General features: G+C 44.8%; 60 protein-coding genes (2 of these 60 cut by a window edge). 36 read left to right on the top strand and 24 right to left on the bottom strand.

Annotation, left to right across the window (positions count from 1 at the left end; translation table 11 throughout):
* From QMA41_RS12535 to QMA41_RS12465, 15 genes are all read left to right on the top strand, one after another.
* Positions 1-1,445, top strand: partial view of a PLP-dependent aminotransferase family protein gene (locus QMA41_RS12535; RefSeq protein ID WP_281629825.1) — the 3' portion only. It extends 4 nt beyond the left edge of the window; only the last 1,445 of its 1,449 coding nucleotides appear in the window; its start codon lies off the left edge, out of view; the stop codon is at positions 1,443-1,445.
* A gap of 86 nt (positions 1,446-1,531) precedes the next feature.
* A complete protein-coding gene (locus tag QMA41_RS12530) occupies positions 1,532-2,080 on the top strand; it encodes a DUF924 family protein (protein ID WP_045985752.1) in 549 nt (182 codons plus the stop codon).
* An 8-nt stretch (positions 2,081-2,088) separates the two neighbouring features.
* Positions 2,089-2,685: a LysE/ArgO family amino acid transporter gene (locus QMA41_RS12525; protein ID WP_038158308.1), complete on the top strand. Its 597-nt coding sequence runs from the start codon at positions 2,089-2,091 to the stop codon at positions 2,683-2,685.
* Between the two features lie 18 nt (positions 2,686-2,703).
* Positions 2,704-3,111: a VOC family protein gene (locus QMA41_RS12520; RefSeq protein WP_281629824.1), complete on the top strand. Its 408-nt coding sequence runs from the start codon at positions 2,704-2,706 to the stop codon at positions 3,109-3,111.
* A 68-nt stretch (positions 3,112-3,179) separates the two neighbouring features.
* Positions 3,180-4,157, top strand: coding sequence for a D-2-hydroxyacid dehydrogenase family protein (locus tag QMA41_RS12515; protein WP_281629823.1), 978 nt, complete (start codon positions 3,180-3,182; stop codon positions 4,155-4,157).
* Between the two features lie 5 nt (positions 4,158-4,162).
* The gene (locus QMA41_RS12510) at positions 4,163-4,684 is read left to right on the top strand and encodes an O-acetyl-ADP-ribose deacetylase (RefSeq protein ID WP_281629822.1); all 522 of its coding nucleotides are present in this window, start codon (positions 4,163-4,165) and stop codon (positions 4,682-4,684) included.
* Positions 4,681-4,977 carry a Dabb family protein gene (locus QMA41_RS12505; protein WP_006960583.1) on the top strand — a complete coding sequence of 99 codons (297 nt, stop codon included), beginning with the start codon at positions 4,681-4,683 and terminating at the stop codon, positions 4,975-4,977. Before QMA41_RS12510 ends, QMA41_RS12505 begins: the two co-directional genes overlap by 4 nt.
* Positions 4,978-4,981: 4 nt before the next feature.
* Complete coding sequence (locus QMA41_RS12500; protein ID WP_038158319.1) at positions 4,982-5,296, top strand: cupin domain-containing protein; 315 nt, start codon at positions 4,982-4,984, stop codon at positions 5,294-5,296.
* 2 nt (positions 5,297-5,298) lie between these two features.
* Positions 5,299-5,553: a Rho-binding antiterminator gene (locus tag QMA41_RS12495; protein WP_172846640.1), complete on the top strand. Its 255-nt coding sequence runs from the start codon at positions 5,299-5,301 to the stop codon at positions 5,551-5,553.
* A gap of 72 nt (positions 5,554-5,625) precedes the next feature.
* Positions 5,626-5,877, top strand: coding sequence for a DUF2999 family protein (locus QMA41_RS12490; protein ID WP_006960580.1), 252 nt, complete (start codon positions 5,626-5,628; stop codon positions 5,875-5,877).
* Positions 5,878-6,261: 384 nt separating this feature from the next.
* Complete coding sequence (locus tag QMA41_RS12485; protein WP_229629778.1) at positions 6,262-6,912, top strand: DUF1007 family protein; 651 nt, start codon at positions 6,262-6,264, stop codon at positions 6,910-6,912.
* A gap of 21 nt (positions 6,913-6,933) precedes the next feature.
* Positions 6,934-8,022, top strand: coding sequence for a nickel/cobalt transporter (locus tag QMA41_RS12480; RefSeq protein ID WP_006960578.1), 1,089 nt, complete (start codon positions 6,934-6,936; stop codon positions 8,020-8,022).
* A 216-nt stretch (positions 8,023-8,238) separates the two neighbouring features.
* Complete coding sequence (locus tag QMA41_RS12475; RefSeq protein ID WP_281629821.1) at positions 8,239-9,066, top strand: ABC transporter ATP-binding protein; 828 nt, start codon at positions 8,239-8,241, stop codon at positions 9,064-9,066.
* Entirely contained in the window at positions 9,066-10,022 is a 957-nt protein-coding gene (locus tag QMA41_RS12470; protein ID WP_281629820.1) for an ABC transporter substrate-binding protein, read from the top strand. Before QMA41_RS12475 ends, QMA41_RS12470 begins: the two co-directional genes overlap by 1 nt.
* A gap of 70 nt (positions 10,023-10,092) precedes the next feature.
* Positions 10,093-11,049 (top strand): iron ABC transporter permease, encoded by a 957-nt coding sequence (locus QMA41_RS12465; protein WP_281629958.1) that lies wholly within the window; start codon positions 10,093-10,095, stop codon positions 11,047-11,049.
* Between the two features lie 52 nt (positions 11,050-11,101).
* Here the strand turns inward: QMA41_RS12465 and QMA41_RS12460 are convergent, their stop codons facing one another.
* Complete coding sequence (locus QMA41_RS12460; protein WP_281629819.1) at positions 11,102-12,925, bottom strand: M4 family metallopeptidase; 1,824 nt, start codon at positions 12,923-12,925, stop codon at positions 11,102-11,104.
* A gap of 393 nt (positions 12,926-13,318) precedes the next feature.
* The gene (locus QMA41_RS12455; RefSeq protein WP_006960573.1) at positions 13,319-13,894 is read right to left on the bottom strand and encodes a malate synthase; all 576 of its coding nucleotides are present in this window, start codon (positions 13,892-13,894) and stop codon (positions 13,319-13,321) included.
* 161 nt (positions 13,895-14,055) lie between these two features.
* Here QMA41_RS12455 and QMA41_RS12450 point away from each other — a divergent pair, with 161 nt between their 5' ends.
* On the top strand, positions 14,056-15,585 hold the full coding sequence (locus tag QMA41_RS12450) for a DUF3612 domain-containing protein (protein WP_281629818.1): 1,530 nt from the start codon (positions 14,056-14,058) through the stop codon (positions 15,583-15,585).
* Positions 15,586-15,870: 285 nt separating this feature from the next.
* Here QMA41_RS12450 and gntR read toward each other — a convergent pair whose 3' ends face one another.
* The 8 genes from gntR to QMA41_RS12410 all read right to left on the bottom strand — a co-directional run bounded on the left by gntR (position 15,871) and on the right by QMA41_RS12410 (position 24,176).
* Positions 15,871-16,872, bottom strand: coding sequence for a gluconate operon transcriptional repressor GntR (gene gntR / locus QMA41_RS12445; protein ID WP_019274240.1), 1,002 nt, complete (start codon positions 16,870-16,872; stop codon positions 15,871-15,873).
* Positions 16,873-16,987: 115 nt separating this feature from the next.
* Positions 16,988-18,481 carry an NADP-dependent phosphogluconate dehydrogenase gene (gndA, locus tag QMA41_RS12440; protein WP_281629817.1) on the bottom strand — a complete coding sequence of 498 codons (1,494 nt, stop codon included), beginning with the start codon at positions 18,479-18,481 and terminating at the stop codon, positions 16,988-16,990.
* Positions 18,478-18,978 (bottom strand): gluconokinase, encoded by a 501-nt coding sequence (locus QMA41_RS12435; protein WP_281629816.1) that lies wholly within the window; start codon positions 18,976-18,978, stop codon positions 18,478-18,480. Before QMA41_RS12435 ends, gndA begins: the two co-directional genes overlap by 4 nt.
* 85 nt (positions 18,979-19,063) lie before the next feature.
* A complete protein-coding gene (locus QMA41_RS12430) occupies positions 19,064-20,380 on the bottom strand; it encodes a TRAP transporter large permease subunit (protein WP_006960568.1) in 1,317 nt (438 codons plus the stop codon).
* A complete protein-coding gene (locus QMA41_RS12425) occupies positions 20,373-20,930 on the bottom strand; it encodes a TRAP transporter small permease subunit (RefSeq protein WP_281629815.1) in 558 nt (185 codons plus the stop codon). Before QMA41_RS12425 ends, QMA41_RS12430 begins: the two co-directional genes overlap by 8 nt.
* A gap of 65 nt (positions 20,931-20,995) precedes the next feature.
* Positions 20,996-22,012 carry a TRAP transporter substrate-binding protein gene (locus tag QMA41_RS12420; protein WP_006960566.1) on the bottom strand — a complete coding sequence of 339 codons (1,017 nt, stop codon included), beginning with the start codon at positions 22,010-22,012 and terminating at the stop codon, positions 20,996-20,998.
* A gap of 270 nt (positions 22,013-22,282) precedes the next feature.
* Positions 22,283-22,717, bottom strand: a complete 435-nt coding sequence (locus QMA41_RS12415) for an Mpo1-like protein (RefSeq protein ID WP_006960565.1) — start codon at positions 22,715-22,717, stop codon at positions 22,283-22,285.
* A gap of 85 nt (positions 22,718-22,802) precedes the next feature.
* Positions 22,803-24,176, bottom strand: a complete 1,374-nt coding sequence (locus QMA41_RS12410) for a diguanylate cyclase (protein WP_043011085.1) — start codon at positions 24,174-24,176, stop codon at positions 22,803-22,805.
* Between the two features lie 190 nt (positions 24,177-24,366).
* On the opposite strand from QMA41_RS12410, the gene QMA41_RS12405 reads away from it, so the two are divergent.
* Positions 24,367-24,966, top strand: a complete 600-nt coding sequence (locus QMA41_RS12405; RefSeq protein WP_281629814.1) for an alpha-ketoglutarate-dependent dioxygenase AlkB — start codon at positions 24,367-24,369, stop codon at positions 24,964-24,966.
* Positions 24,967-24,970: 4 nt separating this feature from the next.
* Here the strand turns inward: QMA41_RS12405 and QMA41_RS12400 are convergent, their stop codons facing one another.
* Complete coding sequence (locus QMA41_RS12400; RefSeq protein WP_040121366.1) at positions 24,971-25,882, bottom strand: DMT family transporter; 912 nt, start codon at positions 25,880-25,882, stop codon at positions 24,971-24,973.
* Between the two features lie 90 nt (positions 25,883-25,972).
* On the opposite strand from QMA41_RS12400, the gene QMA41_RS12395 reads away from it, so the two are divergent.
* Complete coding sequence (locus QMA41_RS12395; RefSeq protein ID WP_019274232.1) at positions 25,973-26,860, top strand: LysR substrate-binding domain-containing protein; 888 nt, start codon at positions 25,973-25,975, stop codon at positions 26,858-26,860.
* Between the two features lie 296 nt (positions 26,861-27,156).
* A complete protein-coding gene (locus QMA41_RS12390; protein ID WP_043010659.1) occupies positions 27,157-28,323 on the top strand; it encodes a GGDEF domain-containing protein in 1,167 nt (388 codons plus the stop codon).
* Here QMA41_RS12390 and QMA41_RS12385 read toward each other — a convergent pair.
* Both QMA41_RS12385 and QMA41_RS12380 read right to left on the bottom strand, forming a co-directional pair.
* Positions 28,310-28,597: a hypothetical protein gene (locus QMA41_RS12385; RefSeq protein WP_019274230.1), complete on the bottom strand. Its 288-nt coding sequence runs from the start codon at positions 28,595-28,597 to the stop codon at positions 28,310-28,312. The genes QMA41_RS12390 and QMA41_RS12385 overlap by 14 nt on opposite strands.
* A gap of 349 nt (positions 28,598-28,946) precedes the next feature.
* Entirely contained in the window at positions 28,947-29,228 is a 282-nt protein-coding gene (locus QMA41_RS12380; RefSeq protein ID WP_006960558.1) for a pyrimidine/purine nucleoside phosphorylase, read from the bottom strand.
* Positions 29,229-29,399: 171 nt separating this feature from the next.
* Between QMA41_RS12380 and QMA41_RS12375 the strand changes: the two genes are divergently transcribed.
* The 3 genes from QMA41_RS12375 (at position 29,400) to QMA41_RS12365 (ending at position 32,572) form a co-directional block, all read left to right on the top strand.
* Positions 29,400-30,710, top strand: a complete 1,311-nt coding sequence (locus tag QMA41_RS12375; RefSeq protein WP_281629813.1) for an AarF/ABC1/UbiB kinase family protein — start codon at positions 29,400-29,402, stop codon at positions 30,708-30,710.
* A gap of 186 nt (positions 30,711-30,896) precedes the next feature.
* Positions 30,897-31,340, top strand: a complete 444-nt coding sequence (locus QMA41_RS12370) for a DUF2850 domain-containing protein (protein WP_019274227.1) — start codon at positions 30,897-30,899, stop codon at positions 31,338-31,340.
* Positions 31,341-31,477: 137 nt separating this feature from the next.
* Complete coding sequence (locus QMA41_RS12365) at positions 31,478-32,572, top strand: mechanosensitive ion channel family protein (RefSeq protein ID WP_281629812.1); 1,095 nt, start codon at positions 31,478-31,480, stop codon at positions 32,570-32,572.
* Between the two features lie 29 nt (positions 32,573-32,601).
* Here the strand turns inward: QMA41_RS12365 and QMA41_RS12360 are convergent, their stop codons facing one another.
* Together QMA41_RS12360 and QMA41_RS12355 are read right to left on the bottom strand one after the other, a co-directional pair.
* Complete coding sequence (locus tag QMA41_RS12360; RefSeq protein ID WP_281629811.1) at positions 32,602-33,846, bottom strand: MFS transporter; 1,245 nt, start codon at positions 33,844-33,846, stop codon at positions 32,602-32,604.
* Between the two features lie 158 nt (positions 33,847-34,004).
* Positions 34,005-35,165 (bottom strand): MBL fold metallo-hydrolase, encoded by a 1,161-nt coding sequence (locus tag QMA41_RS12355; RefSeq protein WP_281629810.1) that lies wholly within the window; start codon positions 35,163-35,165, stop codon positions 34,005-34,007.
* A 109-nt stretch (positions 35,166-35,274) separates the two neighbouring features.
* Here QMA41_RS12355 and QMA41_RS12350 point away from each other — a divergent pair, with 109 nt between their 5' ends.
* The 8 genes from QMA41_RS12350 to QMA41_RS12315 all read left to right on the top strand — a co-directional run bounded on the left by QMA41_RS12350 (position 35,275) and on the right by QMA41_RS12315 (position 44,457).
* A complete protein-coding gene (locus tag QMA41_RS12350; protein WP_006960550.1) occupies positions 35,275-35,883 on the top strand; it encodes a TetR/AcrR family transcriptional regulator in 609 nt (202 codons plus the stop codon).
* Between the two features lie 448 nt (positions 35,884-36,331).
* A complete protein-coding gene (vpsL, locus tag QMA41_RS12345; RefSeq protein ID WP_281629809.1) occupies positions 36,332-37,726 on the top strand; it encodes an exopolysaccharide biosynthesis glycosyltransferase VpsL in 1,395 nt (464 codons plus the stop codon).
* A gap of 21 nt (positions 37,727-37,747) precedes the next feature.
* A complete protein-coding gene (locus QMA41_RS12340) occupies positions 37,748-38,938 on the top strand; it encodes an outer membrane beta-barrel protein (protein ID WP_029235954.1) in 1,191 nt (396 codons plus the stop codon).
* Between the two features lie 4 nt (positions 38,939-38,942).
* The gene (gene vpsN / locus QMA41_RS12335; RefSeq protein WP_281629808.1) at positions 38,943-39,461 is read left to right on the top strand and encodes an exopolysaccharide export protein VpsN; all 519 of its coding nucleotides are present in this window, start codon (positions 38,943-38,945) and stop codon (positions 39,459-39,461) included.
* Between the two features lie 9 nt (positions 39,462-39,470).
* A complete protein-coding gene (gene vpsO / locus QMA41_RS12330; protein WP_095664226.1) occupies positions 39,471-41,675 on the top strand; it encodes an exopolysaccharide regulatory tyrosine autokinase VpsO in 2,205 nt (734 codons plus the stop codon).
* Complete coding sequence (locus tag QMA41_RS12325) at positions 41,675-42,367, top strand: VpsP family polysaccharide biosynthesis protein (RefSeq protein ID WP_281629807.1); 693 nt, start codon at positions 41,675-41,677, stop codon at positions 42,365-42,367. The genes vpsO and QMA41_RS12325 overlap by 1 nt, the downstream gene beginning before the upstream one ends.
* Positions 42,368-42,503: 136 nt before the next feature.
* A complete protein-coding gene (locus tag QMA41_RS12320) occupies positions 42,504-43,079 on the top strand; it encodes a hypothetical protein (RefSeq protein WP_281629806.1) in 576 nt (191 codons plus the stop codon).
* Positions 43,080-43,137: 58 nt separating this feature from the next.
* Positions 43,138-44,457, top strand: a complete 1,320-nt coding sequence (locus QMA41_RS12315; RefSeq protein WP_281629957.1) for an O-antigen ligase — start codon at positions 43,138-43,140, stop codon at positions 44,455-44,457.
* A gap of 46 nt (positions 44,458-44,503) precedes the next feature.
* Here QMA41_RS12315 and QMA41_RS12310 read toward each other — a convergent pair whose 3' ends face one another.
* The 6 genes from QMA41_RS12310 to QMA41_RS12285 form a co-directional block, all read right to left on the bottom strand.
* On the bottom strand, positions 44,504-45,205 hold the full coding sequence (locus QMA41_RS12310) for a DsbA family protein (RefSeq protein WP_281629805.1): 702 nt from the start codon (positions 45,203-45,205) through the stop codon (positions 44,504-44,506).
* Positions 45,206-45,215: 10 nt separating this feature from the next.
* Positions 45,216-45,716, bottom strand: a complete 501-nt coding sequence (locus tag QMA41_RS12305) for a redoxin domain-containing protein (protein WP_006960533.1) — start codon at positions 45,714-45,716, stop codon at positions 45,216-45,218.
* Entirely contained in the window at positions 45,716-47,824 is a 2,109-nt protein-coding gene (locus tag QMA41_RS12300; protein WP_281629804.1) for a protein-disulfide reductase DsbD domain-containing protein, read from the bottom strand. The genes QMA41_RS12305 and QMA41_RS12300 overlap by 1 nt, the downstream gene beginning before the upstream one ends.
* Before the next feature lie 92 nt (positions 47,825-47,916).
* Positions 47,917-48,282 (bottom strand): hypothetical protein, encoded by a 366-nt coding sequence (locus QMA41_RS12295; protein WP_281629803.1) that lies wholly within the window; start codon positions 48,280-48,282, stop codon positions 47,917-47,919.
* An 83-nt stretch (positions 48,283-48,365) separates the two neighbouring features.
* The gene (locus tag QMA41_RS12290; RefSeq protein WP_065742113.1) at positions 48,366-48,785 is read right to left on the bottom strand and encodes a GNAT family N-acetyltransferase; all 420 of its coding nucleotides are present in this window, start codon (positions 48,783-48,785) and stop codon (positions 48,366-48,368) included.
* A 49-nt stretch (positions 48,786-48,834) separates the two neighbouring features.
* Positions 48,835-49,473: a LysE family translocator gene (locus tag QMA41_RS12285; protein ID WP_281629802.1), complete on the bottom strand. Its 639-nt coding sequence runs from the start codon at positions 49,471-49,473 to the stop codon at positions 48,835-48,837.
* A gap of 211 nt (positions 49,474-49,684) precedes the next feature.
* Between QMA41_RS12285 and QMA41_RS12280 the strand changes: the two genes are divergently transcribed.
* From QMA41_RS12280 to QMA41_RS12270, 3 genes are all read left to right on the top strand, one after another.
* Positions 49,685-50,512 (top strand): AraC family transcriptional regulator, encoded by an 828-nt coding sequence (locus QMA41_RS12280; protein ID WP_281629801.1) that lies wholly within the window; start codon positions 49,685-49,687, stop codon positions 50,510-50,512.
* 76 nt (positions 50,513-50,588) lie between these two features.
* Positions 50,589-51,305 carry an AzlC family ABC transporter permease gene (locus tag QMA41_RS12275; RefSeq protein WP_281629800.1) on the top strand — a complete coding sequence of 239 codons (717 nt, stop codon included), beginning with the start codon at positions 50,589-50,591 and terminating at the stop codon, positions 51,303-51,305.
* Complete coding sequence (locus tag QMA41_RS12270) at positions 51,305-51,613, top strand: AzlD domain-containing protein (RefSeq protein WP_006960515.1); 309 nt, start codon at positions 51,305-51,307, stop codon at positions 51,611-51,613. Before QMA41_RS12275 ends, QMA41_RS12270 begins: the two co-directional genes overlap by 1 nt.
* A gap of 175 nt (positions 51,614-51,788) precedes the next feature.
* Here the strand turns inward: QMA41_RS12270 and QMA41_RS12265 are convergent, their stop codons facing one another.
* From QMA41_RS12265 to yegD, 3 genes are all read right to left on the bottom strand, one after another.
* Positions 51,789-52,403, bottom strand: coding sequence for a fumarylacetoacetate hydrolase family protein (locus QMA41_RS12265; RefSeq protein WP_281629799.1), 615 nt, complete (start codon positions 52,401-52,403; stop codon positions 51,789-51,791).
* A 191-nt stretch (positions 52,404-52,594) separates the two neighbouring features.
* Entirely contained in the window at positions 52,595-53,626 is a 1,032-nt protein-coding gene (locus QMA41_RS12260; RefSeq protein WP_006960509.1) for a porin, read from the bottom strand.
* A 389-nt stretch (positions 53,627-54,015) separates the two neighbouring features.
* Positions 54,016-55,368 (bottom strand): molecular chaperone, encoded by a 1,353-nt coding sequence (gene yegD, locus QMA41_RS12255; RefSeq protein WP_281629798.1) that lies wholly within the window; start codon positions 55,366-55,368, stop codon positions 54,016-54,018.
* Positions 55,369-55,519: 151 nt separating this feature from the next.
* Between yegD and QMA41_RS12250 the strand changes: the two genes are divergently transcribed.
* The 3 genes from QMA41_RS12250 to dgcA all read left to right on the top strand — a co-directional run.
* Positions 55,520-56,404, top strand: a complete 885-nt coding sequence (locus tag QMA41_RS12250) for a LysR family transcriptional regulator (protein WP_038158389.1) — start codon at positions 55,520-55,522, stop codon at positions 56,402-56,404.
* 98 nt (positions 56,405-56,502) lie between these two features.
* The gene (gene dgcN, locus QMA41_RS12245; protein ID WP_281629797.1) at positions 56,503-57,507 is read left to right on the top strand and encodes an N-acetyltransferase DgcN; all 1,005 of its coding nucleotides are present in this window, start codon (positions 56,503-56,505) and stop codon (positions 57,505-57,507) included.
* Between the two features lie 8 nt (positions 57,508-57,515).
* A protein-coding gene (gene dgcA, locus QMA41_RS12240; RefSeq protein ID WP_281629796.1) for an N-acetyl-D-Glu racemase DgcA crosses the window boundary here: on the top strand, positions 57,516-57,671 show its 5' end (the start). 825 nt of this gene lie beyond the right edge of the window; only the first 156 of its 981 coding nucleotides appear in the window; the start codon lies at positions 57,516-57,518; the stop codon falls past the right edge of the window.

The raw sequence follows: 57,671 nt of genomic DNA, 5'->3' as shown, positions 1-57,671 counted from the left end.
GTACAGATTCATTAGCCGACAATAAGTTTGTTCAAGTAGAGCACCACATTCGACAAGCGATTCACAATGGTATTTATCAACCTGAAGACAAACTGCCATCGATCCGCCAACTGGTTGCCGACCTGAACGTCAGCAAAAATACCGTCATTAGAGCCTATCACGAGATGGAAGCCGAAGAGCTCATTTATGCGGTACCCAAATCAGGCTATCGAGTTAAAGCGACACAGCCAAGGGAGTTGCACCAGCAGCCACCTCAGTCCGTCGATCTGCTGTCTGTGTCGAAAGAAATCCTCAGCTATCCAGAGGAGAAAGAGTTGTTACCGACTGGCTCTGCTCATCCAAACATTCAGACTCCCGCCATCAAATCGCTGTATGCGGAAATAGGTCGTCATAGCAGAATGCAAAGTCACATGCCGAGTCATTATCAACTGCCTCCGGGCAATGATAGGCTCATCAAGCAGTTGGCAAAAATCAGCCGTGATCTTGGTGTCAAAGCCAATCCGAATGATCTAGCCATCACTCACGGAGCTCAACAAGCAATCAGCCTTGCACTTCGCGCCCTAACCACACCCGGAGATATCGTCGCCGTGGAGTCCCCCTGTTACTTTGGAAATCTGCTTTTGATGGAATCACTTGGGCTAAAAGTGGTCGAGATTTCGAGTTGTACCCGCAATGGTATGGACCCTAAAGCGCTCGAAAATGCGATTCAGGAATGGCCTATTGCCGTAATTCTCATAACACCCAATTTCACTAATCCAACAGGGTCACGGATGCCTGAAGAACGGCGCGTTGAACTTCTCAACGTTTCTAAAGATATCCCAATTATCGAAGACGACGTTTTTGGCGCACTGGCATTTGATAGCGGCGTATTGCCACTGAAAACACTCGATAACCAAGATCGAGTTATCTACGTGAATTCACTGTCAAAGATGCTCGATTCCAGATTACGAATCGGTTGGATTCTTTCTGGAAAGTATCGTTCAGAGATCGAGAAGTATCTGATTTGTGACAATATGGGCAGCTTGAACCTGATGCAATCCGCTGTAGGCGAATTTCTATCGACAGGAAAATATCGACAGCATATCAGTAAGATGCAGCGCACCTATCAACAAAACAACCGCCGTTTCAGCCTACTGCTTACAACAGCATTAAACCGCTATACTGAGCTCCGTAATAGTTACCACCTATCTCAGCCGCAAGGATCTTTTTTGGTTTGGCTTACCTTGCCCGAGTCGGTAGACAGCTTCGCCCTCTATAAGGAATGCAATAGGCATAAGATCAGCATCCTACCGGGAACTGTATTTGCAACCGCGGAACAATTTCGCCACTGTATCCGTCTGAGTACCGCTAACTTTGAAGAGACTCCGGAGTGGCATCAAGGCATCGAACTGTTGGCTAAACTGATTCACCAGCAGGTCATCGAATCTACACAGCCCCGGATATAACTCCCTGATTAAACATTTAAATTGTTCCATCACTCTCGTATATTAGATTCGACGGAAAACCCATCGCATACAAGGATGACATCACCATGACTCCCATCACTGCACAAGAAGTACTGTCATTTTGGTTTGAAGAGTTAGAACCTAAAGACTGGTTTGTAAGTAGCGAACAGCTAGACAATACAATCACACAACGTTTTGGTGACCTATTGCAACGTGCGGCGCAATCTGAGCTTTACAGCTGGCGTACCAACGCCCTTGGTCGACTGGCGGAAGTCATTGTACTCGACCAGTTTTCACGTAATGTCTATCGTAATACGCCCAAAGCTTTTGCACAGGACCCATTGGCACTGGCTCTTGCGCAAGAGGCCATCGCATTAGGTAAAGATGCCGAGCTTTCACCAACACAGCAGTCTTTTCTCTACATGCCGTTTATGCACAGTGAATCTTTATTGATTCATGAGCGTGCCGTTGAGTTATTCAAAGCACCGGGCATGGAAAATAACTACGAATTCGAGATCAAACATAAGGTCATCATAGATAGATTTGGTCGCTATCCGCACCGAAACGAGATTCTAGGAAGAGAAAGTACTGCCGAAGAAATTGAATTTCTGACTCAGCCAGGCTCTAGCTTCTAACTTAGATAATGAGTACGTTTCTCGCAGGTTTTACGCTCGGCCTTTCATTAATCTTAGCCATCGGGGCGCAGAATGCGTTCGTCCTTAAGCAAGGAATCAAACAGCACCACGTGTTTTTGGTCTGTTTGATTTGCTCGCTTTCAGACGCCATCCTGATTTCTGCTGGTGTTGCAGGGTTTGGTTTAATCGTAGCGAAATTTCCTTTGATTGAACTAGTCGCCCGTTATGGCGGTGGCCTGTTTTTGCTCTGGTACGGTCTACGCAGCCTATATTCAGCTTACACGGCAAATCACGCCCTCAACCCTGCGGGCGATTCAACACAAAGTGCTTTAAAAACGGCATTGATGTGCCTAGCTTTTACTTGGCTAAATCCGCACGTCTATCTGGATACCGTCGTATTGCTTGGCTCCATCTCTACCCAATACGAACCGAATAAATTGCAGTTTGCTCTTGGCGCTGTCAGTGCCTCATTTGTATTCTTTTTCAGCCTTGGATATGGGGCTAAGCGCCTGATTCCAGCTTTCCGCCATGCTCGCTCATGGAAAATACTCGAAGCAATCATCGGAATCATCATGCTTGTGCTAGCGTATAATTTAGTATTCTGAGTTTAGGGAGCCACCAATATGATCGAAGTGAAAGGATTAGATCACATCGTTCTACGGACGAGTAACATCAAAGGTATGCTTCACTTCTATCGAGATATTTTACACTGCCCTATCGAACGCGAACTTCCAGAACTTGGCCTAACTCAGCTTCGCGCAGGTAGCGCCATCATTGACTTGGTTTGCGTCGACAGTACGCTGGGTAAACTGGGTGGTAAAGCGCCCAGTCAAAATGGTCGCAATCTCGATCACTTCTGCCTTCAAATCGCGCCACTAGAAGAGAACGCTCTGCTTAACTATCTCGACCAATGCGGGCTTACCCATCAACCCTTTGCAGAACGATACGGTGCTCAAGGCTTTGGTCGCTCAATATATATTCATGATCCAGAAGGAAATGTGGTCGAGCTCAAAGCGCAAATATTGACTTAACACTATCGCTACATTTCTTGGATCATCTCTTTTAATATATGCACCTCATTGGTTAAAAGGACTGTGCTGTGCGTATTGCAATATTGGATGACTATCAAGATCAAGTTCGTCACTTAGACTGTTATAAAAAACTGAATGACCATGAGGTCACTGTTTTCTCTGACATCCCTTCAAACGAGAATCAATTGATCGAACAGCTTCAACCGTTTGAAGTATTAGTTCTGATTCGAGAACGCACCATCATCACTCCCAATCTGCTTAAAAACCTGCCAAACCTTAAACTCATCAGCCAGACCGGAAAAATCAGCAATCACCTTAACCTAACGGATTGCGATCAACATCAGGTGGCTGTTGCCGAAGGCATTGGTTCCCCTATTGCTCCGTCTGAGTTGTGTTGGTCATTAATTATGGCAGCCAGTCGCCATATTCCTGCTTACCTCGAACGGTTCAAGCAAGGGCACTGGCAACAATCTGGACAGCCTACATTAGGGCGAACCCTAAATGGACAAACCCTTGGCATTTGGGGCTTTGGTAAAATCGGACAACGCATCGCTAAATACGCTGAAGTGTTTGGAATGCAGGTGATGGTCTGGGGCAGTGAATCCTCCAGACAAAATGCTGTAGAGATCGGTTACCAAGCCGCAAGCAGTCGAGAAACCTTTTTTGAACAATGCGATGTAATTTCACTGCATCTAAGGCTTAACGATGCAACACGCCACATTATCAGTCAGAAAGATTTAGACGCAATGAAGTTGGATTCGTTGCTGGTTAACATCAGTCGGGCTGAACTCATTGAGCCAAATGCGCTCTATCAAACACTGGCTACGGCTCCAACCAAACAAGCCGCCGTGGATGTTTTTGACTATGAGCCCGCGACAAAAGACAACGAACCTCTATTGAGTTTACCCAACGTGATTGCAACACCACACTTAGGCTACGTAGAGCAAGGCAGTTATGAGCTCTACTTTCAACACGCCTTTGACAATATCCTCTCCTTCGCTAAAGGTGACTATAGCAACATCGCCAACGCCTATATTCTGGAGTAATGGTCATGATCACACTCATCAACGGAGATATCACTCGAGCTCAAGTAGATGCTATCGTCAATACGGCTAACCCAAAGATGCTGGGTGGCGGAGGCGTTGATGGTGCAATTCATAGAGCAGCAGGTTCAGAGCTCCTGAAAGCCTGCCAGCAGGTAGAAGCCGTTGATGGTGTGCGTTGTCCTTCAGGCCAAGCAAGAATAACCACCTCAGGTAAATTAAGAGCAAAATATGTTATTCATACTGTCGGCCCTATTTATCATCAAGTTGCTAATCCTGAACAAATATTGCAATCTGCCTATCGTGAATCGCTTAAGCTGGCACTTACTCATCGGTGCCTAAGCATTGCCTTCCCAGCAATTTCTTGCGGCGTTTATGGTTATCCATTTCAGGAAGTCGCCGAGATTGCGCTAACGGTATGCACAGAGAGCCAATTTGCTCAGCTGGATATTCAGTTTTACCTTTTTGGTGAAGAAATGATGACCATCTGGCAACACGTTCAGAACACACTCATTCAGGAACAATCATGATCAGACATATTCTACTTATTCAATTTAAACCGAATGCTTCACCACAGCAGATTGAAGAGCTGAAGAATTCGTTTCTATCTATGCCAACTAAGGTTGAAGGTGTCGATAGCGTAGAATGGGGGCTCAACGACAGCCCAGAAGGGAAAAACAAACACTACACCCACTGCGTTATGATGACGTTTGCTGACGAAGCAGGTCGAGACCGTTACCTACCCCACCCAGAGCATGATGTTTTGAAAGAAATCTTCAGGCCAATCCTTGAAGACATTGTGGTGTTTGATTATACGGTGTAACGCGATGAACCTTTTACAATCCATCCCTGACGATCTAACAGAAGAAGTTTTTGAAGATCTCCTGTCCGGTCAATCTTTTCGCCTTGAGCGCATCGTCTCAAAGGGGCAAAGTTCCGAACCAGATTTTTGGTATGATCAAGACGAACATGAATGGGTCGTGGTGCTAACAGGCCATGCTCGACTCCAGTACCCTGACGGAGAGGAAGTTGAGCTGAGGGCTGGTGACCATATCAAAATACCAGCCCATACTAAGCATAGAGTCAGCTATACCACGCCAGATGAAGAAACGATCTGGCTTGCCATCTTTTATAAGGACTGAGCATGATCTCTTGTAACCAATACGATTACATCGAAATAGCTTGTCTCTACCATATCCCTGTTCGGTTGGTGACGGAGTCGGGCCAGATTGTTGAAGGCAAAGCAGTGACAACCAACTATGATGCCCATCGAAGGGAGTCCATCGTGATCGCCACAGCAACGGGTGAAACACAGCTACCGACCGAAACCTTGGTTTCTATGACAGCCTTGATAGAAAACCCGCATTTCAAAGAAATAAAATTCACTCAGGTCAGTTAGTGCCAGTACAACCTTCATTAGCTTGATGTTAGACTGAGCTTCTATTTCATTTAGTGTTAAAAAGGTAATTTGATGAACCCAATTCTAGAGACGTTGAAAGAGAACAACATCAGCGACGAGCAAATCAACGAACTGTTTCAGACGTTGACACAGAATCCTCTAGCAGCCATGGCAACCATCAGCCAACTTGGTCTACCACAAGAGAAGCTACAACTTCTTATGGGCCAAGTAATGCAAAATCCAGCGCTAATTAAAGAAGCTGTTGAAGAGCTTGGGTTAGACTTCTCTAAAGTCGAAGAAGCAAAATCGAAGCTTCAGCAATAAGCAAAAATCAGTCTAGAGAAGCCGCCTATCTTTTGATTGGCGGCTTTTTTATATCAGGAGGACTTTTGATAATCAGATTGGCTACTGGTAATACTACTCAACAATGACATCGAATCTGATCGACTGAAAAAGCCATCTACTCTCCCAGATGAATCACTTAACTCTTAATCTAATCTGAGTATGCTTAGTCCTCGATTATAACGCTCTACAAATTTCTAACATTGAACTTTTTTGCCCACCAGCAATCATATGTTATAACATAACAAAATCATTATTATTACAGTACAAATGAGCAAAATCGACGGCTTATTCGAGCCATGTATACGCCTTATAAAACGAATCTCTGGTGCTAAAAATAGCTTCTCTTCAGCTCACCATGATCGTATGCAAGAAAGTAGGTGCAATAAGATCGGGCTTTTTCTCGCATTGATTATTGCTCCCTCAGTACAGGCCCACCCTCACTCTTGGATCGATTTGAAGACCTATATTCAAGGCAAAAACGGAATGATCACAAGTTTGAAGATGGAGTGGACATTTGACGCGATGACATCCGCCTACATGTTAGACGGGAAAGATATGAGCGCTGAAAATGAGCAGTCATCTTTGCAAGAGGTATCCGCCTCTGTGCTAGAGAATATGCTGTATGAACACTACTTTACCTATTTCTACGATGGCGAAGCGCCTATCAAATACAAAGTCGCTCAGAAAGGGACTCTAGTCCGTAATCGGTCAAAACTCGTGCTGAGCTTCGAACTGCCTCTTTCAAAACCCCAACCCGTGACACGAGATTCTCTACGCTTACTTATTTTCGAACCCAGTTACTATGTCGATATGGCCTGGAAATCACCCAATGACGTGGTTTTGTCTCCAGAACTGGATCGACAGTGTGATTTAGAGATGATTGAACCAAACCCTACTCCTGAACAGATGAGCTATGCCATGTCATTACCAGCGGATGCAGACCCAGATAATGCATTAGGACAACTGTTTACCCAGACCGTCAAAATCCACTGTGCGAGCATCCCTTCCATCTAAACATGAATCATGAGTACAAATATGAAACCGCTGACGATTAATACTCCCGCGCGTCAAGAAAGCACGCCTTTACGTCCTTATCAAGCATGGCTGGTCGCCCTTGCAGTCACAGCAATATTAGCTGTATGCCTTTACCAGCTCTGGCTCGCATGGCCTACACTGGTCGTAAAAACGGCGCACTGGCAAAGAGAGGTCAATAGTCAGCTTGCAGACTTACTCTACGATGCGAAAGAAAACACGCTCATAGCTGGTAGCTACCTGATTGGCTTTAGCTTCTTGTATGGCATGCTTCATTCGCTTGGCCCCGGACATGGAAAAGTAATTGTGACCACATACTTGGCTACTCACCCAACTAAAGTAAAAGCGAGCTTGGTGATAACGGTTGTTTCCGCCATGCTTCAGGCAATAGTCGCCATTACCTTGGTGACGGTCTTAGTGTGGGGGTTTAATGCCTCGATGCGGGTAGTCAACCAGCAAGCTTCGCTTTTCGTGACATTCAGCTTTGGTCTGGTCGCCTTATTCGGTGGGTTGATCATGTACAAAGCCCTGAAAAATATATATAAGTCGATACGCAAACCACGAATTCGAGTAAATTCAGTAACACCACTCGCCACGCCTTTCTCAGGGAAACTAGCACCAATTGGAAATAGCTCGTTAAGCGATCCTCATAGCAGCTTTACTCAATCAGCACATCAACATAGCAACACGTGCGGTTGTGGGCACAACCACGTAGCTGATGCTGATGCCATTAATCAGGCGTCCACATGGCGCGAATATCTTGCCATTATTAGCACTATTGGCATTAGACCTTGTACTGGTGCAATTATGGTGCTGCTTTTTGCCAACGTTGCTGGCTTGTATTGGATGGGCGTACTCAGTGCCATACTGATGGCTGCGGGAACAGCTCTTACTACGTCTATGATTGCTATGATGACATTGACTGGCAAACATGTAGTTAAGCGCTACCTCGTTAAGGCTAACAGCAAAAGCAAAGGGTGGAGTGTTACTGGATCTTACATCCAGCTTATTGGTGGCATACTTCTCATTGTTATCGGTGTTTTACTAATGGCAGGAGAAAATTACGGCATGTCTCCCGTTTTCTCAGTCTAGAACGTTACTCGCACTGCCACGCAATATAGGTCTATATGGGCGTGTTGGGATATACCATACTTTCAATCCAATCAGCGGACTAACTAAGCCGGATTAGATTATAGAGATGTACACACATCCAGCAGGCTTAGAATCTATCTCAATCCTATTTGGAAAATTAAATAACTTTGTTGACAATTCAACCTCATTAAGTGTTATGTTATAACATCACACTTAATGTTTGGTTTTATGAAAAAGTTATCTCAGACCGTTATGTTCGCTTCACAGCTTTCCGCTTGTGGCTCTCAAGGTTGGCGAGCGGTTAACGAAGTAAGTTTAAACATCAAAGCAGGCGAATGTATTGCAATAATCGGCCCCAACGGAAGTGGTAAGTCTAGTTTGCTGAAGGCCCTTTCTGGCGAATACCAAGTTACCAGTGGCGAGTTAAAAATTTGCGGCACAAACCTCGAAGACCAAACTCCGCAAACATTAGCAAAGACGATCGCCATTGTTGCACAACATGAAAACGCCGACCCACGATTAACTGTCCGCGAGTACGTTAGACTCGGACGAGTACCTCACACATTCTGCTGCTCGATCCAAGAACATGAGGCTGCCGTCAACCAAGCGTTAGAAGAAGTCGGCTTGTTAAAGATGGAACATCGCCTTCTTGGGTCTCTTTCTGGAGGTGAATTGCAGCGAGCGAATATTGCGCGTGCGTTCGCTCAGAAGCCAGAGTTACTGCTATTAGATGAACCGACCAATCACCTTGATCCACTAGCACGCATAGAGTTACTTGAACTTGTAAAACGAAGAGGAATTGCGGCGATCGTGGTCCTGCATGATTTGACTCTAGTCGCTCCTTTTGCAGATAAAGTGCTACTCATGTCTGAACAAAAAATGTTGGTATGCGCTGCTCCGAATATCGTTTTGCGAAATGAGTTCATCGCTCCGGTGTTCGGACTCGACGTATTTACTTTCAGCCATCCACAAACCAATAGCGTGGTTTTCCATTTCGAAGCCACGCCCCATCGCCACTCTAACTTATCAAAAGGAGCCGCCTAATGAAGTGGTTTATGTTACCAATCCTGTTTGTTCCACTGGCCACAGCCAACGCTGCAGTGACGCACTACCCCGTCACAGTTGATAATTGTGGTAGCCCTCTGACAGTTGATGCCCGCCCGACTCATGCCGTATTTCACGATATCAATATGACTGAAATGGCTTTTGCTCTCGGCCTACAAGACAGCATGGTTGGTGTTACAGGCATTACAGGCTGGTACAAAATGTCTCCCACTTTCGAGCGCACGCAGGGTAACATCCCAGAGCTGGCTGCAAAATCCCCCTCTCTTGAGACATTAATTGCATCAAAAGCTGACTTCTTTTTTGCTGGTTGGAACTATGGAATGAAAGTCGGTGGCGAAGTTACACCAGAAAGCTTAAAACCATACGGGATAGACACTCTGGTTTTATCCGAAAGCTGCATTCACATGGATAAGTCCTTACAAGCAGCTAGTATGAACTTACTTTATGAGGACGTACAAAAGCTTGGAGTCATCTTTGACCGTCAAGACAAAGCAAACAAGTTGGTGAAAGCCTGGAAGCAGAGAGTAGAGGCAGTACAACATAAAAGTGCTAACTCAGGGGAAGCCTCTCCAAAGGTATTCTTGTACGACTCAGGAGAAGATAAGCCTTTTACAGCTGGTAAGTATGCAATGCCTAACGCAATGATTCAGAAAGCCGGAGGCAAAAATATTACCGACAACATGGAAGCAAGTTGGGCAACTACCTCTTGGGAGTATGTTGCCAAGCAGAACCCTGATGTCATCATACTACTCGATTATCAGACAGCTAGCGGTGCTGACGCACTGAAAAACTTTCTGGAACAGCACCCTATTATGAAGCACACTAACGCCGTGAAAGCTCATCGCTACGTCAAACTCCGCTATGAACAACTCACCCCGGGGCCTGCCAACATAGAAGCTATTGAGAAGTTATCCAATGCGTTTTTCCCGCAATAGCTTAACGTTAGTGCTGGTCTCTATGTCAATCTCTAAATATCACCTAGCATGGCTACTTGGAATCAGTGCTATGCTGGTTTCATTTGCTCTGAGTTTGATGCACGGCTCTGTGCCACTCTCATTCCATGAGGTTGTACGCGGTCTGGCTTCGTTTAACAGTGAAGAAGCCACGATGACTAGTGTTATTTTGGTTGATTTGCGATTACCCCGTGCATTGCTAGCCATAGTCGCAGGAGCAGGACTAGCGATGGTTGGTGCTTTGCTGCAAACAACGACACGAAATGATCTGGCGGACCCTTTCATTTTTGGCCTTTCCTCCGGAGCATCTGCGGGCGCTGTTTTAGTGATAACCTCTCTTGGAAATACGCTAGGCACTTGGTCACTTCCCATAGCGGCTTTCTCCGGTGGTATCGTCTCAGCAACGACTGTGTTATTTCTTTTTTCAACTCAGAAAAAGCGCGGTAACAACGATCTGGTTCTCTGCGGCCTTGCCATCTCTTTTTTGTTTAGCGCCCTAACCAGTTTTTTAATTTTTTCTGGCGATCAGCGCGCTGCTAGCTCCATTCTATTCTGGACGATGGGTGGCCTGGGTTTAGCTCGTTGGGACAACTTAATTTTCGCTGCGCTAGGATTACTATGCGTTGTTGTACTCGCGCTGTATCGCCATCGCGACTTAGATACTTTACTCGTCAGTGAGCAAACAACACGGTCTTTAGGGATAAATGTACATCGGCTGCGAAGCGAAATTTTTCTCTGTTGCGCTTTCTGTACCGCTGCAATTGTCGCCCTAACTGGAGTTATCGGTTTCATCGGGCTCATGGTCCCCCATCTGGTACGTCCTTTTTCTGGAATGACCCATAAACTCGCCCTTCCATTAGTTGCGGTCTGGGGGGCAGTAATACTGCTGTTTGGCGACATAGCAAGCCGAACAATTCTGGCACCTCAAGAATTGCCTGTCGGTATTGTCACTGGAGCATTAGGTGGTGTGTTCGTGCTTTACCTAGTGTGGGAAAGGCCTACTCGATAAAAACAAAGGGCTCCAGATGGAGCCCTTTCACTTACGATGTTGTGTTTTTTTATTAGTCTAATCTTAGTGTCACGCCAGAGTAGCTAGAGTAACCTCTTAGCATCACGTGATAAGTAGTACCTGGTGTTGCTGATAGGCTGCACTGTTCAGTGTTACCGTAACGGTAAGGGCGGCAGTCGTAGCTGCTAGTAGTTGGTTTGCTACCTGCTTTTACGTACAGATCCGCATCTCCAGTGCCGCCGGAGATAGAAACTGCAACGCTAGACGCTGAATCAACAGTGAACGTGTAGAAAGTTTCAGAAGAGCGTGCACCCGCTAGGTCAGTCACTGGCGTACCTTTTACGAGTACATCGCCGGTTGGTGGAGGCGTTGTACCACAAGACGCGTTTACACCTACTGTAGTGAATGCATCTTCAACATCCGATACGTTGTAACCCATATCAGCTGCTGCTTTGGCTACGCCACAAGCACCTGCGTCAAACGTGCTGTTTGCTGTCCAGTAAAGTTGGTTCGCCAGCGTAAAGATTTCGAAACCTTTACGTACATCCCAACCCGCTTTGTTAGCCAGCAAGTAGAAGGCACGGTTGTACACACCACTTGAGTAGTGAACGTTCAGGCCATCGTAGTATTGAGAAGCATGGTCGATAGAGCGGCCATCTTTTGATGGAAGATCGAAGTAACGTAGGCCGCCTTCAGACTTAAAGATGTCTGCACCAACAATCCAGTCAACAGAACCTTTCATGTAGAATTCCGCTGCTTCACCTGCAATATCAGAGAAGGCTTCGTTCATACCACCTGACATGTTGGAGTACACCAACCCTGAGTTTTGCTCGGTGAAACCGTGGCTCACTTCGTGTGCACTCACGTTAATGTCAACCAATGGATAGAATGTGTTCTGACCATCACCAAATGTCATTGATGAACCGTTCCAGAACGCGTTTTCATAGTTGTTGCCGTAGTGAACACGCATGGTTAGCTGGAAGGTTAACGGTGAAGTATTCATCCAGTCTTGATACATATCAAAAACAACTTTACCGAAGTAATGTGCATCGTTCAGAGGCGAATAAGCGCCATTCACATACTTGTGGTCGTTGAAGTTAGTATCGTCATTGCACGGATAGCTGAATGCTGTGCTACCTGAAGTACCACCATTCAAATCCACGGTTTTCACCGCTGAGTTGTTCATCGTACAGGTTGTGCCTGATTTATCGACGATAAATCCCGGATAGTCCGTACCGAAGTTGTATTGACCTGTCTTTTGGTTACCACCAGGGCCTGTACCTGTCGCTTGAGCGTGGTTTATGCCTTCCCAATGTTTCAGCACTTCACCTGTTGTAGCATCAACCAAGTAGAATGGGCGTCTTGGTACCTTTGCCGCAACAAAAAAGTCTACCATGTAAACGACTTTTGCAGTTTGAGAGTCATCAAGCCACACCATCAACTTTGATTGGGAGTTTTCGAACGGAGCATCAGAAGCCCCAAGGGAGTGCTTCTTAAATGCATTTTTCGCTGCTGCGATCGCTTGTTTCTCATCCAGAGTGGGAGCAACTGTTGCCAAGTCACCACTGATTCCCTGTGCCATGACACCGTAAACTTCATTCTGGCTGCTTTTGGTCTGAGTGGCGACTACAGAGGTGTTAAACACAGGTAGGCCCATGTGTGTCTGTTGATAACGAACTTTGACTTTACCATTAGGTAAAACGACTCGTTTCACTTCAGCGAAGCCAGTTTCCAACGGAACTATGCTGTTTGACTGAGCTTTTAGTGCTTGTTGTAGTAATGCATCGTTTTCAACTTTAACCATCTCTGCGGCTGTAACTGGTAGGCTAACTCCTAATCCAGCAGCAATCAGCCAAAGCATTTGACGTTGTTTCATTTTACTTTCCTGTTATTGGTATAAAATCCTTCTCCCCAACGACTCAATAGGAAGTGTCTCTGCGATAAATCGCACCAATAACATGAGCGATAGCTGCACAATCAAGCAAGTTACATACGAAATTATAATTCTTACAGTGGAAACAAAAAACTACACGAATTACTCATTAAATTTTGAATACGAGAAAATTTGATCAAGAAGTGATCAACAAAACAATCAGATAGCGACAAATGATAATTTTATGCCACTAAAAACGGACATATTTCTATCATTAGTGACGCGTGACATTCAGTCACATTTTTTCTTTTTATTTCATTAATTTACAGAACATCAGATATAATAAAAGCCCCACACAATGTGGAGCTTTTAATGACAGAATCAATTGTAGTTAGATTAGCGACTTAGTGTGTAGCAGCACTCCAGGTCATAGTCGTCACCATTTTTCGCCGTGTACTCTTTTGCTTCAGTACATGCACGTGGTTTGCCTTTCTCATCCCCTTTCACCAAGCTGATCCAATGGCGCATCGCAGAAATTTCACTGCTTTCCTGAGGGAACATAGTGCAGGTCTCTAGTTGAATGTCATCAATTTCAACCAACTCTACACAGCCTGTGCCTTTATGATTGCCGAATGTCAGTTCAACATGGCTTCCTGTGCCATCTCTAAACAAGATAGATTCAGGATCTTCTTTCTCACCAGTGTAAGCAACAAAGTGTTTAGAGTGCTTCAAACCACTGTGACTACCATCTTTGAAATAAGCCATTACATGGCGATAGTCGATAACATATGCGGTAACGTCTTTGTGTGATCCACTCTCAAGTGGAAATAGACGATCTAGCAATTGTTTTGCTTTTACTTGCTTCTCGGTGGTTTGATTTGAATTCATCTTTTCTACCGCGAAGACTGCTTCAGCGATAAATGGCTTGTCTTGTTTTTGGATTTCTGTTTTATCGAAAGTAAGCATATTCATAGTGTTTCCCTCGCGGATATTTCACAACTTTTCTGTCCTAGAGCAAATATTTCAAACTTGCGTTTAACTGATTGCAGATTTGTGACTTTGCTTACTTTGTATACTAGTGAAATTTTGACTACAATTTCACAACAAAAATTTTACAATGTGAATTTTACAAAATGATGCTGTCAAAAAGTCTAATTCGTCAGTCCCACTTTTTAGGGACCAAGATTCGAAACCTACGTAAACGCAACCATTTAACCATGGAAGATCTGTCGGCGCGCTGTATACGGGTTAACCCGGAATACGCCCCTTCTGTCTCTTATCTATCAATGATTGAGCGTGGGAAGCGTGTTCCTAGTATCGATATGCTGGAGGTTATCGCCGAAGTCTTCCAAAAAGATCCAACTTGGTTTCTGGATGATGAACCCGAGCAGGCCGACATCACACCAGATAAAGGGAATAGAGGTGGCATTAGTGGAATGGCACTTGAGCCAAGCTTCCTCTTCTCTAATGAGATTTTACAAATCGCTATTCCAGAAATGCTCTCTCAAACCGGCATTACCGGGCGCCAGTTTGCTCACTTATTGATCCGTGCCCATCAGGAAAGTAACCAAAACCACTTTCCTGATCTGGAACGTGCTGCAGAAGAAGTCGGATTAAAACGCCTTAATTTGTCTGCTGAAGATCTGATGGATATTGCTCGTAGTATGGGGCTAACCATCCGCTGGGTGTCGCGTCCACCACAAGATATTGTCGATGAACTTGGAGTTAGCGCAAAGCAGGTCGTCACCTCTTTCTTTGAACCGCCTGGTTTTATCTATTTAAACGAGATTCTGAAACAATACCCGACTCGCCTAAAGTACGATTTGGCGGTCTACATCGGCCATTGTGTTCTGCATAGTAAAGAGGGATTAAAGAGCGTCTTGTCTGTTGGCCACGCCAATAGCTGGGAAGAACACAACCAAGCCGCACCAACCTCAGATCTAAACTCTCAGGATATTTTACAAGCATGGCGAGATTTTGAATCGAGCTTTTTTGCTGGGTCTCTGTTATGTCCAAAGGTGCCTTTCCGCCAGTTGCTCGACCGTAGCGGTTACGAGATTGATGTTCACCTCAAAGCAGGGGTTTCCCCTTCTGTAGCAATGCGCCGAATGACGGTGGTGTCACCTTATCCACACTGGCATTACTTTGATGCCTATGGCCAGAACAAGCTGAAAGCGGTTTATCGCGGTAATGGCATCCCGCTTCCTTGGGGAAACATGCGCAAGGTTAACGACCCTTGTCAGCACTGGGCGGTATTCAGAAGACTTTCTGAGCCTCAAAACGGCAGCTCAGCGCAAATCTCTATTCTCAATGTTGGTGACGAGCCAAGAATCTACTGCTGTGAATCAGTCAACATGACTGACCCTGCGGGCAACAATCGGGTTCTCTGCGCGGGCATCGATTTGAACCCAGCGATCGATGCTCAAGGTGGTGATTCACGCAGTATCGCCGAAGAGCTGAAGTCATTGTGTGTTGATAACGGAGGCAGTGCTTCAATTCCTCGTCATATCCAAAGAGAGTTCACCACGATTGCCAAGATTCTCAATATTAACTGGATTGAGCGAGGTATTCAGACCGACGCAAGGGTAATCTGTTCCAGAGGCGCTGTGTGCCCTCGAAAACCAAGCTGCTATAACGGATGTCAGGAAAGTGTACTGATGTGAGTTGTAAGGGCCTAAAAAGAAAAAAAGCCAATCACAATAATCGTGATTGGCTATATATGAATGTGAACAAAAATAAGGTTCACTAACAACGTCAGTTGGCTAGGTGACCCTCGGCTTAATAAGGGTCATTACTACTAAAGCATGAAGCGTGCCAACTTTAATTATCAATAAAAACCATTGTTTTTGTTCACTTCTGCATCAGATGCATGAAAACCATACGCATAATCCATTTCTAAATTGCACTTGATTGCAAAATGCAAATGTCAAACAAATGCATTTTGCAAATTACAGGCTTTCTCCTAATTCGATTTGATATCCCAAATCAATACTCGCTTTCCAGCTTTCAACACCTTTAAGGCGTTGAATTAATTGCTGTGCTGCAACTTGGCCGATCTCTTCACGTGGCGTAATCACTGTCGCTAGTTTTGGCGTCATTGCCTGACTGATGTCATGACCATGAAATCCAACAATCGCCATTTGCTCTGGGATCTTTATTCCACGCCTCTGACATTCAAACAAAGCACCAATAGCCAAATCGTCATTGGTACAGAAAATACCGTCTACTTCTGGATGCTTTTGCAAAAGCTCACCCAATAGTTTAGCGCCCAAGGTAAAAGACGAAGCTTCCTCCGTCTGGAGGGTAACTGGGGCTTTACCCTGCTCTTGAAGTGCCAACTGATAACCGTCCATCTTTAATCGGGTCCGTTCGTCCATCCGCGCAGCAAAGTACGCAATGTTCTCTCTTCCTTGCGCTAACATGGCTTTTGTCATATCCCGAGCCGCAAGCCTGTTATCAAACCCAACCGCCTGCTCAATGCGAGGCGAGAAGGAATCCATGATTTCCACCACAGGGATTGAAGCGGTTTCCAGCATCTTGCGGGCCTTGTCGGTATGAACATTCTCCGAGAGGATTATGGCATCAACGTTATACGACAGCAGAGAAGCAATACTCTTCTCTTCAAGCTCTTCACTGTAACCGTAGTGTGCGATCATCGTTTGGTAACCTGCTGGTGTGGTCACCGATTCAATACCACGTATCACTTCAGCAAAAACCTGGTTGGTTAAGGAAGGAACCAGCACACCGATAGCATTCGATTTCGCATTGGACAGAATATCTGGTGCACGGTTAGGAATGTATCCCAGCTCTTCCACCGCCTGATTAACCTTTTCCTGTATTGCTTGAGAGACAAGCGAAGGGTCGCGTAGACAACGACTGACAGTCATTTTTGTCACCCCAACTTTATCTGCAATATCTTGCAACGTAGGGCGTTTTTTCTTATTGGCCATTGATGATGTTTCTTTCTGCTTTTAATGTTACTGGTAACATTTTACTCATAAAACAAAACGAATTTATTGGTTCAGATAACAAAAAAGCGCTCGCTTTGCTGCGAACGCTCTGTTTTTACACCGTGAGCTGCGTTTTGTTTGGCTCACTCCAAGTTAAATGAAACTTTTCATCTTCTGGTTTATCCACTCTGGAATAGGTATGCGCTCCAAAGTAGTCTCGCTGAGCCTGAAGCAAATTCGCTGGTAAAACACCGCAACGGAGCGAATCGAAATAGCTCAATGCAGAAGAGATAGCTGGCACTGGTACGCCATGAATAGCCGCATTTGACACACTGCTTCGCCAGCCACATGATCTCAGCGCGATTTGCTCGATAAAAACATCGGCGAATAGAAGGTGTTCCAACTCAGGTTCATCTTGGTAGGCCTTGGTGATGTCCTGTAAAAAGATGGCGCGGATGATACACCCTGCTCGCCAAATTTTAGCAATATCACCAAAATCTAGATTCCAGCCTTCTTTAACAGAAGTTGTCTTCAGCAGGTCAAAACCCTGAGCGTATACCACGAGTTTGGCGCAGTATAATGCGTCGTGTAGCTCATCGAGCATAGCTTGCTTGTCGAAGCCACCCGCAGGTTTGGTGTGCGTTTTCAGAACTGCTGCCGCATTCACTCTTAGTTGCTTTTGTGCACTTTGTGCTCGGGCAAATACCGCTTGAGCAATGGTCGGTGCAGGAGCGCCCATTTGTAGGCTGTTCACCGCCGTCCACAGACCAGTCCCCTTCTGGCCCGCTTTATCAAGAACCACATCAACAAACGGTTTTCCTGTTACTGGATCTTCTGTCTGCAATATCTCTGCGCTGATTTCCATCAAGTAACTATTGAGGACACCCTTGTTCCAACTTGAAAATACTGCACTGATTTCTCTAGCCGACATCTCAAGAACATCGGACATGAAATGAAACGCTTCACAGATAAGCTGCATATCAGCGTATTCAATACCATTGTGAACCATTTTAACGTAGTGCCCAGCTCCCGCAGGCCCTAGGTATGCTGCACATGATTCACCTTGTTCAAATTGTCCGACTGGCAGACCTTTTTCATCCACTTTGGCGGCAATCGCTTCCCACATCGGACGCACATATTCCCAAGCTGCTGGCTCACCACTAGCCATAAGAGCCGGTCCTGTTCGAGCCCCGACTTCACCGCCAGAAACCGCAGTACTAAAGAAACGCAATTTGCCCTGGTAGTGAGTCTCTCGGCGCTCAGAATCCGTCCAAAGGCTGTTACCGGTATCAATCACAATATCTTCGCTATCGATACCAGCGATGAGTAAATCATCAATCACCTTATCAACAATCTCTCCGGCTGGAACAGACAAGGCAATCACACGTGGTTTTTCCAAAGTCTTCAGTAACTCAGAGAGATTCGACGCCGCAACAAATTGACCTGTGCTGGCAATGCATGAAACGAGATCCGCTTCGGATACAGCCCGTTGACGGTTAGCTTCATCAATATCAAACCCAGTGACATTAAAGCCATGGTCAAGTAGATTCAACGCAAGGCTTTTACCCATCACACCAAGGCCAATCATCGCAATGTTTGACTGGCTCATAACGCTCGCTCCTTCAGCGCTATAAGCGCTGATTCCACTACGGTATCGACATCCGACGTAATATCTATAAACAACGCTTCATCGTCGCTTGGTTCAACTAAGGCTTCAAACTGACTTTTGAGCATCGCTTCGCCATTAAAATAATGGTTAGCACGTTGCTTGTGTCGAGACCATATAGTATTGAAGTCACCTTTCAGATAGACGATAGCCAGTTGCTGATTGTTACGACGAAGAATATCTCTGTATGCTGGTTTGAGTGCAGAGCAGGCAATCACCGCAGCATCATTCTCTACGTAAATTCGGTTTAGCGTTTCTAGCCAGCCTAGACGGTCGCAATCATCCAGTGGAATTCCTTGCGCCATTTTCTCCACATTGGCTTTTGGATGGTAATCATCACCATCATAAAAAGGCAGAGACAACCTATCGGCAATCTCTTTACCAATCAGGCTCTTACCACAACCTGAAACGCCCATTACTAATATTTTTTTCACTTTCATTGGGTAATACTATCCTTAGCCTTCCAATTATCAGAAGGCTGTGAATACCAATTTCAATACTTTACTAATTCAAAATGCTTTGCGGTTATTTCCACCACATCGCGAGATCTGGGAACATAATCACTAGGCTTAATACGAAGATCTGCAGGCCAATAAATGGCAATAGTGAGCTGAAGATTTCCCCTAAACTGATGTCTTTTGGTGCAACGGACTTAAGATAGAATGCTGCCGGCCCAAACGGAGGCGATAAGAATGAAACCTGCATATTGAGACAGAACACCACACCAAACCAAACTGGGTCATAACCTAAACTGGTAATAATCGGCACAAAAATCGGCATAGTCAGCAGTGCAACGCCAACCCAGTCAAGGAACATACCAAGAACCAGTAGAACTACCATCATGATCAACAATGTCGCGAGAGGGCTACCGCCACTTAGGCCAAGAATGACTTCTTCAACAAAGTCGATACCGCCCATTAAGTTGTAGATTCCAACTAATGCGCTCGCACCAATACCAATCCACATGATCATGCCGCAAGTGCGCATGGTCGCGATCGCACTCTCTTTGAGCATGTTGATACTCATTTCACCGCGAATGATTGCTGAAATCATAATACCCACAACGCCCAGTGCAGAAGCTTCGGTTACAGAGGCGACACCGGTGTAAATGCTCCCAAGGACAACCGCTACAGACAACAGCGGGAAAAACAAAGCCTTGAAGTAGCTAACTTGCCTTTCATCTTCTTCATCACCATCACTTGGAATAGGGGCTAATGAAGGATTGAGCTTACAGCGAACTAATACGTAAGCGATGTAACAACCAGCAAGAATGAATGCTGGTAAGAAAGAAGCCTTGAACAAATCACCGATTGATACACTCGCCGTCATACCATAGATAATCAGAACAATACTTGGTGGAAGCATAGTGCCCAGTGCGCCGCCTGCACATGTGGTACCAATCGCTAATTTTCGATCATAACCAAGACGTAGCATCTGCGGTAAAGCAAGAATACCAAGCAGGACCGTTTCTCCACCAATCACGCCTGACATTGAGGCTAGAAGAACCGCCACCAGCAAGGTTTGCACAGCCACACCACCGCGTACTTTACGGCCGACAGATTTCATCGCGTCAAACAAGTCTCTGGCAATGCCTGATCGATCAAGCAGCGCAGCCATGAGAACAAACATAGGCACAGCAAGGAACACATAACCTGAAGCAAAACTGTAAGTCCGGCTCGCGATCAAAGGCAGTGCATCTGGTCCAAACCAGCAAAGAGTGAAGAAAATGGCGACAAAGCCTGTGACAAAGGCCAACTGCATACCTGTGAGCAGCAAGGCAATCATCATCACCAGCATGAGTACACTACCCCATGCGATGCCAATAGAAGATAAATCAAACATCGTTATTCTTCCTTAGCCCCATAACTTCCTGAATGAGGTGTAAGACAAACTGGATAACAAGAATACAAAGGACGACAAAAATCAGGCCCTTGAGTAAAGCTGGGTAAGGTGCATTCAGTACAGAACCCGATGTTTCAAGGCGAAGCTCACCCCACGGGGCATACCAAGACTCTTTCGCCATCGCAAAAGACGCGTAAGCCAGCATGCCAGCAAATGCCAGCCCCACGAGATGGTGAACAATATTGAGGTATTTACGTGTCTGTTCGGACACAGAATCGTAAATTAATACCACTCGCACATGCTTATTAGCAGCAAAGGCATAGATACCTCCAACAATAAACAGTGAACCACCAATGAAGGACGCCGTTTCGTGAACCCAAGTTGTTGGCGCGTTAAAGGCATAACGCATCAAAACTTCATAAAACGAAATAAATACAGTGAAGATGAATAACCAGCTGAGCAAATTACTGATTTTTATAATGGCTCTGTCGAGAATGTTTCTCGGTTGCTCATCCTGCTGTTGAGGTGGATGTGGGACGTTGTCATTCATACCAATCAATTCCAAAAAGAAGGAGGGCTAAACCCTCCTGAGAGAAGCTAGAACACATGTTCAGCTTAAAGAAGGCCGTTTTCTTCTAGGAAACCAGTCACTGAGTCATACACTTTTTTCGCATTTGGTGAACGCTCAGCAAACACTTTCCATTGAGACTTAGCAATTTCACGGAATTTCTTACGCTCTTCGTCAGACCAATTATGGATAGTGATGGATGGGTTCGCTTGCGCTTCTTTCACTGCAGCCTGATCCGCCATTTTCAATTGAGTTGTCATGTCGTAAGAAAAATCACGGACTGAAGTTTGAAGAATAGTTTGTAAGTCTTCAGGCATCTTGTCCCATTTCTTCTGAGATACAGAAATATCGATCAGTGGTAATGAGTGGAAACCCGGTTGAACTGGGTGCGTAGCAATATCATTCATGCCCGCTTTTTGGTTGGTTGAAAATACCGTATAGTCCGCTGCATCAATAACACCTTTACTCAAACCAGTGAAGACTTCAGAGCCAGGTAGGTTTACAGGCGTTGCACCGGCAGCGGCGAACACTTGCTGAACCAAACCTTCTGGCGCACGTAATTTCAAACCTTTCAAGTCATCGACACCGTTGAGCGGCTTTTTCGAGATGAAGGATTCAACGCCCGTTGTTGAAGCACCAACAAACTTCACACCATATGGTGCGTAAAGCTCAGTCATCAGTTCATTACCACCACCGTAGTTCATGTACTGCAGAAGCTGGGTCGTATCTGACCATGCACCGACCATGTTGCCAATTAGGCCAAAAGCAGGATCCTTACCCGAGAAGTAACCCGTTGCTGTCACTTGCCCATCTAGAATACCCATTTTGATCGCGCCTAAAGTTTCAGTGTGTTTCACCACTGCCCCTACTGGTAGAAGATCGATGTCAATTCGGCCATTCGACATTTTCTCTACGCGCTCTGCCCATTTTTGTTGAACTTTAAAGTTCAAATCACCAGATGGGTCAGAAGACTGAATCTTCAGTTTGAAGTCAGCGGCCAAGGCCGAAGTCGCAAAAAGTCCTGTCAAAGTGGCAGCAAGCAAAGGTTTTGTCATCGCTTTCATAGTAGGTGTGTCCTTAGATTGTTTCATGTACTCCAATGCAGCCTAGTCTAGCTGCCCGGGATGAGACCGGATTGTTATTTTATGTTACCGGTAACTTTGATATAAATGTTACCGGTAACAGGAAAACGTTTTCCATGACAAAAGTCACAAGTTTCAATTTTGTTAATAGCAAGTTAGCTTAAGAGCAGAAGAAGTGTGATCTAAAACACATGCGACGCTCCAACAGCTGAGAAACTGTTAGAGACAAACGTTTTATTGAAGAAGGGTGTGCTATTTCTGGCGAAATACCCAGACAGGACCGATAAGAAGAAAAAGAAGATCTTCAAAGAATGAAGGCTTCTTACCCTCAATTTTATGCCCAATAAACTGCAACATCCACAATACGGCAAATAAGATCAGCGAAACGAGGAGCACGGGCGCCTGAAGAATTTCCAAAGACCAGATCAAAGAAATACACGCCAATGTAAAACCAAGCATCATTAGAAACACGCTCAGCGACAGTTTAAAGTAGAAAATCATGACCGGTAGCATCGCAACCCAAACCCAGTTTAGGGTAAAACCGAAAAACGAAATCGATGGAATTGACCAGATTAAGCCGACAATGGATAAGAAAATCCCCGGCACTGCGACTTTGTGGATTTTCTGGTTAACTGGATTTTGATGACTCTCACCATAATCGCTTAGCCACTGGGTCAGATCTCGCATTCTTATCCCTCTAAATCATCATCTTATAGTATTGTCTATAGCATGAAATTAGAGTAAGTGCCGACACGCAATCAGAGATTCGTGACTACAATCCGCTACGCTGAGCCTGTCGACGTTTCTCTTCATACATTCGGACATCGGCGAGCTTAAGCATGTCATCAACATCTTTAAAGTCTGCGCTATACAAAGCAAAACCAACACTTACATGAATATTGATGAGATGCTGCTCAAAAATAACCGGCGTATGGCAAATGGCTTTCTGTAGCTCAATGTTTAGAACATCAACATCTTCAATAGAAGATATCCTTGGCAGCATAATTAAGAACTCGTCTCCACCAATGCGAGCCACCACATCTGAAGCCCTGAGTACGCTTTTAATTCTCTCTGCTACCGCAATCAATACCTTGTCCCCCGCTGCGTGGCCATAGGTATCATTGATTTGCTTAAATTTATCAAGATCAACATTGAGGATTGCAAATACCTCACCTTTTCCAGAATGAGAGACTGCGTCAAAATGCCCTTGAAGGGTATACATAAAATAACGACGGTTAGGTAACGACGTTAGCTCATCGTGAAGGGAGCGTCGATCTGCAGCTTGATATAGGCGAAAAATGGTGACAAAGGCAATCAGCAGAACCAGCACCATTGGATACCCTAGCAAACGAACTGCATGGACTCGGTACCACTCACTGTGTCGAAGCAAATCATCCTTAGTGGAAGCAGCTATTATCCAACTGCCGTATGGAAAGTGGACCGTTTCGGTGGCAAATGCGTTATCAAAAGTGCTCTGCGAGCCGTAAAAAACTTCTCCATCCAATCCCGAGCTGTTTATTCCACGCATTGCTAAATTGTATTTAAAAGAAAACTCTTCAGCACCAGCATCAATAAACAAGGTTTCCAATGAGATTACAACACTACATACTCCCCAGTAATCACGGTTGTATAGCGGATCGGTAAATATAGGTATGCGAGCAACAAGCGCCCTTCCCCCCTGAACCAAATTAACAGGACCAGCGATAAAGATCTCCTGAACCTCGCGGGCTTTCTTTATCGTTCGCCACTGACTTGGAACTGTTCGATAATCAAGTCCAAGTGCTTTCTCATTGCCTTCCAACGGGTAGATGTATTTGATGACATCATCAGGCGCCAAGCCGATGATAGTAACGTGGCTTGCTTTGCGCATAATGCTGGAAGCGAGTAAATCCCAACCTGAATATTCGAAACTGGGGTTAGAAGCGACTAACGCCGATATATCGTTAACGGCGAATATGTCGTATACGATAGCCGACTCTAGCTCTGAACGAACAATAGACAACTCTTCTTTAGCGCGGTCTAACAAGCTATCTCTCAAAAAACTCTTTTGACTGCGATCGATAGACTCGATAAGTCCAACTGCCAAAGAAAACAGTGTAAAAGCCAGCAAGAACACTGACCATCGATTGCCAAAGCGATACTTCATTCCACCCCCACAAAAGCTCATCGAAAAGATCATGTTTGTTAGACCGATGAGTAGTAATGCCTCTATTCCTAACCAGTTAGAGGTATATAATTATTATTATGGCTATTGTTTTAGCACTTATATAAAAACTACATTAACTTGAGTGAGTTTTCATCGGTTAAAGATAAAATTATTGATAAGAGAGTGAATTTTGGATTTGTTTGAAGCCTTACCCTATGAACAAAGATGGATCGACTTACCGAATGGTCGATTATTGTGGTTAGACAACTTTATTCCATCCAATGAAGCCGACGAACTGATGGCTTCGCTCAAATTAGAAACACCTTGGACACAAGAGCGAATACAGCTTTTTGGACGTAGCGTGCTACAACCGCGTTTGCAAGCTTGGTACGGAGATAAATCCTATTCCTACTCTGGCTTAACTATGCCTGCTATGCCATTGACGGAAAGATTACAATCCGTGAAGTCTCGATGCGAAGGCGTCGCCAACCAAACATTCAATTCAGTATTACTTAACTTGTATCGAGATGGTCAGGATTCGATGGGGGCTCATCAAGACAATGAGCCTGAGTTAGGACAAAACCCTACTATCGCTTCTCTCAGCCTTGGAGCTACACGACGATTTACTCTCAAACACCTGCATACAGGACAAAACCATGATATTGAGCTTAGCCATGGTAGCTTGCTCATCATGGCCGGCGAAATGCAACACCACTGGAAGCACAGCTTACCCAAAACTAACCAATCAATAGGTGAACGTATCAACCTCACCTTCAGAACCATTTTTTAATTTCTTACGCTACTTTTAAGTTACTTTTCTTCAGCCACTTAGGTAACAGTACGCAGGCTACGTTAGCAATGATAATGAGCGAAAGGCCTAATACTTGGTACACACTGTAACTTTCTTTGTAGAACAGTACCTGCCATAGCGCGGTAAACAATAAGTTGGTAAAAATGAGCGGTGCGAGCTGAGATCCGGACTCTGCTAGTTTGTAGGCTTTTGAGCGAAATACTTGAGTATTGATGATCAGAAACGCCAGAACACCAAGCACCGCTATAATAAGCCAAGGATTAGTTCCAGCAGGCTGATACATGGCGTGATTATTGGCTAAACTCAGCGCTAGAAGCGGAGTAATCACCACAGCAGCATAGAGGAAAGTCCACAAGTTGATTTCAAACGCATTCAGTCTACTCTTGCTGATGCGGTATAGGCTCAACTGCGAACCTGCATTAAACACCCCAGCTCCGAGGCCAATCAGGAGTTCTGGTCTGAAATTGAAGCCACTGACATCACCCGCTAATAAAACAACCCCAGTAAACGTAGTCACAAGCCCCACAATGTTAACGACACTCAAGTGAACAGAAAATATAAGCTTTTCTAACACTGGAATAAATAATGGTCCGGTACCAAATAATACAACACTCTCAACGAGAGTCAGGTGCTGCAGTGCATAGATAAAGCACACCTGACATGCACCAATGCAAAGCGCTCTCACCCAAAGAGGGACCTGTTCATTGCGGTCTGGCCATCTTACTTCTTTGCCAATAAACATCAAAAGGAGCACCATCGCAGGCAAGATAAAACGAAGAAAGCTTAGCAGGTTAGCATCAAAATGCTCGCTTAAAAATTTGGAAAACAGTCCGGTTAGTGACAAACTGAATGTTGAAGACAACATGAATAAAACTGGGTACAACTGATTTGGCATAACTCCTCCCTATTTGCTGCTAAGTTTAGAAGTCTGAAGCAGAAATAAAAAACGAGTAATATTTACAGGTTAAGTAAGAAAAACTTACAGATGAAAAAACTAGCACCTCTTAAGTCTATTTACTCCTTCATTGCTGTGGCAGAAACAGGCAGTATGACGGAGGCAGCCAATGAATTGAGCGTCAGTCACTCTGCTGTTAGCCAAGCTATCAAGTCACTCGAAACGCAAATCGGTCAGGCGTTGTTTATTCGAGCGGGGCGAAAAGTGGTTCTCAATGCAGCTGGCCGCAGGTACTACAAACAAGTAGCCCCAGCAATAGAACAGATTGTAGCGGCCACTCAAAATCTGATTGACGAACAACAGAGTCAGAGACTGACACTCAATATGGTCCACTCTCTGGCAATGCACTGGTGGATTCCCCGCGTCAATCGATTTAATCAGTATGCACCGCAACTGGATATACGCATTTCAAACCTAATCGGTAGCTTTGTGATGGAAAACGAGGGCATTGATGTCGCAATCATTCATGGAAAGACTGACGATTGGCCTGATTACTACTGCGAGTTACTAGCTAGGGATGAATTGGTGATGGCCGCTAGCCCTGAGCTAGTCAATGACGAGACCACACCAGCATCTTTATTGGCTCAGTATCCCGCTATCGTTGCTGCTAACGACAGACGAAAATATGACTGGCAGGTATGGTGTGAAAACCATCAACTCTCTATGCCACCTTTTGCCAATAATTTGAGCTTTTCAGCCTCAATTCAAGCGGTTCAAGCGACCATTCGTAAACTGGGTGTCTTTGTGACACATCGACAGTTCATCCGAGACGATGTCAGTCATGGCTCTCTCGTCGAAGTTGGCCAGCCAGTCCTCAACCCTCATCAGGATTTTTACTTCGCCTGCCAGCCCGAGAAGCTTAAAAATGAACACGTTCTAATACTTCGCAATTGGCTTCGTAGTGAATTCAGTACTTAGCTACCATTTATAGATTTTTTTATTATATAGAATGACACTAGGACTCCATTTTCTCTAAACTAATCATAGAGTTAAAAACGCCAATTTATTATCGATTATTATATTTGACCATCAAATACAATGAGTTACCTATGCGCCAAAATTTAGTGCCTTAGATTTAGCCCCAACTTATAAGCAATACGACTCATATAATTAATTGATCTCATTCAATTTCCTTTTCTAATACCTTCATTCAGACTCCTTTTTTTCTTCTAGACTTTAATTGCCGGATTGTGAATTTACGGGCAAGGAATCAAATGGCGAGTTTTGTAGGACAACATTTAGAAGAAATGGCGGATATGCGCTCTGCTCGCAAGTGCAAAGTCGTGCTCCTCTGTTCTGTCATTGCGCTCGTCATTTTAACCTATTACGGCTCTATCCATATTGCCAATCAAAACTACCTGTTTGGCACACTCAATATGCTGTGCGTGGCAGTGCTCTCTGCCAATCTTTGGTACCTCAGACTTAATCAGTCAGCCAACTTTTCAGACTTGGTGCTTTCATGTGTTTTGCTCTTTCAAGGAATGATGTTGCTACTATTCGGCGAACATATCTCCGATCGCCTTCTTTGGCTCTACCCTATTATGGCGGCTGTTATTTTTGTCTGTGAATTCCGCTATGGATTGCTGTTCAGTAGTAGCTTCTATGTTTTGACGATGATCACCTGTCTATTTACGGATTTAGTTTCTGTGCCACTCCAGCTCTCTGTAGATAGATTTCTGATCAGTTTATTTGCCCTATGCTTACTGTGTAATACCTCATCTTACTTCTACTCCAAAGTCGTCAACTATATTCAATCGCTCTATAAAGAGGGGATTGAAGACCTCGCTTATCGCGATCAACTCACTGGACTTGCGAATCGTTGGAGCTTTGAGAGCTGGGCAATGGAGAAATTAGAAGAAGTACGTGCCAATAAGACGGTCACCGCAATGGTGTTTCTCGATATTGATAACTTTAAGGCCATCAATGATACCTATGGCCATGATGTAGGGGATCGAGTTTTACAACATTTCTCAAAACGCCTAAAGAACAATATTCGCTCTAAAGACAGGAAGACACAGAAACACGACTATTCAATCGCACGTTATGCTGGTGATGAGTTTGTCTTACTTCTTTACGATGTACGAAGCATAAAAGACCTTAACAATATACTGGAGCGCATCTGTCATTTGTTTGAAGACAGCTACCAAAGCACAGAGAGGATTAATAAACTCACCGTAAGCGCTGGTGTCGCAATCTTTCCGACCGATGGAGATTCACTGCCAGAGCTCACTCGCTGTGCAGACAAAGCAATGTACGCTGCAAAACATAACGGAAAAAACCAGTATCGATATTACCAACGTGACCATGCTGGAGCAGCCAACACAATCAAGAGCACTGATGCAGAGAAGGTAACCCCAATAAATAAGTTTAACGGCTCATGAACATGAGCCATAGACAGATAGCCATCACGACTAGCATCCAGGCAGCGTAACGAGCAGAATTTGGTTTGTCCTTCTTTGGCACAACAATGGGTTTCATCGCAGCCTCTCTCGCTGCCCTTGCAGCTGTCGACAAAGAGCTACGCTGTGCAATTTGATCACGTCGAGCTTGCGCTTTATTCGCCACTTTACCAAACCGGTGCAACTGATCTGCAGTAAGCTCTTGATTGGGATCGTAACGAGCATGCGGGTCTTTGTGTTTTGGTACTACAGCCATCATCAACCTCCTCTCGAATCGGTTCCGTCACAAACTAAGTATAGTCAACGGTGTAATTGACAAATTTGTTTATTACTTAACCATAATTCGGAATTTCCGAACAATAAAGCAGCTAATTAATCATATAGCCTTGTTCTCAAACCCTTTCATTAGTCTATTCAAGCAAAGTCTTTGCCAAGATTTGAAAGCATGTGGAAATGATTTTTTGGGCGGGAATGTGATGAAGAGAGGAAATATACGTCCTCTAAAGATGAGATTTGCGTTTTTAAAATCGAATTGCGTTTTGTTTTGGATGTTATTACTCGCCGCCCGCCATACAGACATACGCGACGAGATTGTTGGTTTTACTTTAAAGGTACTCGCACAGATAAGCAGTTGCTGCAGTGACTTTAAGATCGAATGACGAGTCGCCTGCTACGTTAAATGACTCGCCTTTGGTGTATGTTACCCAATCCTCATCGCCAACACGTTTAACGGTTAAGCTGCCCTGCACAACCGTCATACGCTCTGGCGCAGCCGTGCCAAATGTATATTCACCTGGAGCCATTACCCCTACACTAGATTGTGCTCCGTCTTGCTCATATGCTAAAGACTGTACGTTCCCTTCAAAATAATGATTTGCTTTGATCATGTATCCTCTTTGAAATTATTCGATAGAAACTAAGCTTAAGGGCTAGTTTTTATCGGAATCATTGACACCTAGCAAGTAAGTATTTCAACCGCACGCTAGGCGGTGCATTTACAAAGTGATATAAAAACAGTGGGTTGCCGTATAAACACCCAAAAGATAGGAGAATGTTCGATGTCTAAGGAAGAATCCAAGATCCCAACCAATAGATTATCTCGTTTTGGTCAGATGGCATCATTGGCGACCAAAATAGGCTCTAATGTCGTTGCGGAAGGAACAAAGCAATGGATGAAAGGTAATAAACCTAGTAAACAAGAGTTATTGCTTACTCCTACCAATATCAAACGCCTGGCAGATCAATTAGCACACCTACGCGGTGCAGCAATGAAAATAGGCCAAATGCTCTCTATGGATGCAGGTGATCTTCTCTCTCCTGAACTCGCCGATATTCTGGCTCGTTTACGCTCTGACGCCAACCCCATGTTGGCCAAGCAGCTCACACAAGTCATGTCGAGCGGCTTAGGAGACGATTGGAAGTCTCAATTCCTGTCGTTTAACTTTAAGCCAATAGCCAGCGCTTCAATCGGACAAGTGCACTTTGCTCATACTGATGCTGGTGATCCCATAGCAGTCAAAGTTCAATATCCAGGTATCAAAAAAAGCATCGACAGTGATGTGGACAATGTGGCGACACTTCTTAACCTGGTAGGCTTAATTCCCAAAAATGTCGACATCAATAGCCTTCTTCAACAAGCGAAAGAACAACTTCATGACGAAGCCAACTATAAAAAAGAAGCCGAGTATCTAGAAACGTATCGAAAGCATTTGATTAATGATACTCAATTTGAAGTTCCAAGAGTTTACCCTACGGTGAGCTCTGAAACTGTGCTAACTATGTCTTATCTCGAAGGGCAACCTATTGAAACAATTAGTAATTGCGACCAAATCACTCGTGATAAAGTGATGACCGCATTGCTATCTCTTCTTTTTAGAGAGCTGTTTGAGTATCAACTTGTGCAAACAGACCCCAACTTTGCCAACTATCTGTTTAATCATGAGAGTAAGAAAATCGTTCTGTTGGATTTCGGGGCGACCAGAACATACAGCGACAAAATCAGTCAAGGTTATCAACGAGCGTTTAAAGCGGTGACTAAAAATGATAGTCATGCATTAGATAGCGCACTCTCTCAGATAGGTTTCTTTAGTCAAGATATTGAAAGCCAACAGAAAGCAGCCATTTTAAATTTGGTCGAACAGGCCTGCGAGCCCATGCTTTATGATGGGGAGTACGATTTTGGCGCCAGTGATTTGTCCGTGAGATTGAGAGAAGCAGGGACAGTACTAAGTATGGAAAAAAACTACTGGCACACACCTCCAGCAGATGCACTATTTCTCCATCGTAAGATAGGAGGGCTATACTTATTAGCAGCAAGATTGAAAGCAAAAGTCAATGTTAAGGCGTTGGTGGCACCTTATATTGACTAAAATAAAATGTGCAATTTTTGGACTGAAGATCAAACTTATCATTGATAATCAATGTCAATAAGAAAACTCTTGCACCACGGCGATTGAATTAAAGGTAAACTTTCGAGTTAGTTTCGCTGATCAGAGCAGTTTAATGTGGCGTTAAATAAAACGACCAATGCACCCAGATTGAAAAAGCGCTCTTACATGGAAAAAGAAGCTTTTATAAAATTATCTTTTGCTACGCTATTCGTAACATTGGCGGTAGCTTTTGCGGTCCTGCTTTTTGTCAGCTACAAAGATTACACACACCCCAAGCATGTCTACGGTCGTTGGATCGAAATTGGTACACCTGAATATAATACTGAGATTCTGACCTTCAATGAGAGGGGCGTTTACCGCAACGACCGATTAATCACCACTAATTTCGGCTTTGATGGAAAAATAGTGACGGTCACAACGGGTGGCGGTATTTCAATTTATCAAATTGCGGGCACATTCAAATCCCCTCAGCTCCGTCGTTTAGAACCCAACAGCCCGACTCAACGGTTTATCAAAGCCGGTTATGAAGATACCGTAGATATGGGTGGTGGTGGCTCGGCTAAAAATCGCCGTGCTGCTTTATCTGAACACTTCAGCAGTAAGAAATAAACAGAGCGTTGCTCAGTTTACTGATTTACCGTCATCAGAAATGAAGGCGAATAAGACCTGTTGGAAAAATGTCGGTAGTGTGCCTACTGACAACCCCTTATACTTGTCCTCATAACTTCAACAATAAGACCCCTTAAATGAATGAGTTAGTTGCTTTATTGCCTCAGAACCTTGTGACTATGCTGCAAAGCTGGGATACCAACGTTCTGTTCATCACTGCCGCAAGTTTCTTTACTTGGATCGCATGGCGCATCATCTACGGTCGGCTAGAGATTCTTGTCGGCAAGACCCAATTCCACTGGGATGACCTTACTCTACACGCACTCAAAACGCCCTTCAGCACACTGATTTGGTGTTGGCCCGCGACAATTTCACTTGGGTTCATTCTGCAAGACTACATGGGGTCTAAGCTGAACTGGCTAAGTACTTTAAAACTTCTACTGGTGATCGCTATCTTTATCTGGATCACCATGCGGTTGATAAACAATGTCGAAGAGTATGTTTTAAAACAGAAGTCTAGGGACGAGACGACAGTCCAAGCGATAGCCAAGGTGTCGAGGTTGTTCTTCATTACTATTGGTATGCTGACCATCATGCAGGCATTTGGCCTAAGCTTGTCTGGCTTACTGACCTTTGGTGGTGTCGGTGGCTTGGTTGTGGGTTTAGCAGCTAAAGACCTCCTCTCTAACTTCTTTGGCGGTATGATGATTTATTTCGATCGTCCGTTTAAAGTCGGAGACTGGATCCGCTCTCCGGACCGCCAGATCGAAGGCACCGTAGAGCGCATCGGGTGGCGAATGACGATTATCCGCACTTTCGACAAACGACCTCTTTATGTTCCTAACTCAGTATTCAGCAACATAGTGGTGGAAAACCCATCACGAATGCTCAACCGAAGAATCAAAGAGACGATTGGTGTTCGCTACGATGATGGAGAGAAGGTTGCTCAAATCGTAAAAGACATTAAGACAATGTTGAAAAACCACCCTGATATTGATACCAAGCAAACTCTCATCGTCAACTTCAACGCTTTTGGTCCGTCATCTCTGCAAATGATGGTTTATACCTTTACCAAAACCGTTAACTGGATTCGCTACCATGAAGTCAAAGAAGATGTTCTGTTAAAAATCATGTCTATCATTCACAAGCATGACGCTGATATCGCTTACCCGACTCAAACCTTGAAATTTGAGCCGCAATTTTCAGACGAACAGACGCAAAACGAACTCTAATAATAAAGCCCTCATTCGAGGGCTTCTGTTTATGTTTGAGTCACAGGTTCTCTTTCCACTGGGTCTTCGGCGTGTTCGGCATACCAATAGAGCCAGATCATTGATAGACAGACGATAAAGCAGAAACCAAATAACCAGTTAGCGCCTAACCACTCAATCATCATTCCCCCAAGCAATGGACCAATTGCAAAGCCCAACGTATAGAGCGCCGTCGCACCGAAGTAAGAGCCCCTCAAATGGGCAGGCGCGAGTCGGTCAATTTGAACGTTAATGGTAGGGAAAGTCACCACCTCTCCGAGGCTGATAATAAAGCTGGCTATCGCCCAGCCTATCGCGGCATCTTTTGGTGAAAGAATGAATGCCAGTTGCCCAATAGCAATCAGGATCATCCCTATGCGAGTGCGGGTAAAAAGCGGAAGCTTTTCCATCAGTTTAAGTAATGGGAACTGGAATAGAACAATGGTCGCTGTGTTGATAAACAGCAACATCGCAATCAATGTGGCAGACTCTTCAATGCCACTTCGCACAATAACCTGAGGAACTGATGATTCGAGCTGCGCATAAACGAACATCAACATCAGGTTAGCCAACATCAACAAGACGAAGATTCGGTCTTTACTGATGACTTTCAACGTCTGGCGGAAATTGGGTAATTGTGAACGATCAGGTTGCTTAAACTTGCCTTTACGCTCAATCCCAAAAAGAATCCAAAAGCAATACGCTAAGTGAGTAAACCCAGTCACCATAAACAGGCTTTGAGGATCCGATAACGCCAGCGTTACCCCAATAAGAGGCCCTATTGCCCCACCAATATTAAGCAAAAAGTAACGTGTGTTAAGTGCCAGCTCTCGGTCTTTCAGATCATCAAGCGAGTCTCCTAACACCGCCTTAGCTGGCCCATCAATGAGAGGATGCATCAAGCCAGTAAAGAGAATGAGAATGTAGAAATGCCAAACTTCACTCGCCAAAGCGATGCCGTTATACGCAAAAAAAGCGATGATACAGCCGGCCGACATCAGCCACTTTCTGCCGAACTTGTCAGATAGATAACCCGAATAGAGCCCAGCGAATGAACCTATCAAGGCAGACGCAGCAAGCATCGAACCGACCTCGATAGCAGAGGTGCCATAATCCTGATAGAGGAAGACAATCAAAAACGGCCAGGCCATGAAATAACTGGTCCTAGCAATGAGTACGCCAATTAGAACTGTCCAAACGGAAAAGTTAAAACGTTTCACCCTTTCCCATTGAAAAAGACTTTGTTCTTTATCCATTGGCTTACTCCTTCATTAACCAGCTTGTTGCATAAGTGTTAACTTAGAGTATATGAGTTTTCGATGTAAAAGATAGCGTTATTTATAATTCCAATAAAAAGGCTCGCAATACGCAAGCCTAGTCAAAATATCGTTTATTTTCTATGGAGTTATAGTATTTAATTCTGAAAGCTTAAATCGCCTTTTACCCACTTTTCATTCTGGTTTTTCCACCAGAATGACGTGTTTATCTCATCATTGAGCTCAAGAGTTTCTCCAACCATAGGTGTCACTAATCTCGCGCCCGTAACTTTGGCTTCTTCGATGAGATCGGTCATGGGCTCATCCCACTTGTGAGCAAACAGCTCGAAAGTGGACCAATGAACTGGGAACAATTGCTCTGCGCCCAGATCCATAAATGCCTGCATCGTATGTCGCGCTTGCATATGCCCCCAGTTTTCGACAGGGAAGCCTTTACCCTCTTTCACATTGGCGGCCACTTCAATGAATGCCATATCAAACGGTCCGAGTTTTTTTCCGATCTCTTTAAAATGTGTGTCGTACGCTGAATCACCGCTGTAAAACAATGAGCCAGATTTGCCATGGATGGCCCAAGAAGCCCAAAGCGTGCTATTGGAATCAAAACCAGTACGGCCAGAATTATGGTTTGCTGGGGCTGCAGTCAGCTTAACGCCATTGATAGTGGTCGACTCCCACCAATCTAATTCTTGGATCTTAGCAGGACTTACGCCCCACTTTTCTAAATGGCGCCCTACCGCCAACGGCACCATGAAGACGACATCTTTATCGGCGTAGTAACGAATCGTCGACTCTTCTAAATGGTCATAGTGATCATGCGAAATCACAATAGCGTCTGGTAGAGGTAATTCATCACGTTTCACCGGCGCTTTTACATTACGAGAAAAAAGCTTCTTCGCCACCCAAGGTGATGCATGTTCAAACACAGGGTCAATAAGGATTCGAATTCGGTCTATATCGATAAATAGACTTGAGTGTCCTAACCAAGTAACACGCATATCATCACTGCGTTGCGCCAGTTTGACCATATTGACGGGAACATGGGGCAACATGGTTTGAGGCTTGAGGGAAGCTCGTTGGAAAAAGAATTTCCACATCACTGCAGACATACTCTCAGGGCTTGGTACGCTGGGCATCCTAGCCACTACTTTGCCATTGTTAAATTGCTTTGAGTTGACGATTCTTTTCGATCTCAGCCGCTCGCTCTGTTGACGCTCAACACCGCTTTCGGTGTTAAGAAGCTGGCTGAATCCCATTACACCTAGTGCTGAATTTGCCGATGCTTTAATCCGATTGCTCATTTTCATGACCTAGTAGCTACCCAAGAAAGTAAACGATGGTGTATACTTTAGACACTGCGACATTAAAAGTAAACACCATCGTTTACTTTAAGTATCTTGAGATGAGTGCATGATTAAACGAAGCGATATAAAACAAGAAGATATCATCAGGTCCGCCATTGAAGTTTTCTCTCAAAAAGGCTTTGAGCAGGCCAGTATGGAAGGTATTTCGAAACATGCTGGGGTTTCAAAACGCACGTTATACAAATACTACCCAAACAAAGATGCTCTATTTGAGGTCATTGTAGATAAGCTAATATGTCGCTTTGATGAACAATGTGAGCTGAAATTTGAACCTTCTGTGTCAGTGGCAGCACAACTTATCGATATCACACTCAAGCAGATGTGTTACATCAATACCGACGATTTTCAAATGACCGCTCGCTTAGTCATGGCGGAATGCATTCGATGTCCTCACACTTCTCAATTGCTGATGAAACGTTTCGAGGCTATCGAGGACTCTTATGGCCTTAATCAGTGGGTAAAACAAGGAATTGAGGCTGGGGTTCTTGAAGTCGATGACATCTCCATGGCTGTTGAACAATTTATCGGCAGTATTAAAGCCGTCGTTTTTTGGCCTCAACTACTTGGGCATCAACCTCCGGCAAACTGTGAACTACTAAAAAGTGCAGTAGAATGTGCAACTCACACCTTCGTTGCACGTTATCAGACGAAATAACGTCTCTCTGGGCAAGAATACCAAGTCAAGTTCTTGCCTCTCTCTTCTAACCATTTGTCTAACTAGCAATAACTAAATAAAAGTCCAAACTCAAAGTAAATACCTGTTGTAAATAGCCAATAACAACCATTCTTATAAATAAGAACTCCAACCATCTGTAATTGTTTCTATTTTGAGAAAATTAAATTATTCTCATCCAAATTAGAAAATAAAATAAATAAAAAACACACTCTCAATTTATTGAGTAAAACATCTAATAATTATCTAACCCACTATTTATTAGTAAATAATTTAATCTATCACCCTCAATCTAAAACAATACACCATCAGTCTTAATATTGAGCCACCTTGTATCATTGCAACCTATATAAAGATGTTATAAAAATGCGCCTTGCTATTTTTATTTGTTAAAACCTTACAGGGATTACATGTATTTCAGGAGCTCACAATGAGTGAACGAGGAAAGATACGTATTACCAATTATCACGGTAAAGTCTTTTATCGTCTTATTGACTGCTTGGTAATACTCTGTGCGTTGTATATTGCTATCAAAGCAAATGCCCACATTGTTACCTTAGGCTACATCTCTGCAGGTCTGTTGGGTGTTATCATCTACTCTTTCATCGCTGAAAGTCTGGATATATACAGCCATTGGCGTACTGCTAAACTTCGTTCTCTGGCGCTTTATACTTCTTTTTGTTGGGTCTCTACCGTTGGTGGACTCACGTTACTTAGCTACTTTTCAAAAACTGGCCCAGACTTTTCCCGTCTAATTATTGGTTATTGGATTGTACTCACTTTTGCAGCTCTGCTTATTTGGCGCATGTTCGCTTTCATGGCACTTTATTACCTCCACCAGCGGGGCGTTCATACAAAAAAAGCAGCCATTATAGGTTTAACTCCGCAAGGATTAGAACTATCAAACAACTTGCGTAATCATCCAGAATTAGGAATTAAACTCACGGGTTTCTATGATGACCGAGAACCGAAGCGACTGACCAGTGATTTACCTATATTAGGCACAATAAAAGATGCATTAGCGTTAGCAAAGAATGGCGAAGTGCAAAATATCTATATTGCTTTGCCGATGCAGGCACAAAAACGTATTTCAGATATTTTGGAAGCCTTTTCTGACAGTACCGTAAATACGTATGTCGTGCCCGATTTCTTCACGTTTAATCTATTGCATTCCCGCTGGTACACCATAGGTGAAGTCAACGCATTCAGCATATTCGACACACCGTTTAATGGGTTATCGACTTGGTTAAAACGTTTAGAAGATTTGGTTTTGAGCAGCTTAATTCTTGTGTTGATTAGCCCAGTACTTCTTGCCGTCGCTATCGGTGTAAAAATCTCTTCTCCGGGCCCCATCATTTTCAAGCAGCTTCGATACGGCCTGGATGGTAAGCCGATCAAAGTGTGGAAATTCCGTAGCATGAAGGTAATGGATAATGGCGCTAAGGTCGCTCAGGCAACAAAGAACGACCCGCGTGTGACTAAGTTCGGGGCTTTCATTCGTCGTACTTCATTGGACGAGCTCCCTCAGTTTATCAACGTGCTGCAAGGCCGTATGTCTATTGTTGGCCCACGCCCTCATGCTGTCGCGCACAACGAAGAGTATCGCACTATTGTGAACCGCTACATGTTGCGCCACAAAGTGAAACCAGGCATTACAGGTTGGGCTCAGGTAAACGGATGGCGCGGTGAAACCAACACCATCGACAAGATGGAAAAGCGCGTGCAATTCGACCTAGATTACATTCACAGATGGTCTCTATGGTTCGATATTAAGATTGTTTTCCTTACAGTTTTCAAAGGTTTTGTTGGCAAAAATGCCTATTAAGTCATGGACATGATGTTTATTATGAATAGATTCAACAAACTCACATCAATCACAAGCGGGTTTCTGACTCTTGCGGTTTCTCATTCGGTCTATGCGGCGCCAACACCTGTGCCAATTGAAACAGAATCGGGTATCGCAATTGTGCCTTACCTGAACCTCTACAGTGGCTATAACAGTAACGTGGCGAAAGAAGAGTTTGATGAAACCAGCTCTTGGTTCGCTGTCTATGAACCCGGTGTCGGGTTTGAGCTGGAAAGTGACAAACAAAAGCACAATCTTGGCTATCGCATCCAGCGCGGTGAGTTTTTTAGCTCACAACGCGACAACTATACCGATCACTTTCTTGACCTGACCAGTTACTGGGAAGCGAACTCAAGAAATGCACTCGATCTGCGTTACAGCTTAGCCAAAACACATGAAAACCGTGGTGACAACGATACAACCTCCAACCTCGACTACAACAAATATGTCTCGAACTCTTTCAATCTTGGCTATCGCTATGGCAGCACCGAAGCAAAAGGTCAAATAGAAGCGAATGTTGGTTGGGGTGATTTGTCGTACAAGAACAACCGAAATGTGACTCGATATCAAGATTGGGACGAAGGCAGATTCAGTACCGCTTTCTTCTACAAAGCATTTCCTAAAACATCGCTGTTAGCGCAGTACATCGTCAATGACCGTAGCTACAACGAAGTCGCTCCGGGTTCCAGCGAGCGTGATAGCTTGCACCATTTTGTTTACCTAGGCACCTCATGGGATGCCACCGGTAAGCTACGCGGCAGTGTTAAAATTGGTTATCAGAACAAAGAGTTCGACGCATCACAGCGAGAGGATTTTGACTCATTTTCATGGGATGTCGACGTTGCATACATGCTGAGAAGCTACTCAGCACTCGAACTGAAATCTAGCCGTAAGTCTACTGACCCTAATGGTTTGGGTGGTGCAATTGATACCTCAGTCTACAACGCTAATTGGTCACACAACTGGTCAGAAATTATCTCTACGCACACTGAGCTTTCTTATCTGTCAGAAGATTACACTGACAGTAGTCGCAAAGACGATACTTCCAAAGCGAGTGTTTATCTTGATTACGATTTTCGTCGTTGGTTGACGTTCAAAGGCGGAGTGTCATACGAATCTCGTGATTCCAACCTAAGCAACTTTAGCTATGACCAGTCTGTCTACTACGTAGCAGTAGAAGGTGTGATGTAAGCTCATGAAGTCTCTATTTTCAATTCTGCTGCTATGTGTTTCGTTTCAAACCCTTGCTAGCGATGAGCTTTATCGCCTTGGCGTCGGCGATCTGATTAAGGTGCAGGTTTATGACGAACCTGAACTGTCACTGGAAACCCGCGTTAGCGATAGTGGCTCTATCGATTACCCTTTCCTTGGCAGTATCGCCCTCAAAGGCCGCACTCTAAGAGAAGTCAAGCAGTCCATTCATGATGGATTGCTTGACGGCTATCTAGTCAACCCTAACGTTTACGTCAGTGTCGTGGAATATCGTCCTTACTTTATCAACGGCGAAGTCATCACGTCAGGCGGTTACCCGTTTCATCCCGGACTAACCGTGAATAAGGCCATTACTATTGCGGGTGGATTTACTGAGCGAGCTTCAAAGTCAAAAATCTTCGTTTCGTCCAGCGACGAACCAGATTCAAAACCAACTCGTGTCTCCCTACTTCACCGAATCCAACCTGGTGACATTATCACCGTTGAAGAAAGCTTCTTTTAATTGAATATTATGGAAAATACCCAGAATTCTCCGGTGAGCAAAGAAGAGCTCATTGATATCCGCCAATACTTTAAAGTGTTGCTTAACTATAAGTGGCGCATCATTATTTTCTCAATACTGGTCACTGCTCTGGCGATATTGGTGGTACTTTCACTGCCTTCAAAATACACCGCAAGAGCAACACTTCTGATTGAGTCCAAGCAAGCCAACATCATCTCTATTGAAGAGTTTTACGGCTTAGACACCAAGAGTCAGGAATACTATCTCACTCAAATAGAGATTTTGAAATCAGACCGAGTCTCCGAAGAAGTGATTCGCCGTCTCAATCTGACCAGTCACCCTGAGTTTGATCCGCGAGCACAGGAAGAATCCAACGTTTCTTTGAAAGATCGCTTGATGGAATGGTTTCCTGTCCTGCAAGCTTTTAGAAAGTCTCTACCTAATGAAGAGCTTGAGCAGTCAGACTACGCGAGAAACAAACTGGTACTATACAAGTTCAAACGCGGATTAGCGATCAACCCAATCCGTAAAACGCAACTTGTACAGGTTTCATATACCAGTAGAGACCCAGAGCTATCCGCGCAAATTGCCAATGAAATCGGACGCGTTTTCATGGACAGCAATATTGAAGCGAAAATTGAGGTCACTCAGCAGGCGTCGAGCTGGTTAAATGAGCGTATTGGCGATTTGCGCGAAAAACTGCGTCAATCGGAAGCTCAGCTACAAGCGTTCTTACAACAAGAAGGTCTAGTTGATATCCAAGGGGTGGAAAGCCTCGCCTCACAAGAGCTGGCTGAACTCACCTCTCAATTAAACAAAGCTCGTGATCGTCGTGTTGCAGCTGAAACACTGTACCAGGTAGCCAGAAACTACAAGTCTGACTCTAATCAGTTGTCAGCGCTGGCTTCGGTACCAGAGATTTCTAACCATCCAACCATTCGTGATGTCAAAGTTGCAGAAGTTCAGGCTGAACGAAAAGTTTCGGAACTCTCTAAGCGTTACGGCCCTAAGCACCCTAAGCTCAAAGCAGCAATTGCAGAGTTAGAATCCGTTAAGAAGAACCTGCGCTCAGAGTTAAACCAACTGCTCAATGGCATCAATAACGAGCTTAAAGCCGCCAGGCAAGCCGAGCAAACCATTCGTGGCGAACTAGAAAAACGCAAAGTTGAGTTTCAGGCTTTGACCGTCAAGAACGCCAGATACTCTGAGTTGAAGCGCGAAGTACAAACAAACCGTGAGCTGTTTGACCTGTTCCTTAGTCGCCAGAAAGAGACCAATGCGTCTAGCGATTTCAACGCCAATATTGCACGTTTTACCGACTATGCAAGCCCTCCGCTTGCGCCAAGTAAACCAAACCGTAAGATGATCGTCATCTTAGCATTCCTAGCTTCTTTGAGTTTTGGCTGCGTAATGGCATTCGTTGCTGATGCAGTGAATGACACCTTTACCGATATCAAACAGGTATCAAAACAGTTGTCACTCGAAATTCTGGGGATCGTTCCAGCACTTAAAACCAAACGCCCACTGGATGGCAAAGCCTACTTCGACGAGCGCAACCGCCAATTGACAGAAGCCGTTCGAACAGTGCGTACAGGATATTTGCTAGCGAACTCAAACAAATCCAATTCTGTTGTCATGGTGACGTCTTCACAGCCCGATGAAGGGAAAACCACTTCAGCACTCAATTTGGCGCTGTCATTAGCACAAATGGAAAAGACCTTGCTGATCGACTGCGATTTGAGAAAGCCGACTGTCGCCCGACGTTTTGGTCTGCCTTCTGCTCAGCCAGGCGTAACAAACATCCTAACCAAAACTCATACTATCGAAGATTGTATTTATCACGATGAAGAGTCTGAGCTGGATATTCTCGCCGCTGGGACATACACCAACAATCCACTTGAGCTTATCTCTTCAACAGGTTTTGGTGATTTCGTTGAGCAACTGAGAACTAAATACGATCGCATCATCATCGATACACCACCTTGTCTGGCTGTCAGTGATGCCTTCATGCTATCGCGATATGTTGATTCAGCGGTCATCGTCATCAATGCTTCGCATACACGAACCAAAACAGTACGTGATGTAGTTGGCAAGCTCGCTCAGCAAGGCACAAGGATTGACGGTGTGATCCTTAACAAGCTGAACGTTAAAAAAGCGTCCGCTTACAGCGGCTACAAACAGTATCAGTCTTATTACGGAGTCGAAAACGCGTAATGAAAGGCAAGGTTTCCGCTTTGTTGTTTAAGCTGGGGCTAGCTGCCTCAGCCATATTCATTCTGTTTCTTTCGTATCACTTTGGTGTGGCCTCACTCTACGCCAAAGCGGTTTCAAATAAAATAGAGCACTGGAACGCGTCAGAAGAGAAGCCGCAGCTAGACGAAATAGAAAGTGCTGAGAAACTGATCGACGCCAGCCTTAATCACCATTCTTCTCATCCTCACTACTTTGACTTACAAGGAAAAGTGTACGAGTGGAAGGCGTATATCAGCGACGAATCAGAGAAAGGTAAATATCTGAGTTTGGCTAAGCAAGCATACATCAATAGCGCAGAGCTTAGACCGAACTGGCCTAACACCTGGGCGAACCTAGCGGCTTTAGAAACTCAGCTCAGCGGGGCTAATCGAAGCCAATACCTGATCCAAGCAGATACTCACGGCCCCTTTATTCCTGAAGTGAACCTAAAAATTGCAACGCTGGCACTCTCCAACTGGCAGACATTCACACCTAAGGAAAGGAAGCTAGCGATGCCACACATTTATCGAGCTATCAAACACAAAGACGTTCGCCAGACATTTCGCGATTACCTAATGCAAAGTAACAAGTTTCGCTTTGCTTGTATCGTAATGAAGCAGATGCAGGATGTGGACTATGCGTCGATTGGCTCGTGCCGCTATCTCAAAGTATGAGTGTTTCATAATTGAACATGCGAGCGAATCATTTTTAAGAAAAACAGAATGTTAAATCAATAATTGTCGATTAATCAGTGTAAGACCATATACTGGCCTTATTACCGCTCACATAGAGTATTCAGGACCTATCACCATGAAAAACAGAATATGGATGTTGATTGCCAGCCTTGCGTTTTCAGCACAAACATTGGCAGAAGAAACACCAAATGTGGCCTGTTCCGATCTCGACGCTGTCCAAGCGTCCTTAGATAGCGCAACGGACCTGACTTCAACTCTCACCAGTTTGCTAACCAGCTGTCCTGACCAAACGACCGATATTCTCTCTCTTGCTGCTCAAAGCCATTCCAATGACAGCTTGGCTGTACTCGAAGCGGCAACACAATCTCTGGCACCTGAACAAATCGCCAAAGCAACAGCGATTGTGGTTAGCCATGCCAACCCTGATGCGTACGAACAGCTTATCCAACAAGCGGTGTTCTCCGCTCCTGACTATGCTCAGGATATCGTCGACGCTGTCGCGGAGCTCAACTTACTGGACCCAACAGACATTCTGATTGCCGCGATTTCAGGCGGTGCTGACCCGGCGTTAATCAGTGAACCAACCGCTGCAGGTATTGCAACCGCTCCACCTTTAGCGGTTAACCCAGGCGCAACTACCGCATTGGGTACTGGCAATGGTAGCGGTGGTGGTACTGCCTCGCCAAATTGAGTTTTGATATGTCTATTCAAGGCAGGCCATGAGCCTGCCTCTTTTTTGTGCTGTTTTTATGACCAATTATCTTGAACGTCTGATCTACCCACTGTTTCTTTTATTTGTATTTTGGCTACCGATCCCTCTCGGAGGAAACAGACCTTGGGCGTGGTCGATCAATGAATTCTTCGTAGCGGGATTACTACTGTTTTGCATTCTGTGTTATTCCACTGACCACTGGCTTCATCATTTAAAACGAACTCGGTGGGTATTGATCCCACTTGCAATATTTACCCTTTGGGCTTTTATTCAACCCGTTCTTCCCTTTGGTTCGTTTGAGGACACCAGCCTAGCACTCGTTTCCTCAGTAAAAACACTCCATTATTTGCAGATCTGCCTGATCGCTTCCGTCGTTATCACCAATATGCCGCGGCTAAAAGCGCTTATTCTTGTCATGGTTAGCAGCGGTGTGTGTCAGGGTTTTTATGCCGGTGTCATTCAGTTGGTTGATCTTCCCTTATCACCCGTTTTTGATTTACCCAATGGAAATCGAGCGTCTGGTAGCTTCGTTTATCACAATCATTTAGCCAACTTTCTGATGATTAACCTATGCATTGGTTTTGGATTGCTGATCTCCCAATTGCAAGACAGTCAAAAGCAAAGCATCACCCTATCGGCACAGCGCTTCTTCGCTGTATTCCTGTCCGATAAGGCTTTTATCCGCCTGGGTTTGATTATCATGGTGATTGCCTTAGTGCTGACGCGTTCAAGAATGGGGAACGTGGCATTTTTCATCGCCTTAACCACAGGCAGTTTGCTTCTGTTGCTCCTGTATAAGAACAAGCCTAAAGGTATGTACGTTTTGATTGCCAGCCTGTTTGTGATCGATACGGTCATCGTCAGCACTTGGTTTGGCTTAGAAAAAGTCAAACAACGTTTGGTTGAGACCAGCCTGAGCAATGAATCGCGTGACGACGTGGTTTACGCCGCATTGGAGGCAATTCAACATCAACCTCTGATTGGCTTGGGGGGAGGCAGTTTTTACTCGTCGTTTCAGGCCTACAACAACGGAAAGATTCAGCTCTTTTACGATCACGCCCACAACGACTATATCCAGTTTGTCTTCGAGTATGGTCTGATTGGTACATCAATACTGGCTGTGGCTGTTGTCGCTGCTCTGCTTAAGTCGATGCAAGCTTTTCGAAATCGACGCAGCCGTCAGATGAAAGGGGCAGGGCTTGGGGCTTTTATGGCTATATTAGGGATGCTGATCCACATGAGTGTTGATTTCCCACTGCAAGCACCAGCAACGACTATCTATTTCTTACTTTGTCTACTCATCGCTCACTGGGCTTTTGCCATCCCTGCCGTAAAACGTAAACGCTCAGATGACTAGCGAGTAAGCGAACACTCCCTCGCAATGAGGGAGTGTTCCTTTTTCATTACAATTGCTTCTCTACGATTTCTTCCAGTTTATCGTAAGGTACATAACCTGGTATCACGCTCTCGCCGACAATCAAAGCAGGCGTTCCACGCAAACCGAAGCCATTGAACAACGCGTAATTGTTTTCCAACTGCTTTTCAATGTCTTCTGGGTTGTTCAGGTATTGCTCTGTACCTGTTTTCTTGGCGATTTTAGCTAAAGAAATCGCGTCATGGGTACCTGGTTTCGCCACTAGCAATTCGTGAACTTGAGGATACTTGTCACGTACGTTTTGCCACACATTCAAAGCATAACCCGCCGAGTTAACACTCGAAGAACCTTCTTTCAGCGGAACATACAAGTTAACGACTTTGATCTGCGGGTAGTCCTCTACCAGCTTCTGCAATTCAAGATCTAGCTTCTTACAATAAGGGCAGCTGTAATCTGTCACGTTAACCAAGGTTAATTCCGCATTCTCCGCTCCTATAGAGGTGTGCTTAGGGTCATTGATGTACGCTTGGCTGCTCGATAGCAACTGATCAAATTGTTGCTGCTGTTTAACGTACATGCCCAGACTCTCATGAAGCCCGTCGACGACACTTGGATTGGCTTTGAGCATCTCGACAATTTCGTTGATTTTCTCGTCCTGATTTTGAGCTTGAGCCAGAGGCGATAGCGCCATAACGCCCATCGCCAGTGCTATTGTTAATTTCTTAATCACTTTATTGTTCCTATTGATTTAACCAAAGTCTGGCTAACATACCCGGTGGTGTAATGATGCCTGTTGTAATGCTTTCCACCTTGCCATCTTTGATTATGAAAACGGTTGGGGTTACGGAGATATTCCAACGATTGAATATCTCCCCTCTTTCATCATTAATATTGCTAAATTGATACTCTTGAGCCTGCATAAACTGGCGAACTCGAGCGGAGGTTCCTGACGAACCAGCGACACCGATGACCGGATAGTACTGACTCAACCAGTCAACCGTTGGGCTGACGAACTTACACGCAGGACACCAAGTCGCCCAGAAATAGACCATCACTGGCTGCTCATAGCTCATGGCAATCACATCGACTGACTCTCCATCCAGAGTGACACCCGTGATCGGCGGCGCCGATTCCGTCGGTAAGCTCTGGCTACGAAACCAGTCTATTGCCGCAGAAATCGCAATAGCTAATACCACCAGAATCAAAATCTCTTTAAGCCAGTAACGCAGAGAACGTTTCACTAACTGTTCCCTCCCCCAGCGGTTGCAATGGCTTCCATCACAGCCTCGCTTGATAAGATAACAGGCAATGGGATACCTTCGGGTGCGCTTGGCCCATAGACAATGTTAAACGGCACACCAAATCGGCCATTGGCACGCAGATAATCCGTCACTAAACCATCAGGATGCGTCCAGTCCCCTTCAATCAAAGTGACCGATGGGTGCTTCAGTGCCGAATAGACCGGATCCTGTAGAATGACGCCAATTTTGTTCGCTTTACAGGTAACACACCAATCTGCCGTCACGTTAACAAACACCGTTTGACCTTGTTCAACGGCTTGCTCAATCCGCTCATTAGATAATCGCTTCCAAACCAAATCATCTGGCAAGGGGGTTGCCCAGTGATCAGTGGTCATGCTCGCTAGAACAAAACCGCCCGCTATCAAGAGTACAGCACCACAACCTGAAATCGCCATGGCTTTGTCGCCATACACCTTTTTCACGCGAATCAGTACAACAACAAATGCCACCAAGGCAATAAGCAGCGTCCAGAACGGGGGAATGTGGTTATTGAGTAATGTGAGTAGCCAAATACTGGTCGCCAGCATCATGACGCCAAACAAGAGTTTGAGCTTATTCATCCATGCGCCTGGCTTCGGCAGCAGTTTTGCAATACCTGGAAAAAGCGCAACACCAATCCAAGGAAGCGCCATCCCTATGGCTAAGGCAGTAAAGATCGTGAACAGCTCCAGTGAGCTAGCGGCTAATGCAAAAGCCACCGCTGTTCCTAAGAACGGGGCAGAACACGGAGTGGCAAGCAAGGTGGCAAACATACCTTGGGTAAAGTGTCCGGCATAGGAATTATCGCCTTTTGATGCAGCCCAAGTATTGGTTTTCGAAGACAGGCGAATCTCGAACAACCCCAACATATTGGCACCAAACAGACTGGTGACCAGCACCATAATGGCGATAAACCAGCCGCTTTGGAACTGAATCCCCCAACCCACTGCATTTCCGGTCAGCTTAAGTATCAACAGGAAACCAGCCAATAACCAGAATGAGGTAAGAATACCAGCCGAAGACGCGAGAAATTGCCAGCGGATCTGGCGTCGTTCAACACCTTGAACTGCCACAATACTGCTGAGCTTCATACCCAAGACAGGTAGAACACACGGCATGACGTTAAGAATCAAACCGCCGAACAGAGCAAAACCAATCATCTGCAATAGAGAGATATCGATATCGGTCTTGGTTACTACCCCATTTGAGACGGTGACGTCCTGTTCAGCCAGAAAGTTGTTGTCTTGAACCGTGACAAAAATACTCTGGTCATTAAAGCTGATGTCGCCTAACCAACTCGACACATCAAACATAGCCGTAACTGTATCTCCATCGACACTATAGCCAGTCAGTTTGTAGCTGTACTCCTTTGCATCATCCGAATGCCCATCGACAATAAAGTCTGGGTCCTGCCAACCAAGCGCTTTGCTCATCTGAACTTGAAGAACATTGGCATTCGCATCCCAGGTCGCTTTTGCATTCGACAATAAAGGCGAAGACTTAGGTACCTGGCTGATGGCTTGGGCATGCGTATAAAGTGCGTCTTGATTGATAATCAGCTCACTTGGGGTGAAAGTGAGTGAAAATGGGTAATCCGTAAGCACACAAATCGTGGTACAGGACGACATCGTTAGCTTGGCATCCAATACAACGGGTTGAGCAAAATCCTTGACTGCTAACGTCATAGGAATCACGGTTTTATCTTTATAGCCCAGTGTATTAATGCCAAGCAAACTGAACTGTTCCGGGTAAGGCCAGTGCCACTCTACGTTTTCAAGATTGGTCGACTCTCCCCAATCAATAGAAGGAGCAACACCACCTTCTCCCGGGCTGCGCCAGTAGGTCTTCCAGTCGTCATCCAGTTCAACTTCTAGAAAACCTTCGACGGTTTTACTCGCAGCGTCAGCCTGACCCGTAAGAACAAAGCGAGTTTTGAGCGGCGGATGCTCCTGCTTGGTCATCCAGCCGGTATCGACTTCTGCAAAGGCTTGGGTGGTAAATAGCAAGGTACTCAGTGCAAACAACAGAGAGATTGCACTCATGACCATGTCTTTTAATAAACTTCTCATGTGTATTTCCAAAATAGTCACCATTTTTGTAAATGGTTGATATAACAGACGTATTAAATCCTCTGACCGAAGTCAGAAACACATGATTGAATTTATTCTCTGAAAACACACAATGTGAGGTGAACCCTAGATTTGGGGACAATAGGTTCGGTAAAGGATGGGGCTTCTGGTCGAATCCGAACCAGCCAGGCAACGATGACTACAATGAACAAAAACATCGGTACCATCATGTTATCAAGATTAACCTTGGCACTGCTGAGCAGCTTTTCTGTCAGGTCACACTGTTTTTGAATGCCATCACCGTTATCGGTGAGCTGAATAGTGTCGGTAAGAGCAGACTGCTTAAACGAGCACATGCTAATGATGCTGGTATTCTGCATAAAGCAGATAGCAAAAACCCACCCAACCAAAAGTAAGGTAATTCTCGCCATCACTGCAGATTTCAAACGCTTGATCATTAACTCTGTAAAACCCGAGGATTAAAACCGCCCCATTATGGGTATGCGGCTAAAGTGAATGTTAGTGTAGTGTCAGAACTTCACTATACAATTTTCTTTTGTAAAAAAATCTTATCAACGCCTGCCGTTGGGAAACCTTCGTAGCGCCCAACTTCTTTAAAACCAAGCTTGAGATAAAATTCCGCTGCCTGAAACGAGTAGGTATCCAAGTAAATATCCGTTACGCCATGGGCTTTGGCTTCTTGCTCGACTCTAGCCATTAAGCTAGAACCCGTGCCTGCAGAGCGTTTGACTTCATCTACCCATAAAAATTCAACAAAAAGTGTATTTGTAAAAATCTCACCCGTTAATCCGCCGACAAAATCACCTTGTTCATTTTCAGCAATGCACGCCAACGACACAATGTCTTCATCAGGAAAATGCTTGAGGTTAAATGATTTCAGCCCATTGTAGATAGCATCTTTAATATTCTTTGGCGGGTTCAACATGAAACTGATGTGCACAGGCTTCCTTTCCTCTTAACAAATAAGGCCAGCAATTGCTGGCCTTACATTACAACTCTGCGATAAACGAGCTTAGCATCCAAAATGCCAGAATGGCAAAAATCAGCCCCATGAACTTATGTTGGTATGTTCGGAACTTGGCATTTTCAAGCAGTGGTTTACCTAAAGTACCCACCAATGCAACCAATAGGAAGTTGAAAGCCAGCCCTAGCACATTGAGCAGTAACCCCAATGCCAACATTTGTTCTCCAGATGAAGCCTCTATATTGACCGAAACAAACTGAGGTAAGAACATGACAAAAAAGACTAAAGCTTTAGGGTTAAGCAGATTACTGACCAATGCTCTCTGATAGAAAGTCCCAGCCACTTTATTTGACGGGTCCAAATCAGGATTCCCACTGTCACTCGCTCGTAGACAATCCCAGCCCATTTTTAACAAGTAAGCGCCGCCTAGAAGATGAAGCGCTTTCAGGGCTAAAGGACTCATCGCCACCAAGGCGGAGACGCCTGCGGCAGCAAGCAGCGTTAAGATCACACCTGATGTAGCGTTACCCAAACTGGCAAAAACACCTACTCGACGGCCATAACTCATACTTGAGCTGGCGATCAGAAGCATATCCGGGCCAGGCAACAATAAAAGTGCCACCACTGCAGTTAAATAAACTGGAAGCACCGATATATCAATCATAGTTATTATATTAATTAGACAAGAAAGTGCGGGATTTTATAGCAAAAAAAGATCAATAACTAGATATAAAAATCATTTACCGAGCAAAAAAGCAACACATAAAACCATTACAGATTATTAACTTTTTCTTAAAAGGAAAGCAATTTTGTACAAAAATAAGCGAAACTTATAAGCTAGACTGGTGAGAGTTTTAAGTGTGGAGTTTCTAGGAATGGCTGATAATAAAAAGAAGGAGTCGGCACGTTTTCAACTTGCTTCTGAGCTTGGCGGGCTAGAGCTACTCGATGCGAAATACACTCATCAAAACTTTTCACGCCACAGCCACGAAGGCTATACCGTTGGTGTTATAGAGAAAGGCGCTCAAAAGTTCTATCGAACCGGAGGCAATCATATTGCGCCTCAAGACAGCATTATTTTAGTCAATGCGGATGAAGTGCATAACGGCCAGACGGCGACTGAAGGAGGATGGGAATACAAAGCCATGTACCCTCTTCCTGAACAATTCTCTCAGATAATCTCAGGTTTAACCCCAGCATTATCTGCCCCTTACTTCCCAGAGCCAGTTGTATACGACCCTGAAATGGCACAACAGTTAAGGCTGGTATTTGATGTACTAGAAAAGTCAGACAATAAACTACTTAGAGAAACGTTGGTTTACGGCACACTGGTTAAACTCATCGCTCGCCATAGCAAAAGCCGTCAATCAAGCGATTTAATAACGTCTGGCTCTAAACAAATTGGTATCGTTAAGGAGTTTCTCGATGACTTTCCACAAGCGAATGTATCGTTGGAAGATCTGGCCAAACTCGCAGGATTAAGCCCATTTCATCTTGTGAGAAGCTTTCAGAAAGCGTATGGGTTGCCACCACACTCCTACCAAATCCAATCACGACTTAGATTCGCAAAGCGCCTCTTGCGGCAGGGAATGAAAATCTCAGATGTTGCTCAGGAATCCGGATTCCACGATCAAAGCCATTTTCATCGCCACTTCAAACGAGCGATGGGGGTCACCCCAAAGCAATACGCCAACAGCATTTAGCTGCGCAATTTTATACAAGGCACGCGGTTTTACGTGTGTATTAATAATTACAAGTCTAACAACCAATCAAATTTTTATGAGTAGTACGACATTGAATTCTCCATACACACCAAGTAAACAACGATTATTCATGCAAGGAGCATTCGCTATGATGCCTCTCAGCCTTGCCGTTGTTCCTTGGGGGCTGCTTGCAGGATCTTTTGCCATTGATGCCGGTCTTACTGTGATAGAAAGCCAAGCTTTGTCGGCGATTCTTTTTGCAGGTTCAGCTCAGTTGGTGGCAACAGGTATGTTAAAAGCCGGAGCTGGACTCGCCACTATGCTGCTGGCAACCTTCTTTATTACTTCACGCCACTTTTTATACAGTGTGTCTATGCGCAGTAAAGTCAGCTCGTTGCCACTCAAATGGCGATTAGGGTTGGGTTTTCTGCTCACTGATGAGTTGTTTGCATTGTGTGGCCAACAATCAGAACAGCAGTTCAATCGCTGGTATGCACTCGGTGCTGGACTCAGCTTTTACCTTTGCTGGAACCTCGCCACCTTGGCAGGCATCATTGCTGGTAGCAAGATCCCAGCAATGAATGAGCTCGGATTGGAATTTGCGGTCGCCGCGACATTCATTGCAATTGTCACACCCAACATCAAAAGCTTCCCTATATTAATGGCGGTGTTAACTTCGCTTCTCGTCTCGGTGGTCTGCAGCTATTTGAAAATTGAGTCAGGGCTAATGATTGCTAGCGTATGCGGAATGGTGGCGGGCTATGTTTGCGAGACAGTAAGAGGGGCAAAATAATGATTATGCTTTCTATTTTAGCGATGACAGCATTGGTTTTCCTAAGCCGTTATGTTTTTCTTGAGCCTAGACTACCTTTACGATTAAGCCCAAAAACGCATCGCCTGCTCAGCTATTCAAGCCCGGCAGTTCTGACCGCAATCTGGGCTCCTATTGTATTTATGCCTGAGAAGCAGCTCTGGCTTACGCCAGACAACCCATACCTACTTTCTGCAATATTGGCGGCAATCTTGGCTTGGAAAACTAAGAATGTGTTACTGACGACCTTAGCCAGTATGTTGGTGTTTGTTGGCCTAAAGCTGCTTTAGCCGAATATCAAAGCCAATAACAAAACACCACATCCTAGTATCGTGACCCACTTGACCAGTACACCTAGCTGAGTAGTACCACCTTTTGGAGCTTGATTACAACATCCCATAATAATGACCTCTGAGTTAACCAGAATTCAGAGGTTACTCCTTTCCCTAGGGGAAAGGTAAAGGGTTATTGCGCTAACCATTCAATTTCGATCAGCGTTTTATCTTCAGCTTTTAATCGTCCAAGGAACACATCACCAGTATGAACTTCACCAACGCCTTGCGGGGTGCCAGTCATTACGATATCGCCATCATTTAAAGTGGTGTATGTTCTGAGCTCTTCGATAATGGTTTGGGGCGTATACATCATTTGGGTGACGGCCCCCTTTTGAACACGAACACAGTTAATAAACAGCTCAATTTCCAGAGATTCAATTGCAATACCATCTAAAGAAATAAAGCGGCTAAATACAGCTGAACCATCGAAAGCTTTCGCGCGCTCCCACGGTAACCCTTTATTCTTAAGTTTGGATTGCAACTCGCGTTTGGTTAGGTCCAATCCGAGCCCAACCGCACTCAATTGACCTCCACTTACGATAAAGCAAATTTCGCCCTCGTAGTGTAGCGTTTCACCGTGGTGCGATATTAGCTGCGAAGAGATAGAAGAAGACGGTTTGTTGAACACAACCATTTCATCCGGTACTGCATTATTTAGCTCTTTGATGTGCTCAAGATAATTGCGTCCCACGCAAACCACTTTGCTAGGATAGATACTTTTATCGCCAAGTTTTACCGAATTCATGCTGCTTCCCTGATCGTTCTACTCCGAACGCCAATATTAATTCAACATATTAATGAATTAACCCATCGTGTTTCGAAACTAAGATCCAATCCCCATAATTGGTACACCCATCCCAGAAAACAGAAAAACGCCTATCCAACACTGGATAGGCGCTAACACAATTACGTGTTGAGGCAGTAGATCTTATTGATTTATAGGAAGTAACGAGCACCAATGGTCCAATTGTCTTCCTCTTTCACGTTAATGTCATTGCCTAGGTCAAACTGATAACCAACAAAGCCCATGAAATTAGGCGTGAAGGTGTACTCTGCCTGCAATGCAGATTCGCTGTACTGAGTTTTACTAGCTTTGTCATCAATTTCAGCTTCGTAGTTGACGCTTAAGTTCCAACCGTTACCCAATGCGTAAGCGAGAAGGATTTCATACTCATCGCTTTCCTCGAAGCCATTCATATTCTCATTCATTGCATAAACAACAGCAGAGTATAGGCCGTCACCGTATGAACCAGAGCTAAAAGCAAACGCGTGAGAATGCGCATCTACGTTGTCTACATCACCGCCGTTGTATGAATAGCCTAGGTTAAAACCGTAAACACTCATCGACAATGCGATTTGACCACGTGCGTCGTACTCTTTGCTTGTACGAGTCGTCGTAACAGTGCCACCAGAAACGGTTTGAGTATCCGTGGTTGCAGTATGCTTACCTTGCCATGCTAAGCCTAGATTTAGACTTCCCATGTCTCCCAGCTCGATCGCTTTACGGTAGCTGACCATGTCTTCACCGCGAGCTGTACCGAGATTGTTGTGATCGTCATATAAGAAGTCATTGGCGAATGCGATTGGTAAATCCGCAACACCAGCGATATCGTAGTATGGAGACCACTGAGTACCGACTACAAATCGACCGAACTGCTCATGAGTCGCACCAATGTAACCCAAACGAGTAGTGAAAGAAGTGTCACCACCATCAAGGTAGTTTAGAGCCCATTCCCCTTTCGCATCGACAGTAAAACCGTTACCGATATCTTGTGTTCCGGCGATGTTGATTCGAGGAGACACATCATGCACCTCCACTTCATCTGCCGAGTCATACTCACCGATGCCTACATCTACGTAGCCACCGATAGAAATTGTTGAACCTTCGCTATTGTAGATTTCTGCAGCGAAAGCGTTAGTACCACATGCTGTTGCCGCAATCGCAGCGGCTAATAATTTAATTTTCATAACTTAACGTCCGTTTAGGTTTGTAACTTCTGTCCGTGTCTGGCCTGTAGGGCCAAAGCATCACGAACAATTAAAACGTAGTACGAAATATTTAAAAATGAAGTGCAACCAAGTGCTTAGCTTGAAGATTTATTAGAAATTGCTCAAATAACAAAAATATGAACAATTTTTAACCACATGAAAGTATTAAAGTTTTTAGTGAGAGAAGAGGCCTTTTCTTACCTCTCGATCAAGTTCACACTTTTTGAAATTTAAACGGAACTTTTTTGAAAAAAGCAAAAAGCCCTCTATCAATAGAGGGCTTTTAAAGCTAAATCCAGTCAAATTAACAGGATAGTAATTAGGCAAAGTGCAATGGTGGAACAACCTAGTTGGTTACTCTACATCCGCTATCTGAAGATCGTATTTGCCCAGCGAGCAAGCCCTGCCGTTACCGAACCAAAATAGTTCCCGCTTATCACAGGTGTGTCAGGAAGTACGGATTTCACTGCCCCAGTGAGGATAGGTGAACGGGCTGAGCCCCCTGTCATGTAAATCACATCAGGCTTGATACTACTTTGCTTAATAGCTTCGATAACCAGCGCTTTGATTTTCTCAGTTGGATTGACAATGGCTTCTTCCATTTGTTGGCGTGTTACAGATAGTGAAACCACTTCAGAAAGTAGATCCAGATTTGCGTTGTAAGCCGCCGCGTCAGCCAACGCTATCTTAGTTTGCTCTGCTTCTCGAATCACCGAGTAACCAAGAGTTTCTTGATGCAGCTGCACCAGTCGAGCTAGTTTTTCAGGTTCACGAGCTTCCTTTAGCAACAGTCGTAGCTGCTTGAGGTTTTCATGTGCGTAGAACTTGCGCTGGGCCTGAACATCGTTGATTGCAATGGGGTTCCAAAATTGAGTGGTTGGGATGTCTAGGCCCGACTGGCTGGTCGACCCCATACCAAATTCCTGCATAAAGCATTTAAAGGCAGTGAAAATATCTAGGTCATTACCACCAATTCGCTGCCCAGAATGAGCAATCAAAGACCCACTTCTGTCTTGTTTCCCACACCAGCTTGGGCCCATCTGAACAAATGAGCAATCTGTTGTACCACCACCAATATCAACAACCAGCACATTTTTATTCTGTTCAAGGCTCGCTTCATAATCTAAACCTGCCGCCAGAGGCTCAAACTGAAACTCGATATCTTTAAAGCCGGCTCGGCGGGCAGCGCGGCGCAAAATACCTTCTGCCTGTAGGTTAGAATCATTTCCCCCTCGGCCGAGGAAGTTCACCGGGCGACCAATGACCGTCTGAGAAATCTCTTTTTGGAGTGAATGTTCTGCCTGAGTTTTGATATTGGCCATCATGGCGCAGACCAAGTCCTCAAAGAAGGCCAACTGCATATCACGTAAGCCTGTCACCCCAAGGAACGATTTGGGGGATTTTACGTAATAAACATCCTTGGGATCTTCCAGATAGAGCTCTAAGGCTTGTTGACCAAATCGAATATCGTCAGAGCGTACTTCCAGCCCTTCTTCGCGATTAAGCTTAATTGCTCGACGCAGTACGCTTTCACTGATTTCACTACCCGGCTCAATGTCTAGACAGCGAAACAAATATTCAGAGACAACTTCCGCTGTTGGCGCACATAAAGTAGATGGAATATAGTAGCTATCTCCAACTAGAGGGATCTGCCTGATCTCATCATTGACCAATTCCGCTACCGAACAATTAGCCGTTCCATAATCGAATCCAATCGCCATCAATCACCTCTTTATCATCTACCAAAAATCGGGCCGCACAGTAAAGCCTACACTTATAGACAGGTCAACCCAGTTAGGTTAATTCTTTTTAACTTCATCCATTTGTTTTAAAGTGGCCGCTATCCGTTCATGTACTTAGGGAAGCAAGGAAGTGAATCTACGCCAGATAGAAGTGTTTTATGCCGTCATGCAGGCAGGCACAGTGTCAGGGGCAGCCAAGCAGCTTCATGTTTCACAGCCCAATATCACCCGAGTACTGGCTCATACTGAGCAGCAATTGGGTTTCACGCTGTTTGATCGAATAAAAGGTCGGCTGGTTCCAACTCAGGAAGCCCAGTCTCTGATTACGGAAGCGGAAAAGATCTACCAACAGCTTGGCCAATTTCGAAGTTTAACCAGCAAACTCAAGCATGGTCAGCATCACCTCCGCATTGGTTCACCGCCAATACTTGCCTCTGGTTTCCTCGCACCGGTCATAGCGCAGGTATGTAATAACACGGACTATACCTTAGAAGTGTGCACTGCAAATCGAGATGAACTGATTGATGGCCTAGTCAAAAACGAGTTAGATCTTGCCGTTTGCTTTGGCGAAGAGAGCGCTTCTTCCATTGTTCAAGACACTTTACTCAATACTGAAATGAAGGTGCTGATCCCCGCAGAGACGACCGCTCAGCACTCGGTCACGCTTCAGGAACTACTAGAGAGTTCGCTGCCATTAGTTGGACTCGACACGCGAGATCCACTTGGGTTTCAGCTGCACCAATCGATTCATACCGTCGCCCCCAACTTTCACCCGAAAGTCAGCGTTAGAAGTTATAATGTTGCCGCGGAAATGGTCGTGCAAGGTGCGGCAAACGCCATTATCGATCCTTGGACCGCCAAGCATTATCAATCGTATCCGCAGATCCAATGTGCTTCATTGATGCCGGCGATACCAGTAAATGTCTCTCTAATTTACTGCCAGCATTACCCGCTTTCTGTTTCAGCCAAGTGGTTCGCTGAACGTCTCCAAGAAGCCGCGCGACAAAGCGTATAGCTTAAGGTTATACCCTAGCAACAAATAGGTATTCGGCATCGAGCAGTGAGTTCAATAGAGTGTATGCATCTGCTTACTCTGTTAATCAAGGATGCTTTATGTCTATTGCTCAACCTTACTTACTCTTTCTTGGCGACGTTACCGACCCGATTTCAGCGAAAACGGCACGAGGTATTGCACTTTGGCGACCTGAACAATGTGTTGGTGAGTTACGCCTAACGAGTGACACTGTCACTCTAGGTTTGCCCAATCTAACGCTAGCAGAAGCAAAAAACGAGGGAGCAAAGACACTCGTCATTGGTACAGCCAATGCTGGTGGCTTCATACCTGAGAGCTGGCAAGAGTGCTTAATTCAAGCGGCGGAGCTAGGCTTTGAAATTGCCTCCGGCATGCATCAACGGCTAAAAGATATCCCTGAACTGGCCGAGCTGGAACAACAAGGCATCACTAAACTGCACGATGTTCGTCATTTTGACCAAAATCTGGAAGTAGGCAATGGTATCCCACGTAAAGGTAAACGTATCTTAACTGTCGGTACGGATTGCTCTGTCGGTAAAATGTTTACAGCATTGGCACTAGAAAAAGCACTGCACAATATTGATGTCTCAGCACAATTTAAAGCCACAGGTCAAACGGGCATCTTAATTGACGGACAAGGCATATCGATTGATGCGGTTGTTGCGGATTTCATTTCAGGCGCTGTAGAGAAAATCAGCCCTGAATTTACCGATCACGAATGGGATATCATCGAAGGCCAAGGCTCACTGTTCAATCCCTCTTTTGCAGGCGTGAGTCTCGGCTTACTACACGGCGCGCAGGCAGATGCTTTGGTGCTATGCCACGAAATTGGCCGCCCTCATATTCGTCATCTACCGCATTGTCAATTACCGACAATTGAAGCAACAATAAGCGCTAACCTCGCAGCTGCACAACTGACGAATCCTAATGCTCAACTGGCAGGTATCAGTCTGAATACCTCTGCTATTAGTGAAGAAGATGCCATGGCGCTTTGTGCCGATTGGCAAGAGCAACATCAGGTTCCGGTCACCGACCCAGTCAGATTCGGCATCGATGCAATTGCAGCACATGTTAAAACTCTGTGAGGCTAAACATGGACATTACAGCATTCAGTGAATCAATTCCTCTAGCTCGTCCTTTTGCCATCTCGCGAGGAGTAAGAACGCATTGTGATGTAGTTCGAGTGGAGATCCACCATCTATCTCATGTTGCGATGGGAGAATGTACACCTTACCCGAGGTATGGCGAA

This window comes from Vibrio sp. St2 (assembly GCF_947311885.1).
GTDB classification, from domain to species: domain Bacteria; phylum Pseudomonadota; class Gammaproteobacteria; order Enterobacterales; family Vibrionaceae; genus Vibrio; species Vibrio coralliilyticus.
The sequence above is the reverse complement of the archived record's forward strand: the minus strand, read 5'-3'. Positions and strand labels throughout refer to the sequence as shown.

Bases quoted from the DNA above. Each gene is read 5' to 3' on its own strand.
- QMA41_RS12530 (WP_045985752.1), top strand. From the start codon at position 1,532: ATGACTCCCATCACTGCACAAGAAGTACTGTCATTTTGGTTTGAAGAG.
- QMA41_RS12525 (WP_038158308.1), top strand. From the start codon at position 2,089: ATGAGTACGTTTCTCGCAGGTTTTACGCTCGGCCTTTCATTAATCTTA.
- QMA41_RS12520 (WP_281629824.1), top strand. From the start codon at position 2,704: ATGATCGAAGTGAAAGGATTAGATCACATCGTTCTACGGACGAGTAAC.
- QMA41_RS12510 (WP_281629822.1), top strand. From the start codon at position 4,163: ATGATCACACTCATCAACGGAGATATCACTCGAGCTCAAGTAGATGCT.
- QMA41_RS12505 (WP_006960583.1), top strand. From the start codon at position 4,681: ATGATCAGACATATTCTACTTATTCAATTTAAACCGAATGCTTCACCA.
- QMA41_RS12500 (WP_038158319.1), top strand. From the start codon at position 4,982: ATGAACCTTTTACAATCCATCCCTGACGATCTAACAGAAGAAGTTTTT.
- QMA41_RS12495 (WP_172846640.1), top strand. From the start codon at position 5,299: ATGATCTCTTGTAACCAATACGATTACATCGAAATAGCTTGTCTCTAC.
- QMA41_RS12490 (WP_006960580.1), top strand. From the start codon at position 5,626: ATGAACCCAATTCTAGAGACGTTGAAAGAGAACAACATCAGCGACGAG.
- QMA41_RS12485 (WP_229629778.1), top strand. From the start codon at position 6,262: ATGCAAGAAAGTAGGTGCAATAAGATCGGGCTTTTTCTCGCATTGATT.
- QMA41_RS12480 (WP_006960578.1), top strand. From the start codon at position 6,934: ATGAAACCGCTGACGATTAATACTCCCGCGCGTCAAGAAAGCACGCCT.
- QMA41_RS12475 (WP_281629821.1), top strand. From the start codon at position 8,239: ATGTTTGGTTTTATGAAAAAGTTATCTCAGACCGTTATGTTCGCTTCA.
- QMA41_RS12470 (WP_281629820.1), top strand. From the start codon at position 9,066: ATGAAGTGGTTTATGTTACCAATCCTGTTTGTTCCACTGGCCACAGCC.
- QMA41_RS12465 (WP_281629958.1), top strand. From the start codon at position 10,093: ATGCTGGTTTCATTTGCTCTGAGTTTGATGCACGGCTCTGTGCCACTC.
- QMA41_RS12460 (WP_281629819.1), bottom strand. From the start codon at position 12,925: ATGAAACAACGTCAAATGCTTTGGCTGATTGCTGCTGGATTAGGAGTT.
- QMA41_RS12455 (WP_006960573.1), bottom strand. From the start codon at position 13,894: ATGAATATGCTTACTTTCGATAAAACAGAAATCCAAAAACAAGACAAG.
- QMA41_RS12450 (WP_281629818.1), top strand. From the start codon at position 14,056: ATGATGCTGTCAAAAAGTCTAATTCGTCAGTCCCACTTTTTAGGGACC.
- gntR (WP_019274240.1), bottom strand. From the start codon at position 16,872: ATGGCCAATAAGAAAAAACGCCCTACGTTGCAAGATATTGCAGATAAA.
- gndA (WP_281629817.1), bottom strand. From the start codon at position 18,481: ATGAGCCAGTCAAACATTGCGATGATTGGCCTTGGTGTGATGGGTAAA.
- QMA41_RS12435 (WP_281629816.1), bottom strand. From the start codon at position 18,978: ATGAAAGTGAAAAAAATATTAGTAATGGGCGTTTCAGGTTGTGGTAAG.
- QMA41_RS12430 (WP_006960568.1), bottom strand. From the start codon at position 20,380: ATGTTTGATTTATCTTCTATTGGCATCGCATGGGGTAGTGTACTCATG.
- QMA41_RS12425 (WP_281629815.1), bottom strand. From the start codon at position 20,930: ATGAATGACAACGTCCCACATCCACCTCAACAGCAGGATGAGCAACCG.
- QMA41_RS12420 (WP_006960566.1), bottom strand. From the start codon at position 22,012: ATGAAAGCGATGACAAAACCTTTGCTTGCTGCCACTTTGACAGGACTT.
- QMA41_RS12415 (WP_006960565.1), bottom strand. From the start codon at position 22,717: ATGCGAGATCTGACCCAGTGGCTAAGCGATTATGGTGAGAGTCATCAA.
- QMA41_RS12410 (WP_043011085.1), bottom strand. From the start codon at position 24,176: ATGAAGTATCGCTTTGGCAATCGATGGTCAGTGTTCTTGCTGGCTTTT.
- QMA41_RS12400 (WP_040121366.1), bottom strand. From the start codon at position 25,882: ATGCCAAATCAGTTGTACCCAGTTTTATTCATGTTGTCTTCAACATTC.
- QMA41_RS12395 (WP_019274232.1), top strand. From the start codon at position 25,973: ATGAAAAAACTAGCACCTCTTAAGTCTATTTACTCCTTCATTGCTGTG.
- QMA41_RS12390 (WP_043010659.1), top strand. From the start codon at position 27,157: ATGGCGAGTTTTGTAGGACAACATTTAGAAGAAATGGCGGATATGCGC.
- QMA41_RS12385 (WP_019274230.1), bottom strand. From the start codon at position 28,597: ATGGCTGTAGTACCAAAACACAAAGACCCGCATGCTCGTTACGATCCC.
- QMA41_RS12380 (WP_006960558.1), bottom strand. From the start codon at position 29,228: ATGATCAAAGCAAATCATTATTTTGAAGGGAACGTACAGTCTTTAGCA.
- QMA41_RS12375 (WP_281629813.1), top strand. From the start codon at position 29,400: ATGTCTAAGGAAGAATCCAAGATCCCAACCAATAGATTATCTCGTTTT.
- QMA41_RS12370 (WP_019274227.1), top strand. From the start codon at position 30,897: ATGGAAAAAGAAGCTTTTATAAAATTATCTTTTGCTACGCTATTCGTA.
- QMA41_RS12365 (WP_281629812.1), top strand. From the start codon at position 31,478: ATGAATGAGTTAGTTGCTTTATTGCCTCAGAACCTTGTGACTATGCTG.
- QMA41_RS12360 (WP_281629811.1), bottom strand. From the start codon at position 33,846: ATGGATAAAGAACAAAGTCTTTTTCAATGGGAAAGGGTGAAACGTTTT.
- QMA41_RS12355 (WP_281629810.1), bottom strand. From the start codon at position 35,165: ATGAGCAATCGGATTAAAGCATCGGCAAATTCAGCACTAGGTGTAATG.
- QMA41_RS12350 (WP_006960550.1), top strand. From the start codon at position 35,275: ATGATTAAACGAAGCGATATAAAACAAGAAGATATCATCAGGTCCGCC.
- vpsL (WP_281629809.1), top strand. From the start codon at position 36,332: ATGAGTGAACGAGGAAAGATACGTATTACCAATTATCACGGTAAAGTC.
- QMA41_RS12340 (WP_029235954.1), top strand. From the start codon at position 37,748: ATGAATAGATTCAACAAACTCACATCAATCACAAGCGGGTTTCTGACT.
- vpsN (WP_281629808.1), top strand. From the start codon at position 38,943: ATGAAGTCTCTATTTTCAATTCTGCTGCTATGTGTTTCGTTTCAAACC.
- vpsO (WP_095664226.1), top strand. From the start codon at position 39,471: ATGGAAAATACCCAGAATTCTCCGGTGAGCAAAGAAGAGCTCATTGAT.
- QMA41_RS12325 (WP_281629807.1), top strand. From the start codon at position 41,675: ATGAAAGGCAAGGTTTCCGCTTTGTTGTTTAAGCTGGGGCTAGCTGCC.
- QMA41_RS12320 (WP_281629806.1), top strand. From the start codon at position 42,504: ATGAAAAACAGAATATGGATGTTGATTGCCAGCCTTGCGTTTTCAGCA.
- QMA41_RS12315 (WP_281629957.1), top strand. From the start codon at position 43,138: ATGACCAATTATCTTGAACGTCTGATCTACCCACTGTTTCTTTTATTT.
- QMA41_RS12300 (WP_281629804.1), bottom strand. From the start codon at position 47,824: ATGAGAAGTTTATTAAAAGACATGGTCATGAGTGCAATCTCTCTGTTG.
- QMA41_RS12295 (WP_281629803.1), bottom strand. From the start codon at position 48,282: ATGATCAAGCGTTTGAAATCTGCAGTGATGGCGAGAATTACCTTACTT.
- QMA41_RS12285 (WP_281629802.1), bottom strand. From the start codon at position 49,473: ATGATTGATATATCGGTGCTTCCAGTTTATTTAACTGCAGTGGTGGCA.
- QMA41_RS12280 (WP_281629801.1), top strand. From the start codon at position 49,685: ATGGCTGATAATAAAAAGAAGGAGTCGGCACGTTTTCAACTTGCTTCT.
- QMA41_RS12275 (WP_281629800.1), top strand. From the start codon at position 50,589: ATGAGTAGTACGACATTGAATTCTCCATACACACCAAGTAAACAACGA.
- QMA41_RS12270 (WP_006960515.1), top strand. From the start codon at position 51,305: ATGATTATGCTTTCTATTTTAGCGATGACAGCATTGGTTTTCCTAAGC.
- QMA41_RS12265 (WP_281629799.1), bottom strand. From the start codon at position 52,403: ATGAATTCGGTAAAACTTGGCGATAAAAGTATCTATCCTAGCAAAGTG.
- QMA41_RS12260 (WP_006960509.1), bottom strand. From the start codon at position 53,626: ATGAAAATTAAATTATTAGCCGCTGCGATTGCGGCAACAGCATGTGGT.
- yegD (WP_281629798.1), bottom strand. From the start codon at position 55,368: ATGGCGATTGGATTCGATTATGGAACGGCTAATTGTTCGGTAGCGGAA.
- dgcN (WP_281629797.1), top strand. From the start codon at position 56,503: ATGTCTATTGCTCAACCTTACTTACTCTTTCTTGGCGACGTTACCGAC.